We start from the raw sequence: 54,851 nt of genomic DNA on the forward strand, positions 1-54,851 counted from the left end.
TCGAACTCAGCGGCTACCTGCGTCGAGACCCGAATCGTCCACGAGCCCTTGAGGTTCTCATCGAGACACCGTCGCAATCGGAATCGACGCAGGAATCAACGGTCTCGATCGGCGACGCCGCCATGGTGCCGCTGGTCGGCCGCATCGCCGCCGGCATCCCGATCACGGCGGAGCAACAGATCGACGAGGTCTTCCCGCTCCCCCGGCAGCTCGTCGGCAAGGGCGAGCTCTTCATGCTCAAGGTCGTCGGCGACTCCATGATCGACGCCGCGATCTGCGACGGCGACTGGATCGTCGTACGCCAGCAGCGGGATGCCGAGAATGGCGACATCGTCGCGGCGATGCTCGACGAGGAGGCGACCGTCAAGGTCTTCCAGCGGCGCGACGGGCATACCTGGCTGCTCCCCCGCAACACGGCGTTCGCCCCCATCCTGGGTGACTTCGCCGAGGTGCTCGGGAAGGTCGTCGCGGTCCTCCGCGCGGTCTAGCGGTTCGCCGCGGGCATCCCGTCGCGGGCATCCCCGTGCTTCCGGCGGGGAAACTGCATCGCGGCGGGAGGTACTTCTCCCGCCGCGATGCAGTTCAGCCGCCGCGAAGTGCGATGTCTCCCGCCGCGAGGCATCATCTCCCGCCGCGAAGTGTGCCGTCTCCCGCCGCGGGCTGGACCGGCACGGACCGCGGCGAGACTCAGGCCCGCGCGAGCACCCGCTCCCGCACCGCGCGGGTCGCCGCGAGCACGTTGGTGAGTGAGGCGACGGTCTCGTCGTAGCCGCGGGTCTTGAGACCGCAGTCGGGGTTCACCCACACCTGCCGCTGCGGAATCGAGCCGAGGGCGATCTCGATCAGGTCGGTGACCTCCTCGACGGAGGGGACGCGCGGGGAGTGGATGTCGTAGACGCCTGGGCCGATGCCCCGCCCGAAACCGCTGCGCCGGATGTCCGGAACGACCTCCATCTTGGAACGGGCCGCCTCGATCGAGGTGACGTCGGCATCCAGGTGGTCGATCGCGTCGATGACCACGCCGAACTCCGAATAACACAGATGGGTATGGATCTGGGTCTCGTCGCGCACCCCGGAGGTCGCCAGCCGGAACGAACCGACCGACCAGTCGAGGTAGTCGGCGTGGTCCTTCTTCTTGAGCGGCAGCAGCTCGCGCAGGGCCGGCTCGTCGACCTGGATGATGCGGATGCCCGCCGCCTCCAGGTCCTCGATCTCGTCGCGCAGGGCGAGGGCAACCTGGTTGGCGGTCTCACCGAGCGGCTGATCGTCGCGCACGAACGACCAGGCGAGGATCGTCACCGGTCCGGTGAGCATGCCCTTGACCGGCTTGGCGGTGAGGCTCTGCGTGTAGCTCGACCACTCGACGGTGATCGGCGCGGGCCGGGAGACGTCGCCCCACAGGATCGACGGGCGGGTGCAGCGGCTGCCGTACGACTGCACCCAGCCGTTCTGGGTGACCGCGAAGCCGTCGAGGTTCTCGGCGAAATACTGCACCATGTCGTTGCGCTCCGGCTCGCCGTGCACGATGACGTCGAGGCCGATGCTCTCCTGCAGCTCCACGACGCGACGGATCTCCGCGCGCATCGCCTCGGTGTACTGCGCCTCGGTAAGCTCCCCCTTGCCGAAGGCCGCACGGGCCTTGCGGATGTCCCCGGTCTGCGGGAAGGAACCGATCGTCGTGGTCGGCAGCAGCGGCAGCCCGAGGGCCGCGTCCTGGGCGGCGAGACGTGCGGCGTACTCGCCGCGGGTGAAGTCCGCCGGGCTGAGCGAGGCGATCCTGGCCCGCACGGAGCCATCCCGCACTCCGGCGGCCGCGTGACGGTCCTCGAGGGCCGCGGATGCGGCATCCAGCTCGTCCCGAATGGCGTCGCGCCCCTCGGCGAGACCCCTGGCGAGGATGGCGACCTGCGCGACCTTCTGGTCGGCGAAGGCCAGCCAGCTCTTCAGCTGCCCGCCGAGGAGGGGTTCGTCCTCGACGTCGTGCGGGACGTGGAACAGCGAGGTCGAGGTGGTCACCGCGACCCTCCGGCTCAGCTCGCGAAGGGCGGAGAGCCTGTCGAAGGCTGCGGACAGGTCGCCCCGCCAGATGTTGTGACCGTCGACGACGCCGCCGACGAGGGTCTTCTCGGTGTGGAAGCCCTTCGGGAGATCGCCGCGGACGAGGTCGAGGCCGATCGCCTCGATCGGGGTGGAGTCGAGCACCGGCAGCGCCTCATCCAGGCTGCCATACGGGGCGGCGACGAAGATCTGCGGGCGGATCGGCGAGGCGCCGAGGGCGTCGTAGGCCCGCTTCGCGGCGGCGAGAACGCGCTCACGGGGGACGTCGATGGTCTCGCTCACGAGCCCTGGCTCGTCGAGCTGCACCCACTCCGCGCCCACGGCGGTCAGGGCGGCGAGGAGCTCAGCGTAGACGGGCAGCAGGTCGTCGAGGCGATCGAGCGGCTGGTAGCCCTCAGGGGCATCCTCGCTCGGCTTGCTGAGTAGCAGGAAGGTGACCGGTCCGACGATGACGGGACGGGTGCGGTAGCCGGAGGTCGTCGCCTCGGCGACCTCGCGGACCAGACGCTCAGAGGCGAGGTGGAAGTCCGTCTCCGGGCCGATCTCCGGAACGAGGTAGTGGTAGTTGGAGTCGAACCACTTCGTCATCTCGGCCGGAGCGTTCTGCCCCTCGCCCCTGGCGATCGTGAAGTAGCCCGCGAGGTCGATCGTTCCGTCTGCCCCGACGAGCGACGAGAACCGGGTCGGCACCGCACCGACGGTCACCGCGGCATCCAGTACCTGGTCGTAGTAGGAGAAGGCCTCGGGGATCGACGAGTCCGTCGCGCCCAGCCCGAGGCCCACGAGGCGCTCGCGGGTCGTCCGCCGGAGCGAGGCGGCGGTCGCCTCGAGCTCGTCGGCGTCGATCCTGCCCGCCCAGAACGACTCGACCGCCTTCTTGAGCTCGCGGCGACGGCCGATCCGGGGATACCCCAGGATGCTGCCGGTGGGGAAGGGAGACTCGCTCATGCTGATTCCTTGTGCGTCGGTGATGCGGCGGGGATGAGGCCGACGCCCTCCAGAACGGAGAGCACGGCCCGGTGCTGATTGAAAGTGTAGAGATGCAGCCCTGGTGCGCCGCCCGCGAGGATCTCCTCCGCGAGGCCGACGGCGTGTTCGACACCGATGTCGAGCTGCTCCTCCGCCGAATCGGCGGAGGCGAGGCGGCGGGTCAGCTCCGTCGGCCGGCGCTCACCGGTCACCTCGAGGATCCGTTCCAGCCGCGTGGCGCTCGTCGCCGGCATCAGCCCTGGCAGGATCGGGATGGTGACGCCGGCCGCCCTCGCGGCGGCCACGAAGCGCAGGTAGTCCTCCGCGTGGAAGAAGAGCTGGGTGATCGCCATGGTGGCGCCGGAGGCCTGTTTGGCCAGCAGGGTGTCGATGTCCTGATTGCTGCGGACGGACCGCGGATGCCCGTTGGGGAAGGCGGCGACCGCGACCCTGACCTTGACCCTGGTCGACGGGATGTGACCGACACCGTTCGAGGACCGAGAGGGAAGGGTCGCGTACTGGGCGCGCTCGGTCTGCACCAGGTGGATGAGCTGAACGAGCTCCGAGGCGCTGCCGAGGTCTCCCAGGAACTGATCTCCCTCGACGGATCCCTGCGGCGGGTCCCCCCGCAGGGCGAGGAAGCTGGTGATCCCCGCATCGAGGAATTCCCGCACCAGTCGATTGGCCTCCAGATGGGACGATCCGACACAGGTGAGGTGGGCCAGCGGATGCACATTCGTCTGCTCGCGAATGTATCGCAGCACCTCCAGCGAGCTCTGACGCGACGAGCCGTTCGCACCGTACGTGACCGAGATGAAGTCCGGCCCGGTCGCGGCGAGGTGACCGATGGTCTCCCGCAGGCTCACCGCCGCGGCATCCGATCGCGGTGGGAACAGCTCGAACGAGAACGGCAGGCGGCCATCGTTCGTCATGTCGGTCCCCTCGGAGGTGGCCCGAAACGCTGACGGCCCGATCACGGACCCACAGCGCACCGGGGAAGGCGTGCGGCCCTAAGGCTTCTGTGGGCGGGTGCCGGGCTCGGCTGTCGCTGTACCGCCCGAACATCGGCGGCTCGAAGAATCACCTTAGCAATCGGGACTCGAAAGCGACGGAGTGTTACGCGACCTTACGCCGTCGGCTTCGCCAGCTGCGCCGTGAAGGGGCGCAGGGTGGCCGCGAACTCCTCGTCGACCAGCACGGCGACGCGAGTGCCCGCCTCCTCGTAGGAGGTCGTGAGGATCCTGCCGCGCTCGTGCAGCGACGAGATCAGCTCCCCGCGGTCGTAGGGGATCAGCAGCTCGAGCTCGACAGAGGGCTTCGGCAGGGCCGTGGCGATGGCGGCGAGCAGTTCCTCGACTCCCTCGCCGGTCCTGGCGGAGACGAAGATCGCGTGCGGCTCGATGCCCCGGAGGACCAGGCGCTGATCCGCGTCGACAAGATCGCTCTTGTTGAAGACGACGATCTCCGGGATGTGCCTGGCCTCGACCTCGCCGATGACGGCGCGAACCGTCGCGAGCTGGCTGCCCGGGTCGGGATGGGATCCGTCGACCACGTGCAGGATCACGTCCGAATCGGCGATCTCCTCGAAGGTCGAGCGGAACGCCTCAACGAGCTGGTGGGGCAGGTTGCGCACAAAACCGACCGTGTCGGTCAGGGTGTAGAGCTGACCGTCCTCGGTGAGGTTCTTGCGCACCGCCGTGTCCAGGGTCGCGAACAGGGCGTTCTCAACGAGGGCCCCCGCCCGTGTGATCCGGTTGAGCAGGGACGACTTACCCGCGTTCGTGTAGCCGGCGATGGCGACGGATGGCACGGAGTTACGGTTGCGGTTGGCCCGTTTGGCCTCGCGGGCCGGCTTGAAACCGAGGATCTGCTTGCGCAGCCGGGACATCCGGGTATGGATGCGGCGGCGGTCGAGCTCGATCTTCGTCTCGCCGGGACCGCGGCTGCCCATTCCGTTGCCCGCGCCGACCTGGCCGCCCGCCTGCCTCGACATCGACTCGCCCCAGCCGCGCAGGCGGGGAAGCAGGTATTCGAGCTGGGCGAGCTCGACCTGGGCCTTGCCCTCGCGACTCTTCGCGTGCTGGCTGAAGATGTCCAGGATGACCGCGGTGCGGTCGATGACCTTGACCTTGACCACGTCCTCGAGCGCCCGACGCTGGCTCGGCGCGAGCTCGCTGTCCACGATGACGGTGTCCGCGCCGGAGGCGGCGACCACGTCGCGCAGCTCGAGCGCCTTGCCCTTGCCGAAATAGGTGCTCGGGTCCGGGGTGGGACGCCGCTGCAGCAGGCCGTCGAGCACCACCGCGCCCGCCGTCTCGGCGAGAGCGGACAGCTCACGAAGGGAGTTCTCCGCCTCCACGGCGCCGCCCTGGGGGTAGATGCCGATGAGCACGACCCGCTCCAGCCTCAGCTGCCGGTACTCGACCTCGGTGACATCCTCGAGCTCGGTGGACAGCCCGGCGACCCGCCTCAGCGCCTGTCGCTCCTCGCGATCGAGCTGGTCTCCATCGCTCGTGGAGTCGGTGTCGACGGTCTGGAGCGCCTGCGCTCCGCCGCCGGAGAACAGCGTGTATCCGGTCGACCGCGTGGCCGCCCTGGCCAGGACGCGGTCGATGATGTCCCCATCCTGGGGTTCCATCGGCTCGGTCTCAATCATTTGGTTAACCCTAGCTCCTCGTATTTCGATAGGTTCGGTGCATGGCCAATGAGCATTACTTCTCAGAAACTCCCGAGAGTGAGCTCAAACTCCGCACCATTCGTGTGCCGCTCGCCGGTCAGATGTACGAACTCGTCACGGCGAACGGCATTTTCAGCCCCGAACGGATCGACACCGGCACCCAGGTGCTTCTCGCCCACACTCCCCCGGCTCCTCCCGGAGGCGACCTGCTCGATCTCGGCTGCGGCTGGGGGCCGATCGCCCTCACCCTCGCCCTGGAATCGCCGCATGCCACCGTGTGGGCGGTCGATGTGAACGAACGAGCACTGGAGCTCGTCCGGCGGAACGCTCAATCTCTCGGCCTCACCAACATCAACGCCTGCAAGCCCGTTGATGTTCCCGACGACGTGAGTTTCATGTCGATCCGGTCCAATCCACCGATCAGGGTCGGCAAGGACGAGCTGCACGGCATGCTCGAGCGATGGATCCCGCGGCTGGAGCCGGGCTCCGACGCCTGGCTCGTCGTTCAGCGCAATCTCGGCTCCGACTCGCTGCACCGCTGGCTCGAGGGGACCCTTCCCGTCGGCTACACGATCACCCGTGCCGCCACCAACAAGGGTTATCGCGTGCTCAAGGTCAAACGGCGCTAGGGCCTCAGATGGTCAGGTCGCCCTCGAAGACGAGGTCGGCCGGCCCGCTCAGCGAGACGTGCTCTCCGTCCTCCGCCGCCCACATCCGGACGCCGAGCGTGCCGCCGGGAACCTCCACCCGCCACTGGTTGGGGGCGCCGTCCCCTGCCCAGTACCTGGTCGCGAGGGCAGCGGCAGCCGCGCCCGTTCCGCAGGACAGGGTCTCGCCGCTGCCCCGCTCGTGCACGCGCATCCGGATGCGGCCGATCCCGTCCTTCACCAGCGGATCAGCCGGAACGACGAACTCCACGTTCGCGCCGTTCGGCGCCTCCGGCTCGAGGACGGGGATGAAGGTCAGGTCGGCGGAGTCCAGCTCCTCGTCGGTCGACAGCGCGACGACGACGTGGGGGTTGCCGACCTCGATTCCGAGGCCTGGCCGTGCCACCTGCAGGTTCTTGGCCCGGACGAGCGGCTCTCCCCCTGACAGCGACCAGCGACCGAGGTCGACCTGGAACCCGGATGCGTTGCGCTGCACGTCCCGCACACCCCCGCGGGTGCCGATGGCGAGGGTGCCGCCGCCGTCGAGCTCGACGAGCCCGTTCTCGATGAGGAACCTGGCGTAGACCCTGATGCCGTTGCCGCACATCTCCGCGGGCGAGCCGTCGGCGTTGTGATAGTCCATGAACCACTCCGCCGCGTCGTCCTCGTCAAGGACGGCCGCCCCGGCCTCGAGGTTCGCGGAGCGGACCGCACGGATGACGCCGTCTCCGCCCACGCCGAAGTGCCGATCGGCGATGGCGGCGAGCTGCACGGGCGACAGGTTAACCTCGCCGTCCGGATCGGCAAAGAGCACGAAGTCGTTGCCGGTCCCGTGTCCCTTGGTGAAGTGCAGTTCAGGCATGGTTCAAGAGTAGTTGCAGCGCGGACTCCACCCTGGTCGGATCGTCGTGGTCGAACCAGGTCGTTCGCGGATACCGTCTGAACCACCCCACCTGACGTCTGGCGTATTTACGGGTGAGCGCGGCGGTCTCGCCGATCGCCTCCGCCCGCGACAGCTCACCGGTCAGGTGCGCGATCGCCTGCGCGTACCCGATTGCCCTCGCGGCCGTCACGCCGAGGCCCTTCCCCATGAGCGCCCGGACCTCGTCGAGCAGGCCGTCTGCCCACATCCGCTCGACTCTGGCATCGAGCCGCGCCACGAGTCGATCGCGGGGCGCGACGAGGCCGAGGACGGTGGCCGGCGTCCACGGGCGCGACTCCGCCGGCAGCCCCGCGCCGAAGGGGCGGCCGGTGATCTCCACCACCTCGAGCGCCCTGACGATGCGGCGGCCGTTGTGCGGACCGATCGCCTGGGCCGCCTCCGGGTCGACCTCGCGCAGCCGGGCGAAGAGTCCATCGGGGCCGGACGAGAGGAGTTCCGCCTCGAGTCGCTGCCGCACGACCTGGTCGGTGCCGGGAAAACGGAAGTCGAAGAGCACGGAGGAGACGTAGAGGCCGGAGCCGCCGACCAGGATCGGCATCGCGCCGCGCCCCTGGACATCGAGGATCGCGGATCGTGCCGCCTCCTGATAGGCGGCGACGCTCGCCTCGTCGGTCGGATCCAGCACGTCGATCAGGTGGTGCGGTATCCCCCGCCGCGCCGCGACCGGCAGCTTCGCTGTGCCGATGTCCATGCCGCGATAGAGCTGCATCGCGTCGGCGTTGACGATCTCCGCCCGCAGGCCGCTCGCCGCGAGTGCGCCGGCCAGGTCCAGCGAGAAGTCCGACTTGCCCGTGCCCGTGGCACCGACAACGGCGACGAGCTCCGGCTCAGCGCTGCCCATCGTTCGGATCGTAGATGGGCGTGGTGACAGAGCGAAGCGTCGGCAGGCCGAGCGAGACCCTGGCCGGCGTGGAGCCCGCGGCCGCCTCGGGGACGGCGCAGGATGCCGCCTCCGCGCGGTCCCAGGCATCACCCGCCGTCGTGCGGCGCACGCGCAGCGGTGCACCGTCGACGGAATCGGCCAGCAGATAGAAGGGCTTGGCCTCGCTGATCCGCACCGTGACGACGTCGCCCGGCCGCGGGGTCTCGCTGTGCGGTGGTACCTCGAAGTGCACGAGACGGCTGTCCTCTGCCCGGCCGGACAGACGATGCGTGTCGGAGTCCTTGGACCCCTCCGCCCCGACCAACACGGCGACCTCCGTGCCGACGAGCGCACGGTTCTCCTCCCAGGAGATTCGATCCTGCAGCGCGACCAGGCGCTCGTAGCGTTCCTGGACCACCGCCTTCGGCACCTGATCGGCCATGGTCGCGGCAGGGGTGCCCTCGCGGATCGAATACTGGAACGTGAAGGCGGACGCGAAGCGGGCCAGCTCGACGACACGGAGGGTCTCCTGGAAGTCCTCCTCCGTCTCGCCGGGGAAGCCGACGATGATGTCGGTTGAGATGGCGGCGTGCGGGATCTTCGCCCGCACCCGGTCGAGGATCCCGAGGAACTTCTCCGAACGGTAACTGCGTCGCATGGCCTTGAGGATTCGATCCGACCCGGACTGCAGCGGCATGTGCAGCTGCGGCATGACGGAGGGAGTCTCGGCCATCGCGTCGATCACGTCGTCGGTGAAGGCGGCCGGATGAGGGCTGGTGAACCGGATGCGTTCGAGGCCGGCGATCTCGCCCGCCGCCCGCAGCAGTTTGCCGAAGGCGTGCCGGTCGCCGAACTCGACGCCGTACGAGTTCACGTTCTGGCCGAGCAGCGTGACCTCAACGGCGCCGTCGTCGACCAGCGCCTGGATCTCCGCCAGGATGTCTCCCGGCCGCCTGTCCTTCTCCTTGCCGCGCAGGGAGGGGACGATGCAGAAGGTGCAGGTGTTGTTGCAGCCGACCGAGATCGACACCCACCCGCTGTAGGTGGACTCGCGCCGGGTGGGAAGAGTGGAGGGGAACACCTCGAGGGACTCGAGGATCTCGAGCTGGGCCTCGCCGTTGTGCCGCGCCCGCTCCAAGAGGGCGGGGAGCGAGCCCATGTTGTGCGTGCCGAAGACCACGTCCACCCAGGGCGCCTTCTCCAGGATGACGTTTTTGTCCTTCTGGGCGAGGCAGCCGCCGACCGCGATCTGCATGCCCTCGTGCTCCTTCTTCACCGAGGCGAGGTATCCGAGGTTGCCGTAGAGCTTGTTGTCGGCGTTCTCCCGCACCGCGCAGGTGTTGATGACAACGACATCGGCCCGATCGCCGCCAGCGCGCACGTAGCCGGCCGCCTCCAGCGAGCCGCTGAGCCGCTCGGAGTCGTGAACGTTCATCTGGCAGCCGAAGGTGCGCACCTCATAGGTGCGAACCCGATCCTGGGTCTCGGTGTGAATGGCAGCGGTCATGGTCATGATCCGCCAAGCCTAACGCGCGGAATCGGTGCTTCCCCAAGCGGGCGAGGGGCGCCGATCACCGAAATTGCACACCCGTCGTCCGTGCCGAGAGCGCCTCGGCGAGCGCGATCCGCACGACGCTCGAGGAGTAGCCCTTGCGCATGAGGAAACCGCTCAGGCGGCGCTTCGCCGTCTCCAGATCGTAAGAGCTCAGCTGACCCGCCCGCTTGATCGCGAGTTCGTTCGCCCGGGTCTGTTCGTCGTCGTCGTCGACCTGCTCGAGCGCCCTCTCGATGTGCACCTGGTCGATGTGCCTCCTCCGGAGCTCCGCGCTGAGGGCGCTCCGGCCGAGCCCCTTGCGCTCGTGCTGGGTGCGGACGAGGGTCTCCGCCAGGGCGGCATCGTCGATCAGACCGACACCCTCCAGCCGATCGAGCTCCGCCTCGACGACCCCCGCGTCGAACTCGCGGTCGAGCAGCACCTTCTCGAGCTCCCAGCGGGACATGCCGCGCCTGGTCAGCGCATGCATGCTGACATTCTCGGCGCTGATCTCTCGCCTGCCCCTCGCCGCAGAGCGGTCGCCCTCCGTCTCCCCCCGCTCCGGTCGACCGGATGCCCCGGTACCGTCCACGACGCCGTCCGCGGCGTCGCTCTCGCCGAAGAAGGTCGCGAAATCGGGTGCTGCGACGCGCCGAACGGGCTCCGGCGAGGGCGGAACGACCCCCGGCAGGTAGGTGACCTTGGCCAGTCCGTCGCCGGAGCCCATCGACTACGCCCCTACCGCGGTGCGCTTCTCGACGGGAAGGTCCGGCCCGGCAGCCGCCCGGCCCTTCACCGGAACCGCCTTGGGACCCGCGGCCTCCGTCAGCGACGCGGCTCTGGCGTCTGCCGCGGTCGCGGCGGCCGCGGCCTTCGCCTCGACGATGATGCCGAGCTTCGCCTTGATCTTCTGCTCGATCTCGTTCGCGATCGTGGGGTTCGCCAGGAGGAACTTGCGGGAGTTCTCCTTGCCCTGCCCGAGCTGATCGCCGTCGTAGGTGTACCAGGCTCCGGACTTGCGCACGATCTCGTGCTCAACCCCGAAGTCGATGAGACCGCCCTCCCGAGAGATTCCGGTTCCGTAGAGGATGTCGAACTCCGCCTGCTTGAACGGCGGGGCCATCTTGTTCTTGACCACCTTCACGCGGGTACGGTTGCCGACGGCATCCGTCCCCTCCTTGAGGGTCTCGATGCGCCGGATGTCCAGACGCACCGAGGCGTAGAACTTCAGCGCCTTGCCTCCAGCGGTGGTCTCCGGGCTGCCGAAGAACACACCGATCTTCTCCCGCAGCTGGTTGATGAAGATCATGGTGGTGTTGGTCTGGCTGAGGCCGCCGGTGAGCTTGCGCAGCGCCTGGGACATGAGCCTCGCCTGGAGGCCGACGTGCGAATCGCCCATCTCCCCCTCGATCTCGGCTCGAGGCACGAGCGCCGCGACGGAGTCGATGACCACAAGGTCGATCGATCCGGAGCGGACGAGCATGTCGGCGATCTCGAGCGCCTGCTCCCCCGTGTCCGGCTGGGAGACGAGGAGCGCGTCGATGTCGACGCCGAGGGACTTGGCGTATTCGGGGTCGAGCGCGTGCTCTGCATCGATGAAGGCGGCGATTCCCCCTGCGGCCTGGGCGTTGGCGATGGCGTGCAGGGTGAGCGTGGTCTTGCCGGAGGATTCCGGACCATAGATCTCCACGATGCGGCCCCGCGGCAGACCGCCGATGCCCAGCGCGACGTCCAGCGCGATCGAACCGGTCGGGATGACGGCGACGGGGGCGCGCTCATCGCTGCCCAGGCGCATGACGGAGCCCTTGCCGAACTGGCGGTCGATCTGGGCGAGGGCGGTTTCCAGGGACTTTTCGCGATCAGCAACTGATGGCATGTGATGCTCCTTCGTGGGTTGTGCGATGGTGCGCCTATAGGCTGCCGTTTCGTTCGAAAAACCGATCCTGCAAGGTTCGTTCGACCTGCGACAAGGCTTTGTTGGCGGCTTGTTCCAACGAATCCGACAGTACGCTCGGCCGGTGACATCCCAGGAGAAGACCGCCCGTACTGTGCGGAACTCGTCGGTTCCCGCCGCTGTGAAGGAGCCTACGCGCATCCGAAGACATGTTCGAATGTTTGATCACGGCGTGTCGGGTCGATTCGAATCCCTCGCTCGGCGACGGCTCAGCGCTTCGGCGCCTTCTGCCCCGCGCCGTACCATCGGCTCTCCGGCACGTCCGTCGCCCGGCAGAGCGCCAGCCAGGTGGCGCGGATGTTGAGCCCCCGCTCGAGAGCCTGTTCCGCGGTGAGGTCGCCGAGCTCGCCGAGCACGAGGTCGTGAGTGAGCGCGCGACCGTACTGCAGGCCGAATTCCTCGGTCACCGCCGTCCAAAACTCGCTGAGACGCATGATTCCAATCTAACCGCGGGTGGTCCGCACCAGAGGCGACCGGCGGCACGCCGAGACGGAAGATGCCCGGCTCTTTCGAGCCGGGCATCCGTTCTCGACCGGCACACCGTCCGGGTCGAGCCAAGTCGTTAGCGGGTGACGAGACCCGCGTCGAAGTCCGCGACGAGGTCGTCGGGGACGGTGTCGGGAATGACGTTGATCCCTTCGATCACCGCGAGGCGGTCGCCCACTTCACGCATGATCACCGAGATCGGTGTTTCGAGTGCATCCGCAACCGAGGCGAGGATCTCGGAACTGGCCTCTTTCTGACCACGCTCCACCTCGCTGAGGTAGCCGAGAGCAACACTCGCCTTGCTCGCGACCTGACGAAGGGTACGACCCTTCTGCAGGCGGAAGTCCCGGAGCACGTCACCGATTTCTTGACGAACTAGAACCATTGGACCCTCCTCCTTTGAAACGACCATACGACGCGACCTTCTGGGCTGAACACCCGATGGTCGAGCAACAGTACAACCACCGATCTCCAAACTCTAATCAGCCACATCTGTATGACGCTTGTGAATCACTTCCTTGTAACGAGATCGAAACGAGAAAGATTCCCGGCCGACTCACTCGCCCGCGTTCAGTGCTTCCTTCAGCCGCCTCAGCGCCTCGGAGACCGAGGCGGAACGGATCCGCTGCCGGTCGCCGGCCAGCTCGAGCCGTGCCGACCACACCGTCGAGCCCATCGCGAAACCGAGGAACACCGTCCCGGCGGGATGTCCGTCCTGCGGCCCAGGACCGGCGACACCGGTCGTGGAGATCCCGATGTCCGCGTCCCGTCCCCCGACGGCGAGGGCTCCGCGGACTCCCGTCGCCATCCGTCTGGCGACCTCCGGATGCACGGGGCCGTGTTCGGCGAGGAGCCCGGCATCGACCCCCAGCAACCGGCTCTTCAGCTCGGTGTTGTAGGCGACGACTCCGCCGAGGACGACGACGGACGCACCGGGCACCCCGATGAGCTCCGCGACGAGCAGGCCGCCGGTGAGCGATTCCGCGACGGCCACCGTGAGCCGCCGCTCGGTGAGGATCGCGATCAGGTCCCTCGCGTCATCCGTCGGCGCGGCAGCCACGGTTCAGGCCTGCTGGCGGTTCTGCCGGAGGTACTTGACGAAGAAGTCGACGCCGGACACCACGGTGAGGATCACGGCGAGGCCCATGACGACCCAGCCGACCCAGAGCTCCCACGTGCCCAGCAGATCCCAGAACGGGAAGAGCAGGAGCGAGATCCCGACGGCCTGGAGCACCGTCTTGAGCTTGCCGCTGGCCACCGCGGGGATCACGCTGCGCCGGATGACGATGAAGCGGAAGATCGTGATGCCGAACTCGCGGACGAGGATGAGGATCGTCACCCACCACCACAGCTCGCCGAGGATGGACAGCGCGACGATCGCCCCGCCGATGAGCACCTTGTCAGCGATGGGGTCGAGGATCTTGCCGAAGTCGGTGACGAGGTTCTGGCGCCTGGCCAGGATGCCGTCCACGGTGTCGGTGACGATGGCGACGACGAAGAGGGCGGCGGCGACGTACCGCAGCGGGCCGAGCCTGCCGTCGTCGGCAAGCAGCAGCCAGATGAAGGCGGGGGCCATGAAGATGCGGACCACCGTGACGATGTTGGCAACGTTGCCGGTGCTCGCCGGGGTGTCACCGGAACGGGCGACCCGACCACGCATCGGGTTGGTTCGTTTGGCCGGTTCGCGGCGCGCGGGCTCAAGCGGCTCAGGCACTGCCACGAATCACTCCCTGTCGGTCAGGTTCCAGGCATCCTCGTCCGAAGATCCTTCGTCTTCATCGTAGCCGGTTGTCATATCGGCCACCGGGTCGCCGGAGTAACGGTCAGCAGACCCGGAGGCTTCCGCCGGGAGGTCGCCGCGGAGCCGTGCGAGCACGCCGGCGAGCTGCTCCGGCGCCACCAGCACGTCGCGGGCCTTGGAGCCCTCCGAGGGCCCGACGATCTCCCTGGACTCCATGAGGTCCATGAGCCTGCCCGCCTTGGCGAATCCGACCCGCAGCTTGCGCTGGAGCATCGACGTCGATCCGAACTGGGTGCTGATGACGAGCTCGGCCGCGGCGAGCAGGAGTTCCAGGTCGTCCCCGATGTCGCCATCGATCTGCTTCTTCTCCGCCGAGACCGCGACGTCCTGGCGGTAGTCCGGCCTGGCCTGACGCGTCACGTGCTGCACGACGGCGTTGATCTCGCTCTCGGTCACCCAGGCGCCCTGCACCCGGATCGCCTTCGAGGCCCCCATCGGAAGGAAGAGCGCGTCCCCCTGCCCGATGAGCTTGTCCGCGCCCGGCTGGTCGAGGATGACCCGCGAGTCGGTCATGCTCGACACGGCGAAGGCGAGACGGGAGGGCACGTTGGCCTTGATGAGACCGGTCACGACGTCGACGGAGGGGCGCTGGGTCGCGAGCACCAGGTGGATGCCGGATGCGCGCGCCAGCTGGGTGATGCGCACGATCGAGTCCTCGACGTCGCGGGGGGCGACCATCATCAGGTCGGCGAGCTCGTCGACGACGACCAGGAGGTAGGGGTAGGGCTTGAGCTTCCGCTCGCTGCCGGAGGGCAGCACGATCTCGTCGGCGACGACGGCGGCATTGAAGTCGTCGATGTGACGGAAGCCGAAGCTCGCCAGGTCGTCGTATCGCATGTCCATCTCCTTCACGACCCAGGCCAGCGCCTCCGCGGCCTTCTTCGGGTTCGTGATGATGGGCGTGATGAGATGCGGGATGCCTGCATAGGGGGCGAGCTCGACGCGCTTGGGGTCGATGAGGACCATGCGCACCTCCGATGGCTTCGCCCGCATCAGCAGCGAGGTGATCATCGAGTTGACGAAGCTCGACTTCCCCGAGCCGGTGCTGCCCGCCACCAGGAGGTGGGGCATCTTCGCGAGGTTGGCGACGACGAAGCCACCCTCCACGTCCTTGCCGAGCCCGATGGTCATCGGATGGGAGCTCGAGGTGCTCGCCCTCGAGCGGAGGACGTCTCCGAGCGAGACGATCTCCCTGTCGGCGTTGGGGATCTCGACCCCGATCGCGCTCTTGCCGGGGATCGGGGACAGGATCCGCACCTCGTTGCTCGCGACCGCGTACGACAGGTTCTTGTTGAGGGCGGTGACCCGCTCGACCTTGACGCCAGGACCGAGCTCGATCTCGTACCTGGTGACCGTCGGGCCGCGGCTGAAGCCGGTGACCTTGGCGTCCACCGAGAACTGGGTGAGCACCTCGGTGATCGCCGCGACGATCAGGTCGTTCGCCTCCGAGCGCGATTTCGGCGGGGTCCCGGGAGCCAGCGTCGAGGCGGCCGGCAGCCGGTACGGCGCGGCGGGCGGCTGGGCCTTCGGGGCGGCGGTCACGTCGAACTCGCCCAGCTCCCCCTTGACGGAGGCGCTGTCGGAGAAGCCGGGAAGAAGATCCGCGACCAGCGGACCGCCGTCGTCGCGGATCCCGGTCACGGGGCCGGCGGTGTCGACCTCGCCGGTGAACCGCCTGACGGCCTTCTCCGCGTCGGCGAGATCCCCGAGCAGCTCCGTGCCGAACTCCTCGGGATTCAGGCGGGTGTGATCGATGACCTCCGTGACCTGCGGGTCCTTGGCGACGACGGGGCTATCGAAGGCCGGCTCGTCCTCGTGCTTGGTCTTGTTTCGCCTCCACCAGGGAAGGGATGCCTGGTCCTCCCCCTCGAGTCCGAGGTCGCCGAGGGTGCCGAAGGTTCCGGTGTCCGCGGTGAGGCCCTTCTGCATGGCGGGCTCCGGCTCCGCCAGCTGTGCGCCGAACAGGTAGGCGTACAGCTCGCGCAGTCGCGAGCGGATGCGGTTCGGCGGCGTCTTGGTGATGATGAAGAGCGAGAGGAGCAGCAGCGCGATGACGACCGGCGCCGCGAGCCAGGCCGTGCCGACCGTCATGAGCGGCGTCGCGAGCACCCAGCCGATGAGACCGCCAGCCCTCGCCAGCACATCCATGCCGTCCGACGGCTGCGGCCGGCTCCCGAAGATGTGGCAGAGCGCGCTCACGGAGGTGAGCAACACGGCGAGGCCGATGCCGATGCGTCCGTTGTCGTGGACGGACGACGGATGCCGGAACAACCAGATCGAGAACAGCAGCATGATCACCGGGAGGGCGAAGGCCACCCGTCCGAAGAGGCCGCCGAAGGTGTAGGAGTCGAGGGCGATCGCGACCGGATCCGCGGGGTTGAACCATTCGACGATGGCGCCGACGACCGCGAGCACGAAGACGAAGAACGGGACTCCGTCGCGGCGCTCCTCCTTCGCCAGCGTCTCGGAGCCGAGCACCCTGGCGGCCCCTCCGACGACGTGGGCGAGACCGAGCCAGGCCCGGCTGAGCAGGCCGGGCTCGTCGACGGGCGCCGCCTTGACCGCTGGCAGCTTTCTCGTGGTGCCCTTGCCGGTCGGGCGGCCGCCGCGCGAGGTCGTCGTGCGGGCACGCGGGGTCGTCCTGGTGCTCGTAGCCATGGTTTCAACGGTAACGCGGGGGTGCGTCACCGCCCAGGAGGGGCGGGGTGCGTGTTACGCCTCGATGACGACCGGCACGATCATGGGCCGACGACGGTGCGAGGTGTTCACCCAGCGTCCGACGGTGCGGCGGATGACCTGGCTGAACGCGTGGGTGTCCCGCGTTCCGTTCTCCGCGGCATCCGTCAGCGCCCGGACGATGAGCGGCTTGACCGCGTCGAAGACCGCCTCGTCCTCCGCGAAGCCGCGGGCCTGGATCTCCGGGCCGACGATGACGCGCCCCGTCTGGGGATCGATCGCCACGAAGATGGAGACGAAGCCCTCCTCGGAGAGGATCCTGCGATCCTTGAGATCCGCCTCGGTGATCTCGCCGACGGTCGCGCCATCGACGTAGACGTACCCCAGGTCGAGCTGACCGACGACCTCGGCGACACCGTCCTTGAGGTCGATGACGATTCCGTCCTCCCCCACGATGGTGTTCGCCTCCGGCACGCCCGTCAGCATCGCGAGCTGCTGGTTCGCCACGAGGTGGCGGTACTCGCCGTGCACGGGCAGCACGTTCTTCGGACGCAGGATGTTGTAGACGTACAGCAGCTCGCCCGCCGCGGCGTGGCCGGAGACGTGGACCTTCGCGTTGCCCTTGTGCACGACATTGGCACCCAGCTTGGTGAGCCCGTTGATGACCCGGTAGACGGCGTTCTCGTTGCCGGGGATGAGGCTGGAGGCGAGGATGACGGTGTCTCCCCTGCCCACCTCGATCTGGTGCTCGAGATTGGCCATCCTCGCCAGCACGGCCATCGGCTCGCCCTGGGAACCGGTGCTCATGTAGACGATCTTGTTGTCGGGCAGATCCCCGGCCTTCTTGGCGTCGATGAGCACGCCGTCCGGCAGCCTCAGATATCCGAGCTCGGCGGCGATGGTCATGTTCCGCACCATCGACCGGCCCATGAAGGCGACCCGCCGGCCGTTCGCGGCCGCGGCATCCAGCACCTGCTGCACCCGATGCACGTGGCTGGAGAAGCTCGCCACGATGACCCGGCGCGGCGCCTTGGAGATGACGGACTCCAGCACCGGGCCGATGTCGCGCTCGAGGGCGGTGAAGCCGGGGACGTCGGCGTTGGTCGAGTCAGGCAGGAACAGGTCGACGCCCTCCTCGCCGAGCCGGGCGAAGGCGCGCAGGTCGGTGATGCGGTCGTCGAGCGGCAGCTGATCCATCTTGAAGTCGCCGGTGTGCAGCACGACGCCGGCCCGCGTCGTGATGGCGACGGCGAGGGCATCCGGGATCGAGTGGTTGACGGCGATGAACTCGAGGTCGAACGGACCGAGCCGCTCGTGCTGTCCCTCGGTCACGCTCAGGGTGTATGGGGTGATGCGGTGCTCTTTGAGCTTCGCCTCGACGAGCGCGAGGGTGAGCGTCGAGCCGATCAGAGGGATGTCCTGGCGCAGCCGCAACAGGTACGGCACCGCGCCGATGTGGTCCTCGTGCCCGTGGGTGAGCACAACCGCCACGACGTCGCCGAGGCGATCGGAGACGGGAGCGAAGTCGGGAAGGATGAGGTCGACGCCCGGCTGGTTCTCCTCGGGGAACAGCACGCCGCAGTCGACGATGAGGATCTTGCCGTCGATCTCGTACGCGGTCATGTTGCGGCCGATCTCACCAAGCCCTCCGATCGGGATGACGCGGAGGGTTCCGGGGGCGAGGGGACGTGGGTCGTATACAGGTGAGTTCATAGCATCCAGTGCTCATGCGGCCTTCCGGCCGAGTTCGTGGGGTCTCTAGCCCCCTGTTAAAGCTGTGTTGTTAAAAGCTGTGTTCTAGCGGGTGGTTCCGGCGACCTTGGGCAGTGCCCCACCCGCCGCGGCATTGCGATCCGGGCGGAAGTTGCCGAGGTCGAGGCCGGGGATCTCTCCGACGAGGGCGATGTCGTCCTCGATCTGAGCGGCCTCGAAGTCTTCAGGGCCGACGAGCGGCAGGCGCACGCGCGGCGAGCCGATGCGGCCGAGCCCGTGCAGGACGTACTTGGCGGCGACGGTGCCTGGAACGTGCGTCATCAGGGCGCGGACGAGGGGCTCGAGCTGCCTGTGCGCGGCCGTCGCGCTCTTCAGGTCTCCGGCATTGACCGCGTCGACGATGACGCGGTACGGCGCCGGAGCGACGTTCGCGGTGACGCTGATCAGCCCGACAGCGCCGATGGACAGATGGGGAAGCACGTTGGCGTCGTCGCCGGAAAAATAGAGCAGGTCGGTCTGATTGAGCACCCTGCTGACCTCGCTGAAGTCGCCCTTCGCATCCTTGATCGCCAGGATGTTCGGATGCTTGGCCGCCCGCAGGATCGTCTCGTACCTGATGGGGATCCCCGTGCGCCCGGGGATGTCGTACAGGATGACCGGCAGATCCGTCGCATCGGCGATCATGCGGAAGTGCGTGAGCACCCCGGCCTGGGTGGGCTTGTTGTAGTAGGGCGTGACGATCATGACTCCGTCGGCGCCGGCCCGCTCGCTCGCCCGGTAGAGCTCGATGGCGTGCGCGGTCTCGTTGGATCCGCCGCCGGTGATGATCTTCGCCCTGCCGCCGGCCACGGACTTGCCGACCTCGACGAGGCGGATCTTCTCCGGGTCGGTGAGCGTCGAGGTCTCGCCGGTCGTGCCGGTGACGACGATGCCGTCCGCGCCCGCGCTGATGACGTCGTCGATGTGCTTCTCGACGCCGGCCCAGTCGACCTCGCCCTCCGCCGTGAACGGGGTCACCAGGGCGACAAGCACCTGACCGAAGGGATTTGCGGAGATAGACACGTCTACAGGGTATCGCGTGGCCGCGCCGATCCCACCTCGCCCCGCAGCCATCCGCCCTCCTCCCCTCCCCGTCCCGTCTCCCGCAACCCCTTCCCCGCTCCATCCGATCTCAAGGAGTTTTTCGGCAGTCCCGGTTTCTGTGCGGCGAAACCGACCGTTTTCGGGGAAATCTCCTTGAGATCGGATAGCAGCGGGAGGGGCGCGGCAGGGCGGCGCAAGGCGGGGTCAGGCCAGGTGGTCGCCGCGGCTCATCGCGGCCAGGACCGCGTCCCGGACCGTGGCCCAGTCCTCGACGATCATCCGATACGGGAACCGCAGCACGCGATAACCCCGGATGCCCAGATGGGCGTCCCGGACATGATCCGCCGTCGGATCGTGGAAGGCCAGGCTGTCGATCTCCACCACCAGGCGTTCCCCGATGAGGAAGTCCACACGATACCGGCCGATTCGCACCTGCTGCCGGAAACGGACTCCGAGACGGCGCATCCGGAAGGCGAACATCGACTCCGTCCCGCTCTCCGACAGCGACCCGACCCATCGCATGACGCGCGGCCTCAGCCTCGGCAGCAGCTCGGCCCAGTCCCGCGACGAGATCGCTCCGCGGAACAGGGCGGACTCGCAGACCACAAAGGCGAATTCGGCGGCCTGACAGACGCACAGCTGCTCGAGGGCGGCCACCACGCTCACCTGATAGCGGGAACCGCCACTGCCGTCGTCGTTCCAATGGATCAGGACGTCATCGGCGCCCGTATCGCTCAGGCGCTTCCGGTGGTCCTCCGGCGCCCTCAGCTGGCAGGAGTTGCCGGAGACCGCCACATGCAGGCGATTCGGCCCGTTCGGTATCCACAGGCCGAGCTCTCGCGCGGCACTCACGCAGGTGAGTCGGCCGCCGACGCGTGCGGCGCGTTGGAGGGCCTGCGGAACGTCGGGCAGCGCGTACCAGCCCTTCCGAATGCGCAGGACGTCCCCGCGACGGATGGCCAGCCGCAAGACGGTCCGGCCATGTCCGCGGGCGAGGAGCTCGTGGGTCGCGGCGAGGCCGCCGAGCGAGCGGATGTCGGAGTGGAGAGACATCCCGCTAGCGTCGGCGACGCGCCCGGGCCGCGGGGGCGCATCCGCGAATCCGGTGATGAGCAGGCGGTAGGAACCGGTGTCAAGGAGAAACGGGGGTCAGCTGGCCGCGGCATCGGCCAGGAGGGGGACGGCGCGCAGAAACTCCTTGAAACGGGACGGAACCGGAGCAGAGCGGGACGGAACCGGAGCAGAGCGGGACGGAACCGGACCCGAGCGGGACGGAACCGGAGCCGAGCGGGACGGAGCCGGAGGGGACGAGGGACTACGGGGCGACGCGGCCGTTGCCGTTGAAGGCGGCATAGGTGAGCGGCATGAGCTCAGCGAAGAAGCCCTCGATCTTCTCCGCCGCCATCTCGATCTCCCGCTGCGGGAACGACGGGAAGAGCGAGCCCTCGCGCTTGGTGCGCAGAGAGATGAAGTTCATGAGCGAACGCGCGTTGAGGGTCACGTACATCGACGAGTAGATGTTCAGCGGGAGCACGATGCGGGCGACCTCCCTCGCGACACCGGCGTCGAGCATCCGCTGATAGGACTCGAAGGCGGCGATCGAGGCCGCCCTGGCCTCCTCGGCGACGAGGGCCACCTGTTCCGCCGTTCCCGGCTCGAAGGTGTATGCGCCGGCCTTGCCGACCTGGACCAGGTTGCGCTCGGGACCCGGCACGTAGAAGACGGGGTTGAGCTCGCGGTAGCGGCCGGATTCCTCGTTGTACGAGGCGATGCGGTGACGCATGAACTCGCGGAAGACGAAGATCGGCGCCTGCACGTAGAAGGTCATGGAGTTGTGCTCGAATGGCGAGCCGTGCCTGTCGCGCATCAGGTAGTTGATGAGTCCACGGGCGCGCTTGTCCTCCGCTTCCAGGTCCTCGGAGGCCTGCGCGGCCTCCAGGGTCTGCTCCCCCTGGGTCGACACCCGCGCGGCGAACAGCACGTCGGAGTCGTGGGCACTCGAGCGGACGAGCTCGACGGTCACGTCGGAACGGAACTTTATCTCTGCTGGCACGGCCCTCAGGATAGCCACGACGCGGGGCATCGGCCCGCCAACACACCGGGCGTAACGCGGCGTCACGATCCTTCCGCACCCGCGGCGGCGGCCGTACCGTTGCCCATCATGAATCCGATCGCCGTCGTCATCTCGCTGCTCGGCCTGGTCGTCCTGTCGACCGCGCTCGGCCTGGTCTGGCGCGCGACGACCGGCAGGGTGCGCGGCGCAGAGGGCGGCCGGACGATCGTGCGCCTCTCCGAGCTGCGGCCGGATGCCCCCACGGGCCAGGCCGCCACCCTGCTGCAGTTCTCGACGGAGGTCTGCGCCCCGTGTGCGAACGCCCACCGGACGCTCGAAGCCGTCGCCGGAGAGTTCGAGGCGGTTCGCCACGTCGATGTCGATGTCACCGCCCGCCCGGACATCGCACGCCGATTCGGGCTCCTGCAGTCGCCGACCATCCTGATCCTGGATGCGCGGGGCACCGTGACGGCACGCATCGGCGGTCTTCCGCGTGCGGCCGAGGTGCGCGCGGAGCTCGACCGCATCCTCGGCGCCGCCTGACCGTCCACGAAGGAATGACCATGACCGACCCCCGGCCCTCCACACAGCGTCTCGTCGCCCGACCCGGCCAGAGCGGCATCGACCCTCGCAGCCCCCGATTCGGGGCGGGGATCACCGCCGTCCTGCTCCTGGTGGTGATCGGCCTCTCCCTCGGCGGAGCCGCGAGTGCCGCCTTCGTCCTGTTCGCCGTCATCACCGCGCTGTTCGCCTGGGGCGCGTTCGCCGGCGTGCAGAGGCATCCATACGGCTGGCTGTACCGAAGGTTCGTCCGCCCGCGCCTCGAACCGCCCGCTCACCTGGAGGATCCGAGACCGCCGACCTTCGCGCAGGATGTCGGGCTCGTCATCACGCTCGTCGGCCTGATCCTCTTCCTGCTCGGCGTGCCGTACGGGCTCGTGATCTTCGCGGCGCTCGCGTTCATCGCCGCCTTCCTCAATTCGGTCTTCGACTACTGCCTCGGCTGCCAGATCTACCTGCTGCTCGTCCGCTTCGGTGGGAGGGGCCGCCGATCCGCGCAGGTCTGACCTTCCCTCGTTCGAGTGACATAAGCTGTCGTCACTCGACGGAGGAGGAATCATGGCGGTTACCAGCGAAGCGACGACGCTCTGGATCGGCGACCTGAGAAGCGGATCGGGCACGGTGTCGCTCGACTCCTCGGATGCCGCCGAATTCCCGGTCAGCTGGGCGGCCAGGGCCGAGGGTGAGGTCGGCAAGACCAACCCGGAGGAGCTGCTCGGCGCCGCGCACTCCGCCTGCTTCTCGATGGCCTTCGCCAACCTGCTCGCGCAGTTCGGAACGCCGCCGCAGAACCTCCAGGTCACCGCGGCGGTCACCTTCGACCCCGCGGAGGGCATCACCGGCAGCCACCTCCTCGTCAGCGCCAAGGTCGCCGGCATCGGAGAGGACGACTTCCAGCGGATCGCGGCCGAGGCCAAGGCCACCTGCCCGGTGTCGCGCGCCCTCGCGGGCATCCCCGTGACCCTGGAAGCCAGCCTCGCCTGATGCCGGCGCGCCGGAAGCAGCCCATGCGTGTGCTCGTCTCCGGGGCATCCGGGTTCATCGGACGTGAGCTCGTTCGCCAGCTGCGGGACGACGGCCACGACGTCCGCGAGCTGGTCAGGCGGCAGCCGCGCACCGACAGCGAGATCAACTGGGCGCCGACCGCCAGGATCCTCGACTCGAGTGTCATCGACGGAACGGATGCGGTGATCAACCTCTCCGGGGCGTCCCTCGGCCGACTGCCGTGGACGGCGGCGTACAAGCGCGAGATCCTGGACTCGAGGGTCCAGACGACACAGGCTCTTGCTGAGGCGATGGCGATGGCGAGCAGGCCGCCCGCCGTCTTCCTCAGCGCCTCCGCCGTCGGAATCTACGGCGACCGCCCCGGGGAACGGCTGACGGAGGAATCGCCGCGAGGCCCCGGCTTCCTCGGAGACGTCGTCGAGCAGTGGGAGCTGTCGGCGCAGATCAGGCCGGCGAAGACCCGTCTGGTGACGTTCCGCACCGGCCTCGTCCTCGGCGGAGGCGGCTCGCTCGCACCCGTCCTCGGCCTGACCCGCGCCGGGCTCGGCTCCCGTCTGGGAACGGGGGGCGACATCTGGCCGTGGATCGGCCTGTACGACGAGGCAGCGGCCATCCGCCATCTGCTCACCTCGGAGCTCGAGGGACCGGTCAACCTCGCGGGGCCGACGGCGGCCCCCTCCGACCGGATCACCCGTCACGTGGCGAAGCGGATGCATCGCCCGTACGCTCTGACCGTGCCGAGCCCCGTCATCGGTCTCCTGCTCCGCGAGGCGGGCCACGAGCTGCTGCTCAGCAGCCAGCACGCGATCGTCGACAAGCTCGTCGATGACGGCTTCCGCTTCCGGCACGAGACCGCCGAGGCCGCGATCGACGCGTTCCTGGACGACTAGGCGGAGCGCTCGAGGGCGATCCCGATCGCTCGGCACTCCCCTGTGGCGGGAGACACCGCAGCCCGCGGGGACCGGGCGACGGACCGGCAGCCGCTGGCGGCGGAAAACCAACCTCGCGGCGGGAGCTGCAACATTTCGCGGCGGGGAAATCAGCTGGCGGCGGGAAGCGCGCCTCCCTCCGCGAACAGTTTTCCCCCGCCACGATGCGGCAACTCGGCCGCTCAGCGCACACGGCCAGCGCGAAACTGCTAGGCGGAACGCTCGAGGGCGATCGCCCGGCGGATGGACTGGCGGGCCCTGCGCCGATCGCCGCTCGCGTCATAGGCGAGCCCGAGCCTGAACCAGGCCTTCCAGCTGCCAGGAGCCGCCTCGACCTCGGCGCGATAGCGGGGGAACTCCGCGTCGGCGGCGGCGCGCTCCGGCCTGCCGCTTGTCCGGTGCGGGAGGGTGTCGACGGGCAGCTCGTCCGCCGACGCCAGCAGTCGGACGAGTCGCTGGCTCCGCAGCCCGAAGAGCAGTTCGGCGACGAGCGCCCAGACGCCGATGATCGGCAACACCATGAGGGCCACGCCGAGCGCCCTCGAGACGCCGCTGTCGATCAGGACGAGCCGCACGGCGAGCTGGCCGACGAGCACCAGGTAGAGCGCAAGCAGGAGCGCCATCACGATGGCGGCGAGACGGCCTCTCATTCGCCGGGACCGAGGTCGATGAGCTTGTCGAGGCCGACGACGACCCCCCGGGTGGCGACGAGGGCGCCGAGGGCGAGCCGGATGCCCGCCTCGTACGCGGACGGATCCAGCGTCTCGTGGGTCACGGTGAGGATCTCCCCCGTGCCTCCGAAGATCACGTCCTGCTTGGCGACGACACCCTGCATGCGGAGGCTGTGGATGGGCACGCTGGAGACCTGCTGGCCCCTCGCCCGCTGGTCGGCGTGCGGCGCGATGACCGGCCCAAGACGGGAGCGCGCCTCGCCGATGAGCTCGGCCGTGCGCACCGCGGTGCCGGACGGAGAATCGACCTTCCTGGCGTGATGGCTTTCGACGATCTCGATCGACTCGTAGAACCGCGCCGCCATCGCCGCGAAGGCCGACGCCAGCACGGAGCCGACGGAGAAGTTGGGGACGATGACGACCCCCACCTGCCCGTCGTCCGTCGCGTTCTGCGCCTCGACCCGCCTCCGCAGGGACTCGATCCGGTCCTTCGTCCATCCGCTGGTCCCGACGAGGACGCTCAGTCCGTGGTCGACGGCGAAATCCACGATCTCCTGGCTCACCGCCGGAACGGTGACGTCGACCACGAGGTCGGCGCCGATCATGTCGGCCAGTTCGCCGTTCGAGCCGATCTGCGCTCCCAGCTCCAGGTCATCGGATTCCTCGATGAGGCGCGAGACGAGCCGGCCCATCCTGCCTGTCGCGCCGACGACGGCGACCGTGGTTGTCATGCGCCAAATCTACCAAGCCGCCCGGGCGCCGCGCCTAGGCTGGTCGGGTGCCGTCCTATCGAGAAGTGTCCGTCGACGATGCCGTGGCCCAGCAGCTGCTGGGCGAGTACTTCGCGAGCCGGGAGCTGGGGTTCGTCGGCTCGGGGGGCTACCGTGTCGCCTTCCCGGAAGCCGGCCGGTTCGTCCCGCCCTCCGGGGTCTTCCTGGTCGTCGAGAGCGACGGCGCGGATGTCGGCTGCGGAGGCATCCGTCTGATCGAGCCGTCGGAGACGGGGCGCACGCGGTTCGAGGTGAAGCATCTCTGGCTGCGGCCCGAGGCCCGAGGCCACGGCCACGGCCGCGCGCTGCTGACGGAGCTGGAGCGCCGGGCGCGCGACTTCGGCGCAGACGAGCTGGTGCTCGACACCAATTCCAGCCTGGAGGCCGCGGCCGGCCTCTATCGATCGTCCGGTTTCGTCGGGATCCCGGCGTACAACGACAACCCGAACGCGACGAACTGGTACCTGAAGGCGATGACCGCCTAGAACGGCTGCCCGTCCGGGAGGCCCGTGCGCAACTCGACCGGAAGGTGCCCGAGATCGTTGTGCGTGACCAGCACGGGCGGCTTGGCCGATCGCACCCGGATGATGGTCAGGCCGCAGTTGGCCTGGTTGAGGCCCAGCCACCGCCAGGCGGGTGCGCCGAAGACCTCGCGCACGAACCAGGCGATCACGAAGTTGTGAGTGATGAGCAGATCGTGCCGGTCCTCCCGCGAGGGGGTGAGCCACTCCGCGACGGCGTCCGACATCTGCGCCTCGCCCGCCTCGATCTGCTGGCGGGTGACCGAGCCGAAGAAGGGCTCGAAGACCCGCGGCATGTCCGGCGTCGGACCGGACGGGATGCAGTCGAACAACAGCGCGGACGGTTTGGCGTCGAGACTCGGCATGCTCGCGGTCATGATGCGCGCCGTCTCGGCGGCCCGCTGGAGCGGAGAGTGCCAGGCACCGGTGAACGGCACGCCGCTCAGCCGATCGGCGATGAGCTTGGCCTGACGCTGTCCCCGTCCGGAAAGAGGTCCGTCTGGGAGACCGTGCTCGGCATCCTGCTGCTCGCCGTGCCGGACAAGGTAAATGAAGTGGGACATCGTTGTTCCTGGATTCGTTGTGCGATGGTGATGGGGATCAGACTACGTCCGGTGCCGTTCAGACGATGACGGGCACGTCGAACAGCCCGTCGAAGGCGGCCTGATCGATGGTTCCGACGGCGGCGATCGAGACCGGTCGTGCGGCGAGCTCGACCGCGAGCTCGCGGACGTCCTCCGGGGTGACGAGCGCGAGCCTGCGCAGCGCCTCGTCGAGATCGGAGAACTCGCCGAGGGTGATCTCCGACCGGCCGAGCCGCGACATCCTGGTATCGGAGTCCTCCAGCGCCAGGGCGGATGCGCCGCTGAGCTGCCCGACGGCTCGCCGCATCTCCTCGTCGGTCACCCCGCCCTCGCCCAGACGTCGGAACTCGGACAGCATGAGCTCGGCCACCTGGCCGGCCTTCGCCGGAGAGCAGCCCGCATAGAGGCCGAAGAGGCCGGCGTCGGAATAGCTCGGCGAGAAGGAGTACACGGAATAGGCCAACCCGCGCTTCTCCCGGATCTCCTGGAACAGCCGGGAGGACATCCCGCCGCCGAGCACCGAGTTGAGGACCGCGAGCACGGAACGGCGCTCATCCGCGGCGGGGAGGCCGGGAACACCGAGCAGGATGTTCGCCTGCTCGATCGGCCGCTGCACCACCACCAGCGGGCTGCCGCGCTCGATCAGGCCGCTCGTCGCGTCCCTGCGCCCGACGGGTGCGGCCTGGATGCCCAGATCCCAGCCCGCCGAGGTGAGCGCGCGCTGCACGCCGGCGACGAGCTCGTCGTGATCGACGGCCCCCGCGACGGTGATCACGAGATCGCGCGCCCGGTAATTGGCGCGGTAGTGGTTCCAGACCGATTCGCGGGTCGCCGCCCTGATGGTCTCCGGGCTGCCGCCGATCGGCCTGCCGAGCGGATGCGCGCCGAGCACCGCCTCGAAGAATCTCTCGCTCGTGACGTCGGCCGGATCGTCGTCGGCCATCGCGAGCTCCTCGAGGATGACCCCCCGCTCGTTCTCGAACTCCTCCTCATCGAGGACGGAGGAGGTGATCATGTCGGAGAGCACGTCGACGGCCATGGGCAGGTCCCTGTCCTGGACCTTGGCGTAATAGCAGGTGTATTCCTTGGCCGTCATGGCGTTGTGCTCGCCACCGACCTCGTCGAAGCTCACGGCGATGTCGAGGGCGCTCCGGGCATCCGTCCCCTTGAACAGGAGATGCTCCAGGAAATGGGTGCTGCCATAGGTGTCCGGCAGCTCGTCCCGCGATCCGACCGCGACCCAGTAGCCGACGGTCGCGCTCCGTGCACCGGGGACCTGCTCGCTGAGGATTCGAACGCCGCTGGGGAGGACGCTCCGTCGCACCAGCGACTCTCCGGATGCGGTGAAGCCGAGTTCGGCGAGGCCGAGGGAAAGCGGGACTGCACCGTTCATTGCACCGAGCCTACGTCACCGCCGACGCCCGTACCTGGGAACGCCGCGCACCCCCAAAACTGGGGCATAGTTGGTCCGCACAAGTGGGGACAAACCGAGCTGTCTGTCCTCCCTGCCGTGTTACAGTTTCTCACGTCGGAAGAACCACCCGAAGGCTCAGACGACTCCCGCTCATCAGCGGGTTGTGACCGCAGGGTTGGAAACACGAGATCTTGTCTCGTGGGGCAGCGGGACGGAATAATCCAATTCCGTCTCGACTGCCGGACGGCTTTGAGGACATCCAGCCACATTGCCAAAGGGAGCTCAAGCCGTGTTGATTGTCGAAACAGAACCGATCGCGCAGCGTGATCCCCAGGCGGGGCCACGGCGGCCGACCCTCATCCACCACGCCAATTCCGCTCCGGCGAAGCGCCGCATCCTCGAGACGGCCAACCGTCTCTTCTATGACGAGGGGATCCGCAGCGTCGGCATCGATCGGCTCATCAGCGAGTCCGACGTCACCAAGGCGACCTTCTACAAGCACTACGGGTCGAAGGACCGGCTGATCCTCGAGTACGTCTCCGGGCGTGACGCCATGACCAGACGCTTCATCACGGAGATCATCGAGCACGCCGACGGACCGGAGTCCGCCATCAGGGATCTGGCCGAGTACATCGCGGACGACGTCGAAACGCCCGGATTCCGTGGCTGTCCGTTCATCAACGCGGCCACGGAGTTCGCCGACCCGCGTCATCCCGTTCGGGAGCTCGTCATCGAACACCGTGAGTGGTACACCGAGACGTTGGTCGAGCTGTTCAAGGCCATGGGTCATTCCCTCCCCGGAGAGGCGGGGGACGACTTCCTACTGCTCAGGGATGGCGCGATGACCGGAGGCTACGCCGGCGATCCGATCGCGGCGACCACGGCGATGCAGCGTGCCGTCGAGCGATTGATCGGCGAGGCGCGCGGCTAAGTAGCCCGGCTCGACCCGGATCGGGATTGCCGTCTCGCCCGTCGAGGTGGCAGTTGTGGCTGGATGCCTGCCCTCCTGGGCAACCACGACTGCCAACTCGAGGTCACGGAGCCGCACCACCCGCGCTAGACGGACGCTCTGTCGAGCTCGCCGATCTGGTGTCGGCTGAGCTGGAGGCCGGCCGCCGCCGTGAGCTCGATCACCTGGCCGGCCGAGCTCGCGCTGGCCACCGGGGCCACGACATTCGGTTTGCTCAACAGCCAGGCCAGCGCGATCGCCGCAACGCTCACACCCTGCTCCATCGCGACCCGGTCGAGGACGGCAAGCACCCTGAGGCCGCGCCGGTTGAGATAGCCCGCCGCCTCCGCGCCGCGTCCGTTCCTGGCCAGGTCCGCCTTGGTGCGGTACTTGCCGCTGAGGAAACCGCTCGCGAGGGCGAACCGCGGCATCACCCCGAGCCGCTGCTGCGCGGCGACCCTGGCGAGGTCGCCCTCGAACTCGGTGCGGTGCATGAGGTTGTAGTGGTTCTGCACGGCGACCATCGGCGTCACGCCGAGCTGCGCCGCGATCACCCGCGCCTCGATGAGCCGATTCGCCGAATGGTCCGAGGCCCCGAAATACCGGACCTTGCCACTGAGGATGAGGTCGTCGACGGCGAACAGCGTCTCCTCGAACGGCACGGACTCGTCGTCGATGTGCAGGTAGAGGAGATCGATGTAGTCGGTGCCGAGACGGTCGAGTGACGCCGTCACCGCCCCGATGATCGCCGAGGCGGTGACGCCGGCATGCTCCGGGCCCTTGCCGACCTTGGTGCCGACCACCATCTGGGCGCGATTGCGCCGCTCCCGCATCCAATTGCCGATCATGATCTCGCTGCGCCCGCTCGCGTAGGAATCGGCAGTGTCGATGAAGTTGCCGCCGCGCTCCGCGTAGGCGTCGAGCACGTCGTTGGTGGCGCGGGCGTCGGTGGTCCAGCCGAAGACGTTGCCTCCGATGGCCAGGGGGAATACCCGGAGGTCGGACTGACCGAGCGCGCGCCGCGCGGGGTTGGCCGGCGCCGACGCGGATCCGGCGGCATCCGCCACGCGGTCAGGCAAAAGCTGCGTCATGCACACCCCCTCGATGTCTCGGCGGGCACGAGGAACACGAATCTCGGACCGTCTGATCCCGAGACTAGATGAGAGTCGGAGCAAAAAGGCCGCCGTTTCCGCGGCGATCGTGCCCCGAATCCAAATCGTTATCTGGCGACCGTCGGTCCCCCGTTGCTGTGAATCGGCCGGATGCGGGCCAAGAGGCCGGCATTCCCTCTGGCGCGGGAACCGCCGGATGCCTATGTTCGTTTCTGTGCGGAAGCATTCCGCTTCCGAGGAACCACCGCCCACAGCGTGCGGAGGGTCCGCCACAGTCGCGCCAGGACTCAAAACGGGCGACAGAAGGGCCGCCGACGGGATCCGACGAGCGGCCCTTCGCCAATACGGAAGGACGCAGAACATGGTCAATGATCCGAACTGGCGATTGCCGGAGGTGCCATCCTTCACCCTGGAGAGCCCCGACTTCGCCGACGGGGAGTTCCTCCCCGACTGGGCACGGGCCGACAGCGGGAACCGCTCTCCCGCGCTGTCCTGGAGCGGTGCTCCGGCGGGCACGAAGAGCTTCGCCCTGACGCTCTACGACCCCGACGCCCCGACGGGCAGCGGCTTCTGGCACTGGGCGGTCTATAACATCCCGGCGGAGACGACGGGCCTTCCCGCGGGTTCTGGCAATCCGGCCACCGCGGACCTGCCGCCGGGAGCGGTGACGGTGCCGAACGAGTTGCGCGGTGAGGAGTTCACCGGCGCGGCGCCTCCGCCCGGTGACGGGCAGCACAGGTATTTCTTCACCCTGAGCGCGCTCGACATCGGTGAACTGGACGTCCCCGTCGATGCGACCCCCGCCGTGCTCGGTTTCCTGTTGCGGGGAAACATCATCGGCAGGGCTCAGCTCATGGGGCTCGCCGAGACTCCGGCCTGACAGAGAAGAAGCCCGCCCCCGCACGATGTGCGGGGGCGGGCTTCTCTGACGTGCGAGCGGGTGTTACTCCGCGGGAATGCTCGCGGTCTCGGAGAACTCCTCGATGGTCGGGGCATCGGTCGACTCCGCCTCGACGGGGGCCAGCGACAGCTTTCCCCTGTCGTCGATCTTGGTGATCTCCACCTGGATCTTCTGGCCGACGGCGAGCACGTCCTCGACGTTCTCGACCCGCTTGCCACCGGCGAGCTTGCGGACCTCGCTGATGTGCAGCAGGCCGTCCTTGCCGGGGGTCAGCGAGACGAACGCGCCGAAGGTCGCGATCTTGACGACGGTCCCGAGGAACCGCTCGCCCACCTCCGGGTTGAGCGGATTGGCGATCGCGTTGACGGCGGCGCGGGCGGCCTCGGCAGAGGGACCGTCGACGGCGCCGATGTACACGGTCCCGTCGTCCTCGATCGAGATGTCGGCCCCGGTGTCGTCCTGGATCTGGTTGATCGTCTTGCCCTTCGGCCCGATGAGCTCGCCGATCTTGTCGATCGGGATCTGTACCGAGATCACGCGAGGCGCGGTCGGCGCCATCTCGTCCGGGGCGTCGATGGCGGCGTTCAGCACGGCGAGGATCGCGGTGCGAGCCTCCTTCGCCTGCTTGAGCGCCCCGTCGAGCACGGAGGAGGGGATGCCGTCGAGCTTCGTGTCGAGCTGGATCGCCGTGACGAACTCGCTGGTTCCCGCGACCTTGAAGTCCATGTCGCCGAGGGCGTCCTCCGCCCCGAGGATGTCAGTGAGGGCCGCATAACGGGTCTCACCGTCGACCTCGTCCGAGACGAGTCCCATGGCGATGCCTGCGACCGGGGCGCGCAGCGGCACCCCGGCGTTGAGCAGCGACAGGGTCGACGCGCAGACGGAACCCATCGACGTCGAGCCGTTCGAGCCCAACGCCTCAGAGACCTGGCGGATCGCGTAGGGGAACTCCTCGCGGCTCGGCAGCACCGGCACGAGAGCCCGCTCGGCCAGGAAGCCGTGCCCGATCTCGCGACGCTTCGGCGAACCAACCCGACCGGTCTCACCGGTGGAGTATGGCGGGAAGTTGTAGTGGTGCATGTAACGCTTCTTGGTTATGGGGCTCAGCGAATCGATCTGCTGCTCCATCTTCAGCATATTCAGCGTGGTAACGCCCAGGATCTGGGTCTCGCCGCGCTGGAAGATCGCCGAACCGTGAACGCGCGGGATGACCTGCACCTCGGCGTCGAGCGGGCGGATGTCGGACAGCCCGCGACCGTCGATGCGGATGCCCTCGGTGAGGATGCGACTGCGGACGATCTTCTTGGTGACCGACTTGTAGGCGGCGCTGACCTGGCCGATGGCCGAGCCGTCGAGCTCTCCGCGCTCAACCTTGGCGGCAACCTCTGCCTTGACCCGGTCCTTGAGCGCGTCATCGGCGTTCTGGCGCTCGATCTTGTCAGCGATCGTGTAGATGCCCTTGAGCTCGTCGTAGGCGAAGCCGGCGACGGTGTCGTAGGTGGCCTGGTCGTAGGCGGGGAAGACCGGGTAGTCGGCGATCGGCTTGGCCGACTGCGCGGCCATCTCGGCCTGGGCCTTGATGAGCTGCTTGAGGAACGGCTTCGACGCCTCGAGGCCCTGGGCGACCACGGCCTCGTCCGGCTTGGTGGCGCCGGCCCTGATGAGTCCCCAGGAATGCTCCGTGGCCTCTGCCTCGACCATCATGATCGCGACATCCTCCGAGCCGTCGGAGTTCGTGACGAGACGACCGGCGACCGTGAGGTCGAAGACGGCACGCTCGAGCTGCTCGAACTTCGGGAAGGCGACCCACTGGTCGTCGATGAGCGCGAGCCGGATTCCACCGATCGGGCCGCTGAAGGGCAGGCCGGAGATCTGGGTGGACGCGGATGCCGCGTTGATGGCCAGGGCGTCGTAGAACTCGCCGGGAGCGATGGCGAGGACGGTGATGACGATCTGGACCTCGTTGCGGAGGCCGTCGACGAACGACGGGCGCAGGGGACGGTCGATCAGACGGCAGACGAGGATCGCCTCGGTCGACGGACGACCCTCGCGGCGGAAGAACGAACCGGGGATCTTTCCCGCGGCGTAGCTGCGCTCCTCGACGTCCACGGTCAGGGGGAAGAAGTCGAAATTGTCCTTCGGGTGCTTGCTCGCGCTGGTCGCGCTGAGCAGCATGGTGTCCTCGTCGAGGTAGGCAGCGACTGCTCCCTGGGCCTGCTGAGCGAGACGACCGGTTTCGAATCGGATGGTGCGCTTGCCGAACTTGCCGTTATCGAGAACGGCTTCGGCGAATTTGATCTCTGGACCCTCCATAGGGGGGTTATCTCCTTTGTTTTACGTCGTGACCCCGTATGGGTCGCGACTCGTCAAGGAGCAGGAGAAGGCAGAAAGGGGCGCACGGCCTTGCCGTCTCTCGACGAATACCGTGGCGCTTTGGCATGCATGCTCATCGGGAAAAGACCCGATGAGCACTGCTCTGGTCAACAGTAGAAAAGCGCTGAACGTCGCTCAGAACCTCACCACTACTGACCAGCTTCTTGCCAGCCTGCTCCGTAGCCGTGGTCCGATTCGTGCATTTCTGCCACACGAGACGGCCCACCGGTTGTCTCCATGCTACCAGCGGGTGCTATTCCGACCTAGCATCGGCCAGCGTGCCGCCCATCGACAGGCTCGACCAGACGGCCAGGACGGCCACGAGCACCACGAATCCGACCAGCACGGCGGTGCTGGGGAGGAAGGCCAGCGCGAGGCCGATGAGCAGCACGGGGATCGCGAGGCCGGCATAGGCAACGAGAAAGAGCGCCGCGAGCACCTCTCCTCGGAATGGCGGCAGTGCGAGCGAGGCCGCGACGGCGACGGATGCGCGGAACTGCACTCCGACCCCCGCCCCGGCGATCACGGTGGAGACGACGAACAGGGGAAGGCTGACGACCACGGCACCGACGGCCATGAGCACGAGGCCGACGCCCATGAGCCACATCGCGAGCCTCAGTTGCCTGACCGTCGTCAACCGCGCGGCCGCCAGCTGGGCCACCGCCGCGGAGCCGAACAGCGCGAAGGTCACGACACCCGCCAGCAGCCTCGACGTCTCGTGCAGCGTGCCGGCGAGGAAGCTCGGGGCGAGGGAGGTGAAGAGCCCGAACACCGCGAAGGCGGAGAAGGCGGCGGCGCCGGCGGAGAAGAACATCCCCCTGGACTCCTCCGGAAGGGCGACCCGCTGCGGCCGGTATGCCGGCCGCTCCTCGCGGCGCTCGACCGTCTCCGGCACGAAGACGACGGCGATCCCCGCCAGGACCAGCAGGACGAGGAAGACGACGTAGGGGACGACGAGCGGTGCGGCGACGTATTGGGCCAGCAGCCCCGAGATCAGCGGCCCCGCGCCGAGCCCGCCGATATTGGCGATGCTGGAGATCGTCGCCGAGGCCCTGGGACCCTCGTCCGGGCGGGCGATCAGACGCAGTTCGCTCAGATGGGCGGTCGCCGTGGCGGTGAGCGCCCCGACCCCGACCCCGGAGACGAAGCGCGCCGTCAGCAGACCGGGGACCGCCGGCCAGACGAGGAACATCACGGCGGCCAGGATCTCGATGAGGACCGCGGCGAGGATGATGCGACGACGACCCAGCCAGTCGCTCACGTGTCCGGCCAGGTACAGGCTCGCCATCACCCCCACCGCGTAGGCCGCGAAGATCACGGTGACCAGCACCGTGGAGAAGCCGTCCCTCGCCTGATAGAGCGCGTAGAGCGGGGTGGGGATCGTGGAGAAGGCCATGACGATGAGGAAGGCGCCGGCGATGAGCCAGAAGCCGGCCCCGTGGCGGAGACGCCAGCCGCCGCGAGAGCCGATCGTGTGAGCAAGAGAAGTCATGGTTGTTATGGTCGGCCTGTTTGCCAATCGTGTCCAACGACTGTGTTTGATATTACTGATCGTCTTCATCGATAATCAGGGGATGGAGACGCGTCAGCTCGAGTACTTCGTCACCGTGGCGGAGGAGCTCAGTTTCACCCGTGCGGCCGGGCGGTTATTCGCGGTGCAGTCGACCGTCTCCGCTGGCATCCGGGCGCTCGAGCACGACCTCGGAACCACCCTCTTCGAACGCTCCACCAAACACGTCGCGCTCACCGTGGCGGGGACGGCGATGCTCCCGGAGGCGCGGCGCGCCATCGAGGCGGTCGACCGCGTGCGCACCGCCGCCGCCCCGACCAGCGCGGGCATCCGCGGCCGGCTGCGGGTGGGCATCTTCACGAACCTCGAGTTCGTCGACCTGCCCGGCATCTTCGGAGAGTTCCACGATCACCATCCGCTAGTCGATCTCCAATTGGCCGCCTCGCCCTCCGGGTCGACGGGACTCGCCGACGACGTGCGACGGGGTCGCATCGACGCGGCCTTCATGGGTCTGCCGCTGCAGGACCTGGCCGGGTTCAGGGTGCTGAGCCTGGCGGAGTCGGGCTTCAGCGTGGTGATGCCGGCCACGCATCCTCTCGCCTCCCGGCGCACGATCGAGCTCTCCGAGCTTGCCCACGAGCGCTGGATCGACTCCCCCGACGGCTTCGGCAATCGAATCGCCGTCGACCGGGCGTTCGCGAGCGCGCGGCTCAGCAGGACCATCACCACCCAGGTCGCCGACCTCGGGGAGATCCCCCGCTTCGTCGCCGCCGGACTCGGCATCGCCGTCATCCCGACCATCACCTACGTCCCGGCCGACGGCGTCGTCCTCGCCAGGCTCACCGGCCACGACGTCGACTGGAGGCTGAGCCTCATCAGCAGGACCTCGCCGAGCCCCGCCGTCTCCGCCCTGCTCGATCTGCTCGAGCACCGCTTCGAGGGCACGGGCGACTCGCCCGCCCCTCAGGGAGGCGCGATCAGCGGGCGGCGAGCCCGGGGCGACGGGCACGCCGCATCCGTCTGGCCCGGCCGGCGGTGAGCACGAGGGCGACGGCCACACCGACGACCGTCCCGGCCGAGTTCGCGACGATGTCCCGGATGTCGGTGACCCTGCCCGGTACAGCCAACTGAGCGATCTCGATGGCAAAGGTCATCGCGACACCCGCGAGGACGCTGACGAACCACCAGCGCCTGCCGAACAGGAGCAGGAAGAACATCCCGATCGGGACGAAGAGCAGCACGTTGGCGAGGAACTCGACCCGGGAGTAGGTGAGCCAGTTGGTCGACTGATGCCTGCCGAAGAAGCCGAGCAGTCGCCAGAGCCAGACACCGCTGTGACCCTGGAGCGGCTGGGGCCCGAGCGTCAGCCATCCGACGAAGCCCAGATAGGCCACCGTCACGAGGCTGAGGAGGGGATGTCTGCGAAACATCGCCCCATCCTCCGCCACGATCCTGTGTGTTGGACCGGTCCAACCGGCTACTGCGCTCCGTATCCGCCGACCGGGCTGAAGCCGGTTGGCAGGGCGAACGGGTCGATGATCCTGCCGGAGCGATCCGAGTCGCGCACGAGCGCCGCGAGTTCACTCGCGCCCCGGTTGATCCGGTCGGGGAGCGCACCGGACGCCGCATCCGCACCGCTCCCCCAGTCGCTCGACGCCGCGTACACGGAGGTCGGGACGACGACGGCATGGAGATAGGTGAACAGCGGCCGCATCGAGTAGTCGAGGGCGAGCGAGTGCCGTTCCGTCCCGCCCGTCGCCCCGATGAGGACGGGCAGATCAGTGAGGGCGGTCGGCTCGATCACGTCGATGAACGACTTGAACAGGCCGCTGTAGGTCGTCGTGAAGATCGGCGTGACCGCGATCAGGCCGTCCGCGGAGCTCACCTGCTCGATGGCCGCCTCGAGCTTCGGCGGAGCGAAGCCGGTGAGCAGGTTGTTGGTGATGTCGTGCGCAAGATCGCGCAGTTCCACCACCTCGACCTCCGCCCGCACTCCGAGGGAATCGAGGCGTGCCACGGTCGCGGCGGTCAGCCGATCGGCGAGCAGCCTCGTCGACGAGGGCTGGCTGAGCCCGGACGACACCACAACGACGCGTTTCACGGAGTTTTCGCCCTCAGCGCTCATTGCCGGCCACCTCCAGGGTCGTCGCATCCGTTTTTTCCTTGAGATCGGTTCCGGCGACGGGGAGATCGGTCCCGGCGGCGGGATCGGTTCCGACGGCGCGCGCGGCGACGAGGGATGCGTGGGTCGGGCCGTCGGGAACCTCGGTCGGACGATCCTTGGCGAGCTCCCTGCGGAGGACCGGCACGACCTCCTCACCCAGGATGTCGAGCTGCTCGAGCACGGTCTTCAGCGGAAGCCCCGCATGGTCCATGAGGAACAGCTGGCGCTGGTAGTCGCCGAAGTGCTCGCGCATCCCCGCGTACCGGTCGATGACCTGCTGCGGGCTGCCGACGGTCAGCGGGGTCTGTTCCGCGAACTCCTCGAGGCTGGGACCGTGCCCGTAGACCGGCGCCTCGTCGAAGTAGGGGCGGAACTCGTTCACGGCGTCCTGCGAGTTCTTACGCATGAAGGCCTGGCCGCCCAATCCGACGATCGCCTGCGCGGCGGTGCCGTGCCCGTAGTGCTCGAAGCGCTGGCGGTAGTAGCCGATCAGCCGCATGTAGTGCTCCTTCGGCCAGAAGATGTTGTTGGCGAAGAAGCCGTCGCCGTAGTAGGCGGCCTGCTCGGCGATCTCCGGGCTGCGGATGCTGCCGTGCCAGACGAACGGCGCGACACCGTCGAGCGGACGTGGAGTGGAGGTGAAGCCCTGCAGCGGCGTGCGGTATTTGCCCTGCCAGTCGACGACCTCCTCCGTCCACAGGCGGTGCAGGAGGGCGTAGTTCTCGATGGCGAGCGGGATGCCCTCCCGGATGTCCTTGCCGAACCACGGGTAGACCGGCCCGGTGTTGCCGCGGCCCATCATCAGATCGACCCGGCCGTCCGCGACGTGCTGAAGCATCGCGTAGTCCTCCGCGATCTTCACCGGATCGTTGGTGGTGATGAGCGTCGTCGACGTGGAGAGGATGATCCTGTCCGTCCTGGCCGCCACGTAGCCGAGCATGGTGGTCGGGCTCGACGGGATGAACGGCGGGTTGTGGTGCTCGCCGAGCGCGAAGACGTCAAGGCCGACCTCCTCCGCCTTCTGTGCGATGGTCAGGATGTTCCCAATCCGCTCGTGCTCCGTCGGCATCCGCCCGGTGGTCGGGTCGGGCGTCACGTCTCCGACGGTGAAGATTCCGAACTGCATCTCTTGTCGCGCTCCCTGTGTTGAGGTCCTCGTATCATTTCCATGCGTTTGCATGGAATGGTAACGGATCGGCACGGGTGGGTATTCCCTGCCGTCAGCCGCCCGCCCGAGCGCTCAGCTGAAGCCAGGGCGGCACCGGCGGGCATCGCTGCTCGAAGAAGCGCACCGTCGCATCCGGCGCCGCCCCGTGGAGGAGCCCCTGGTACGGATCCCAGCCGGAGGAGGTTCCGGGAGCGTCACGGAGCGCCAGCTGGTCCGGCGCGGGCGAGGGCGCCCCCGCCAGGAGCAGGCAGGGTCGCACGACGCCCCGCTGGTAGGCCGCCTCCAGGGACGTCTGCTTCGGCCCGAGCAGGCTCAGCAGGATGAACACGGTCGGGTAGGCGACCTCGCAGCTGTAGGTGGTCACCGCGAAATCCAGCGGAGACTGCCCGTCGCTGCTGGAGTAGGAATAGCCCTGTCCGTCGTCCGTCGGCGTGACGGCGAACCCCGCCGCCCGCAGACACGCGGCCATCGTCGTGGCCCATTCGTAGTCCGGGATGGTCCGGACCGGCGACACGGCCGGTCGCACCGCCTCGGGGTAGAGCCTCGACACCTCCCGCCACTCCCCGTCCTTGAGCGTGGAGACCATCCTGGTCCGCTCCGCCTCGCCGATCACCGGTGGCGGGCTCGCGCAACCGGTCAGCAGGACGGCGGATGCCGCGAGCGCCAGCACCCCGGTGAGACCACGCGTGAGCATGTCGCCAGCCTGACACCCGCGGGCGGCGGCGAGAAGCCTTAGAGGTCGAGGACGGCCAGCGCCGCCTCGTGCAGCGCCAGGCCGTAGCTCCTGCCGTGACCGGCCGCGTGCACGGCGAGGGGATGCAGCTGGTGCAGCGGCACACGTCGCCGCCAGCCCGCCCGCAGCGGGGTCACCGACTGGTAACCCTCCTGGATCTGCGACAGATGCGGGCAGCCGAAGAGCGCGAGCATCGCCAGATCCGTCTCCCGGTGACCGCCGTGCGCCGCGGGATCGATCAGCCGGACGCCGTCTTTCGACCAGAGCACGTTGCCGCTCCACAGATCGCCGTGGATGCGCGCGGGGCCATCGCCGTCGTCGAACTCCCCCGCGCCGATCCGGTCGCAGGCCGAGGTGACGTCACGCGCCTCCGCCGTCGTCACGGTTCCGGCACGCCTGGCCGCCTCGAGGAACGGCAGCACCCGATCCCTCGCGTAGAACCGGCCCCAGGTGGCCTCGTCGGCCACGGGCATCCGTCGATCGCCGATGAACAGCGGCCCGTCCCAGCCGTCCGGAGGCGCACCGAAGGAGGCTGCGCCCGCGGCGTGCATCCTCGCGAGGCGCTGGCCGAACAGTTGCGCCTCGCGGGCCGTCGGGGTGACCTCGACGATCCGCTCCAGCCCGATGAGGCCCGGCTCCACCCGGATGACGGGCGCCGTCGGCATGCCGGCGGAGGCGAGCCAGGCGAGTCCCGCAGCCTCGGCCTCGAAGAAACCGGCCGGAGCATCCGCGCGGCGCTTGATCACCGTCGTCATGCCGGAGACACCTAGCGGGTCTGGCCGATCAGGAGGTCGACGCGCAGCGCGCCTCTCTCCTTGGCCAGCTTCACCGGGATGCGCACCTTCTGTCCGCGCTTGTCGAGGCGACTGAGCGCCTCGTCGACGATCGGCTCGAGGCCACGCGGGACCGTCCCGACGACCCCGCTGACGCGCGTCCCCGCGAACAGGCGGACGAGCATGGGAGCGTCGGTGCGCTCGTCCTCGATGCTGCGGCGCGAGATCGCCGTCTCGAGCGTCTCCTCGCCGACCTCGACCAGCCGGCGCAACTCCTCCTGGTGCGGGTTGCTGTCGGCCAGCCGGATCCTGACGCGCGCCCTCGCCGGGACGAGGTCGTACCGGTAGTCGTTGAAGGATCCGGAGCCCCGATCGTCCTTGGGAAGCGGATTGTCGTCGTCTCGACTGAAGAGGCCCATGGGATAGATGCTATCGAGCCAGGGCCTCTCGCGAGTCCGTCGGTGCGCGGTTCAGGCGGCCTTGTCCCTGCTCTGCCCGGCGCGGCGGGGCGCCACCGAGATCACGGCGCCATTCGGCACCTGGGCATCGGCATCGATCTTCGCTCCCGGCGCGATCCGCACACCCTCGCCGATGCGGGAGTGGCTGCCAAGGCGCGCGCCCCCGCCGACCTGGGTGTCCCGGCCGACATGGACGTTCTGACCGATGAATACGCGCTCGCCGATGACCGCGCCCTGATCGATCCAGCTGCCGGCACCGATCGTGGTGCCCGCCCCGACCCTGGCCTCCGACTCGATGTAGGCGGTGGGCGCGACGAACACACTCGGCTGCACACGCGCACGCGGCGACACGAGCCCCTTGCCATTGGAATGGCGCTGGTACCTCAGCACAGCACCGTTCTCATCGTCGATCTCGATATTCACTCTTCCCATATGACCCTCCTGTTGTGCTTAACCACCAATGACGCCCGGAGATTCCTCGTTATTCCCCACCAACGCGGCTGGACGCCCGGACAAGGCTCTAGACGGCCGGGTCCTCGCGGTTCTAGCGTTCAGAAACGGGCGGCACGAGGGACCGCCTCCGATGCGTTGGGAGTTCTCATGAACGGATTGACGGAAACGGAACTGAACGAGATCGCCAGAGCCAATGCGCTCGGCACACGGCCCGTGGTGTTCGTCCACGGGCTCTGGCTGCTGTCGAGCAGCTGGGATCGATGGCGGGCCCTGTTCGAGGACAACGGCTACGCGACGATCGCGCCCGGGTGGCCGGACGATCCGGACACGGTCGAGGAGGCGAAGAGGGACCCGAGCGTCTTCGCGCACAAGATGGTCGGACAGGTCACCGACCACTACCTCGACGCCATCGCGAAGCTCGACCACGAGCCGGTCGTGATCGGCCATTCCTTCGGCGGCCTCATCGCCCTGAAGATCGCCGGAGAGGGTGCGGCCGCCGCCACGGTCGCGATCGACAACGCCCCGTTCCAGGGTGTCCTGCCGTTGCCGGTCTCCTCGCTCAAGTCGTCCGCGCCCGTGCTGACCAACCCGACCAACGTCGGCAAGGCGGTGGCCCTCACCCTGGAGCAGTTCACCTACGGCTGGGCGAACAACCTCGAGGCGGACGAGGCGAAGGAGCTCTGGGAGACCTACCACGTGCCCGCGCCGGGGGCACCGCTGTTCCAGGCGGCGACGGCCAACTTCAACCCGTTCTCCGAGACCAAGGTCGACACCCGCAACCCGGAGCGCGGCCCCGTCCTGATCATCGCCGGAGCGAACGACAACACCGTGCCGCTCGCGATCACCCGGGCGACCTACAACCTGGAGAAGAAGAATGCCGGAGAGACCCGCATCACGGAGATTCCGGGCCGCGGACACTCGCTGGTCATCGATCACGGCTGGCGCGAGGTGGCGGACACGGCGCTCGAGTTCACGCTGACCTACGCCGATCCGACGCCCTGAGTCCTGCCCGGTGCGGTGGCAGGAAAAAGGCCCGCCCACGTATACATGGGCGGGCCTTCCGAGCCAGTCGTCGATCCGCGCGACGCCGGGAAAGAACCTAGCGGCGCAGTCCGAGACGCTCGATGAGCGACCGGTAACGCGAGATGTCGATGTCCTGCAGGTAGCCCAGCAGGCGACGACGCTGGCCGACCAGCAGAAGCAGGCCACGACGGGAGTGGTGGTCGTGCTTGTGCTCTTTCAGGTGCTCGGTGAGATCCTTGATGCGCGCGGTCAGCATTGCGACCTGCACTTCGGGGCTACCGGTATCACCCGGGTGGGTTGCGTACTCGTCGATGATCGACTTCTTGGCATCTGGTGCTAATGGCATAGATGGCCCCTCTCACTCGTTGCGCGGTGCCCGTAACAGGATGTCCGAGCTCTCTTTATCCGCGGCCGTCTGACGGCAACTTCCCCACTTTAGCAGGGATGGGGAGCGGCCGCGGCCCACGACTCGTGCCGCCAGGCTGGCCTAGCATGCGGAATGCCCATGCGGCACCGATTCCCGCGATCCAGAAAGCCGAGCCATGACCCGCCCAGAACCCACCTACAGCATTAACGACCTCGAGCGGGAACCGGTTGCCGAGTTCCCCTCCTTCACCCGCGACGACGCGGCCAGGCTGGGGAGATCACCGTCGCCGTCATCCGCGAATGGGAGCGGAACCTCGCCGTGGACATCCACATCGGCGACGAGCTGGCCTACCGCGCGCAACTCGGCAGCACCGGGCAGGGCAACGCCGACGTCATCCAGGGCAAGATCCTCGTGGTCAAGAGGTTCGGTCACAGCTCGCTCCTGGCGCGGCTGAGGAAGGAAGAGGACCCGTCCCTCGCCGATGGCCTGGATGACGACTACAAGTTCTGGGCGGCTGCATCCCGATCTTCGTCGGCGGAGAGCTCGTGGGAACGGTCGCGACCTCCGGCGAGGAGGACGTCGTCGACCACGAGGCCACCGCGGAAGCCGTCAGGCGCTATCTCGCCGAGCTCGTCGGGTAACCGGGAGGCCACGCGTCCGCTCCTCCACAGTGCGGCCCCCGCACACTTCTCCACGGCCATAACACCGGTCCGATCAGCACAAAGGCAATGTCGGTGGCTCGTGATTGAGTGTTCTCATGGACGACATCGAGAGGGTCTTCGAGGCGGCGAGCAGCCTGCTCGCCCGGCTCGCGCGCCTCGACCTCACGACGATGGATGACGAGGCGATCTGCTCCATTGTTGCCCGCGCCGAGCGGGCCGGCCGGCTCATCGACACGATCCGTGCCGTCTCCGCCGCAGAGGTCGAGGAACGGTCTCGATTCGAGTTGGGCGCCGGGGGCCTGTCCTTTCGCAACGGTCATCGCCGCGGCACGGCTCTCGTCGAGCACATCACCAGGGTGTCTCAGGGCGAAGCGGCTCGGCGCATCCGTTTGGGCATGGCGATCAGAGCACGCCGGTCCCTCGCCGGCGAGACCCTCCCCGCGGCGTATCCGCGGGTCGCGGAGGCGATGATCGCCGGCCAGCTCGGCACGGACGCCGCCGGCCAGATCGTCCGCTGCCTCGGGCAGGCCGAGAAACACACCGTCATGCTCGATCGCCTGGCTGTGGCGGAGGAGGCCCTCGTCGAGGCGGCGACCCACGATTGCGCCGACCTCGTCGGGATCCAGGCGGGTATCTGGCGGGAGGCGCTCGATCCCGATGGTGCCGAGGTGCGCGACGACGAGGTGCGCCAGCGTCGGGGCTTCAGACTGGGGAGGGAGCGACACGGTCTGACGCCCTTCTCCGGCGAGGCGGACCCGACCTTCGCCGCGCTCTTGCGTTCGGCCTTTGCCGAGGCGAACGCGCCGGATGCAAAACCACGATTTCTCGGCGAGGAAGACACGGCGAGGGGGACGGAACCCGTGACGACGCCGGACGGCACGGTGGTCGAGGTGCTGAAGGACCCACGCACCAGGGAGCAGCGACAGCTCGATGTCCTCGTCGGACTGGTGACCGCGGGCGTACGGGCCACGGGCACCGAACCGGGCGGAATGCGCAGCACCGCGACCGTGATGGCCGTCGTCCAGCTCAAGGATCTGCAGAGTGGAACGGGTGCCGGCTGGCTCGATGACGTCGACGAGCCCATCTCTGGCCGGAGCGTGCGGGAATTGGCCTGCGACGCGGAACTGCAGACGGTCATTCTGGGTGACAACGGCAAGGTGGTTCACCTCGGGATCGGCAGACGGTATTTCACGACGCCCCAACGACGAGCCCTGGCGGTGCGAGACGGCGGATGCGTCTGGCCGCAGTGCACCGCACCACCCAGCTGGTGCCATGCCCACCACGTCGAGGAATGGCAGCACGGTGGCCGGACGAGCATCGACAACGGCCTGCTGCTCTGCCCGGCGCACCATCACATGCTGCACAACTCCGACTTCCAGTTCAGGATGATCGGAGGTAAGCCACGACTGCTCGCGCCGCCCTGGATCGATCCCGATCAGACCTGGCGACCGGTGGGACGCACCCGCGCCATGATGACGGAGACCCTCCCTGTCTAGGCGTGCTGGCGCGCGTGCAGTCCCTCTCGGATCTCCTCGACGAGCTTGGCGTTGAATGCCGGCAGGTCGTCGGGCTGGCGACTGGTCACGAAGCCCCCGTCGGTGACGACCTCCTCGTCGCTCCAGATCGCGCCGGCGTTGCGCAGGTCGGTCCGCAGCGTCCGGTAGCTCGTCAGCCGACGGCCATCCACCACTCCTGCCTCGATGAGGATCCACGGCGCATGGCAGATCGCGGCGACCGGCTTCCGGGTGGCGAAGAACTCGCGCACGAACCGCACGGAATCCTCGTCCACGCGCAGGGCGTCGGCATTGATCACGCCGCCGGGCAGCACGAGGGCATCGAACTCGGTCGCATCGGTGTCGGTCACCGACCGATCGACCTCGAAGACGTCACCCTTGTCGACGTGGTTGAAGCCCTGCACCGTGTCTCCCTTCGGGGAGACGAGCACGGGGGTTCCGCCGGCTTCCTTCACCGCCTGCCATGGACTGGTCAATTCGATCTGCTCGACGCCGTCGGTCAGCAGAAAAGCGATCTTCTTACCTGAGATGTCTGCGGTAGCCATAACCTCTCCTGTTCATCCTTCGCTTGGTCTGTCGGGCTCGGTCGTCCCGACGGCGAGGACGGTAGGCGCGGAAGCTGGATCCTGGCTCACAGATTCCTTCCCGTCCGATCCACGAGCACGCTGGCATGCCGCGGCGGCCGGTGGGACAATTTCAGCGACGGCCGACCGTGACCCGAGCCGACCGCCCGACCTGCCCGCAACGAGAACGAGGAGCTCGAATGACCACCCCGACCCCAGGACTTCTTCCCGGAATACCGCTCGGAATGCTGCGCATCCATCGTGGCGAACTCATCGCGGTGTCCATCATCGGAGTGATACTCGGCCTCGTCGGCCTGTTCCTCCCCGGCGTCACCCTGCTCACCGTGGCGATCATCTTCGGCAGCTACCTCATCGTCTCCGGCATCTTCCGCATCACCGCCGCGTTCGTCTCGCACGGCCTGACCACCGGCCTCCGCTGGCTCACCGGCATCATGGGACTCATCGTCATCGTGGCCGGCATCATCTGCCTCGCCGATCCGTTCGGCTCACTCGTGGTGCTGGCCTTCGTCATCGGGATCGGCTGGATCGCCGAGGGCATCACGGACGTGATCGGTGGCCTGCGCGGCTCCGTACGGCCTCGATGGTTCGGGATCGTGAGCGGTGTCATCTCCATCCTGGCCGGAATCGTCACCTTCGTCCTTCCGGCGCTCGCGGTCGTCACCTTCGTCACGATCGCCTCCGTGCTGCTCATCGTCGTCAGCCTCAGTACGCTCTTCACCCTGCCGAGGAGGAACGCGGCGGCGACCTCCGTCTGACCGGATGCGACCGTGTCCGGACGGCGCGACCGACCGGTGCACAATTGATCCGGACGAAAGGCCAGAATGACGATTCGCGCCGCAGCAGACGGCTCAGCCCTCGGCAACCCCGGACCGGCGGGCTGGGCCTGGTACGTCAACGACGATTGCTGGGCGGCGGGCGGCTGGAAACACGCCACGAACAATCAGGCGGAGCTCACCGCGGTCCTCCAGCTGTTGCGCGCGACCGCACACGTCCCCGACGAGCTGCTCATCCTCTGCGACAGCCAGTACGTCATCAATTGCGTCACCAGATGGATGCCTGGCTGGAAGAAGAAGGGCTGGCGCAAGGCGGACGGCAAGCCGGTGATGAACGTCGAACTGCTCAAGGAGCTGGATCAGGCGCTGGTCGGGCGACGGTATCGCTTCGAGTGGGTGAAGGGACACGCCAACCATCCGCTCAACGAGGCGGCGGATGCGAGGGCGAGAGCCGTCTCGGAGGCCTATCAGCGGGGAACGACCGTGCCGAGCGGTCCCGGCTTCGTCAGGGACGGTGAGCGGCGGGTTGAACGCCCCGCGGCCACCGAGCTGGCGGCCGCCGCCCGACCGACGACCGGCACCGGGACGCCGCCGCTCTTCTCCCTGGACGGGCAGGCGTCGACCGAGGACCGACCGGCGGAGATCCCGCTCCTGCTTCATCTCACTCCCGCGGAGCATGAGCGACTGCTGGCACGGGCGAAACGGCGAGGAACCAGCCCGGAACAGCTGCTGAAGGAACTGATCTAGGAGACCGGTTGCCGCGCCCCTTCCGGCGGTCAGGCCGGCAGTGCACGGCGCGATAGCCGGTTGCGACTCTCAGTCCCTTCCGAGGTGAGGGGTGGCCGTGATGCCGAACTCCGCGCGGAGTGCGGCCCGTGCGGCGTAGAACCCGGCCAGTCCATGGATTCCTGGGCCGGGGGCGGTGGAGGCCGAGCACAGGTAGAGGCCCTCGGCAGGCGTCCGCCAGGGAACCGGCGCCAGCACCGGCCGCGCGATGAGCTGCCCGAGATCGACGTCACCGCCGGCGATGTCTCCTCCGACGTAGTTGGGGTTATAGCCCTCCAGTTCCGTGGCCGTCATGGCCGACGAGGCGAGGATGGTGTCGCGGAAGCCGGGGGCGTAGCGCTCGATCCTCGCGGTGATCGCCTCGGTACGATCCTCGGTCGAGCCGCGAGGGACGTGGGTATAGGCCCAGAGGACGTGTCGGGCCGCCGGCGCCCTGCTCTGATCGAAGGCGGTGGGCTGGGAGACGAGAACGTACGGATCGGACGGATGGCGACCGGCCGCGACATCCGCCTCCGCCGCGACCATCTGGGCGCGGGTTCCCCCGACGTGCACGGTGCCCGCCCGCGCCACCTCGCTGTTCGTCCAGGGCACCGGCCCGGAGAGCGCGAAGTCCACCTTCGCCACCGCGTTGCCGTACCGATAGCGTTCCATCGCGTGGCGGTAACCGGCAGGCAATCGGTCGCCGGCGATGCGAGACAGCGCTTTGGGGGACACGTCGAGAAGAACGGCGGCGGCTCGCGGGAGCTCGTTCAGGTCGGTCACCTCGGTGCCGGTGACGATCTCGCCGCCGTGGCGGAGGAGATCGTCCGCCATCGCCGCGATGATCGCCTGGCTACCGCCGACCGGGATCGGCCACCCCCGCGCGTGCGCCGTGGTGGCCAGCACGAGCCCCGCCGCGGCGGCTCCGAGGCTGGGCAACGGACGATTGGAGTGGGCCAATGCTCCGGTGAGCAGGGCGGGGGCGACATCGCCGCCGAATCGCAGGTCCCAGGCGGCGCTTCCTTGTTCCAGGATGCGCAGGCCGAGGAGCGCGACGGCGAGCGGGTGCCGCGGCGACCGGACCATCGGGGAGCCCGCGAACCGGGCGACCTCGTCGGCGCGGCGGACGAGCGGGGAGAACAGCCGCTCCCAGGCCGGTCCATCGCTTCCGAGCGAGTCGGCCGTGCGGTCGAGGTCCCGCCAGGCGAGCCCGGCCCTGCCGTCGTCGAGCGGCTGAGCGTAGGAGAGCTCCGGCACGATCATGTCGACACGCTTGGCCAGCTCGAACCGGCGGAAGAACCCGGACGACAGCGCGAGCGGATGGACGGCAGAGCACACGTCGTGCAGGAACCCCGGCAGCGTCAGCTCCCCGCTGCGTGCTCCACCTCCGATGGTCGCGTTCCGCTCATACACCCGCACGGCGAGCCCGGCCCTGGCGAGGGTCACGGCGGCAGCCATCCCGTTGGGGCCGGAACCCACGACGATCGCGTCCACGGAGTCCATGTCCCTCACCATACGCAGGTGGCGTCGGAGGGGACAGGGGTGCTGAGAAGGCAGGCCCACCGGAAGCAGACAGAGCTGTCTCGGCCGTCACGATCTGGTGACGGCCGAGTCACAACCCCTGGAGCAGGATGCGAACAGAGGGAGAACGACCAATGAGAAGCATTATCACCAGGGGGCACAGCATCAACGACACGAGTACACGGAAAAGGTTCACGCCGAGGGCGGTGATGATCATGGTCGTCGCGATCGTGGCCGCGCTGTTCCTGATCGTCTCGCCCGGCCTTTCCGGCCAGTCCGCGTCTGCGGCAGTTCCACAGAACATCGGACAGTGCAACGGTGACTACGACGGTGCCGGGGGACGCATCGCTTGCGATGTCGTGGTCAACAATTATCTCGACGTCGCTACCGGGGTCACCAGCTCGACCACGGTCACCACACTGTGCCAGAGTGCCGCGGGCGTGATCCTGCCCACCAGCAGCTGCACCGTCACGTCGATCCCCTCGCTCAATCTGATCACTTCGGTCACCCAGTGCAACGACAACGGCAACGGCGGCGGCGGCCAGATGGTCTGCAACGTCACGATCGTCAACCACATCGTCGGGGCGGCGACGTACGCCGGCGTCACCGTGAAGCAGTGCCAAGATTCGGAGTCCGGAGGCGTTCCGATCTGCGATCCGGTACAGAACACCACAGACGCGACCGTGCAACAGTGCAACGGTTCGGCCAACGGCGATGGTGGCCTGGTGACCTGCACCGTCACGATTGCGGGTGAGGGAGCGGCGCTTCCGGTCTCGGTAAACCAGTGCAACGGCTCGGAGAACGGGGGCGGAAGCACCGTCACCTGCACCTACGCGGTCTCCAACATCGTGACCGCCGCGGTCGTCGTGCCGCCGGTCGTGACGCCGCCCGCCACGACCCCGCCGGCAGCGACCACACCGAGTCCGACCGCGGAAGAGGCCGCTCGGCAAGCGGCGGCGGCACGTGAACTCGCCAGCACGGGAGCCAACGATCTGCCTCTGGCGCTCGGCGGACTCATCACCCTGATGCTCGGGGCCGGACTGATCATGATCGCCGCCCGCCGCCGGGCCATGAAGGACAGGAACGACCTGAACAGCAAGGCGATGTAAGCCATATGCCGCCTTCGCGATTCGGCGAGATCGTGGGTTATCCTTGATCGAGTCGAGGAACCGGGTGACCCTCATGATGCACGTGCACGCCGCCAGCGATGGTCCTGCTTCGATCAATGGCAGCAGCAGGCCAAGCGGCCAGACAACGTTCTCGCCGGAACGTGCGCTGGAGGCGGTGGGCGACAGGTGGAGCCTGCGCATCTTCCGGGACGCGATGTTCCGGAACACCAGTCGCTTCGCGGACTTCGAGGAGCGCAGCGGTGCTGCCCCGGACATCCTGGCCGCTCGGCTCGACGGATTCGTGGGCGCCGGACTGATGGAGACCCGCCAGACCGGTGACGGGATCGACTACCTGCTCACCGACCAGGGGCGCAACCTGGAGCCGGTGATCATCGCCCTGACCACCTGGGGAGACGGCTGGACCGGCCCGCAGGGGCCACCGATCGCCTTCCCCCACGATGCCCCGATCACCGAGGCGCTGCGACAGACGCATCTCACCATCGTCGGTGACGCTCCCGCGGAGACGCTGCTCATCGAGATCACGCTGCTCGGTGCCTTCTCCGTACGGGTGAACGGCACGGTCGTCGGGCAGCTCTCGGTCGGATCGCAACGGCTGCTCGTCTTCCTCGCTCTGCATCACCGCTCCGTCACCCGCATCGCCATGGCCGGGAAGATGTGGCCGGAGGTCTCCGACGAACGAGCGGGCATCAGCCTGCGGTCGGCGCTCTCCCGGCTGGACACCTCGACCAGGGAAGCGGTGCTCTCCGCGTCGGCGGGGCTGAGCCTCGTCGAATCCGTCGCCGTCGACCTCCGGGATGCGCGGGCCCTGGCGGCTCGCCTGGTGCAGCCGGACGGCTCACCGCTCGACAGCGACCTGAGCGCGGCCGCGACCGCGACCCTCTCGATGGAACTGCTGCCGGACTGGTACGACGATTGGGTCGTCGCCGAGGCGGAAGACTGGCGGCAGCTGAGGATGAATGCCCTCGAGGCCCAGGCTGCGATCCTCGCCGAACGGGGGCGGCTGGCAGAGGCGGCCGGTGCGGCGAGGGCCGCCATCAAGGTCGAACCGCTTCGCGAGAGCGCTCATGCGAGCCTGATCCGGGTGCATCTGGCCGAAGGCAACCAGTCCGAGGCGCTGCGCGTCTACGACAGGTACCTGACCCTCCTGCGCGAGGGTCTGGGGCTGGAGCCCACCAACAGGCTCACCGACCTCATCGCCGATATTCGTCGCGCCTGATCGGCTCTGGCATGCCGTTCTCGATCGTCCTCGATGTGCTGCTCTGCCTCATGCTGCTCTTCTACACCGTGCACGGCCTTCAGGTCGGTCTCGTCCAGAGCCTCGGCGGCATCGTCGGGGTCATCGTCGGTGCCGTCGCCGCCTTCTTCGCCATCCCACTCGTCGCCGGCTGGGTCTCGACGAGCGCCTGGCGACTGCCGATCGTGCTCATCGTCGTCCTTCTTCTCCTGGGACTCGGCCAGGCGCTCGGTGGCCGGGCCGGACGCTTCCTCCGCCGCAGGCTTGAGAAGTCGCCCCTGCGGGGCTTCGACCGGCTGTTCGGAGCGGCCGTCACCCTCGTGGTCGCGGCGATCGTCACCTCGATGCTCGCCTTCGGCCTCGGCTCGCTGGGGGCGCCGTTCATCTCGCAGGCGATCGGCTCGTCGGCGGTCATCCGCACCATCGACGACCTGACGCCGAATCCGGTCAAGTCCCTCGAAGCTCAGGTGCGCGGTCTCGTGGCCGAGGACGGCCTCCCCCGCCTCTTCGACGCGATCGGCACCGGGGAACCCCTCGTCGTCCCCGACGCCGGTTCTGACACCGCCGCCCAGCAGGCCGCCGCGAAATCGGTGGTCAAGATCGTCGGCAACGCCTATCAGTGCGGTCAGAACCAGTCGGGAAGCGGCTTCGTCGTCTCTTCCGGACGGATCGTGACCAACGCCCACGTCGTTGCCGGCGTCGACCAGCCCGTCGTCGAGGCTCCGAACGGCGGTGCCTGGACCGGCAAGGTGGTCTACTTCGACAGCGCGGCCGACCTCGCCGTCGTCGCCGTCAGCGGGATGCCGACGCCGGCACTACAGCTCGGAACGGACCTGAAGGCCGGCGACGACGCCGTCTTCGACGGCTACCCGCTCGGCGGTCCGTTCAGCTCCTCCCCGGCGGCGGTTCAGAGCATCAACACCGTCGACGTCCCCGACATCTACGGGGGCGACCCGGCACCGAGGAAGGTCTACTACCTCGCCGCGCAGGTGCAGGAGGGCAACTCCGGCGGACCGCTGCTCGACGCGGCGGGCAAGGTCGTCGGCGTCGTCTTCGCCAAGTCGGCGACGACGAAGGACCTCGGTTTCGCGATGACGACCGACACGCTTCGGTCGGTCGCGGCGGAGGCGCCGACGCTCAGCTCCGCCGTCGCCTCCGGTCACTGCACCGCCGGCTGAGGCTAGACCGCTCCGAGCGAGACCGCCAGGAAGTCGAGGGTGCGCCGCCAGGCATCCTCGGCGATCTCCGGGCGATAGGTGTGCACGTTGGTGTCGTTGAAGAAGGCATGGCCCGCACCCTCGTACACCTTCGATGTGAAGTCGACGCCGGCCGCCTGCATCGCGGCGCTCACCTCCGGCAGGCTCTGCATCAGCCTCTCGTCCTCCTCGCCGTAGAAGGCGAGGATCGGGCTCGTGATGGTGTGCACCTGTCCGAGTTCCGGCGGCGACCCGTAGAACGGGACGGCGGCCGCAACCCTGCCGTCCGCTGCCGCGAGGGCGAAACTGTAGCTGCCGCCGAAACAGAATCCGACGACCGCGATGCGCCCGGCGACCCCCGGCCGCGCGGCCAGATAGTCGACGCAGGAACGGAGCGCCGAGACCGCCCAGGCGCCGTACTCCGGAACGTGCATGGGAGTGAAGGCCTCGCGCAGCCGCGGCTGGCCCTCCGCGCGCACCCTCTCATCCGTGCTCGTCATGATCGCGGCGAGTTCCAGGCCGATGCTCGGCTCGATGCCGATCGAGCTGAGCAGATCGGGGGCGATGACCAGATAGCCCTCCGCCGCGAAGCGATCGGCGACGTCCTTGATGTGTTCGACGAGGCCCCAGATCTCGTGGATGAGGACGACGGCGCCCTTCGGCGGCCCGTCGGGACGGACGAGGTAGGCGGAGAACTCCTTCGGCCTGTTCTCCGCTGGTTCGGTCTTGACGGGAAGCGTCAGCATCTCTGGCATGGCACGATTCTTCCACCGCAACCCTGACGCCCCGCTGGGTCGGCCCGGAGGCGGCTGAATGCCCGCGGCGCGCGGATCTTCACCTTTTTCCCACGGAACCCTTGTGCTTCACCCCGCGACGGAGGCATCCTGGATGAAGAACAACTCATCGCCCGTGAGAAGAGCCGCACCAAGTGCCGCACCCCGGGCGATGAGTCTTTTAACGGCCGAGGAGCGAGGAGCGGAGGAACGCGTTCACGTCGTCCAGCTCCTCCCGGGAGATGGAATGGCCGATGCCGGGGTAGTGCCGCTCGGTGAGCGTCGCGTGTCCGGGCAGCCACGCCGAGGTGCGTTCGACGGCGTCCGTCGGAATCACGGGATCGGCCGGGTCACGACCCCAGAACACGGGGGGACGGGACGACTCAAGCGAGGCATCCGCCGGCAGCTCCCCGGAGATGCTGAACCCGGACAGCGTCACGTAACTCGCGAAACGCTCCGGCGCGTGACGCATGAGATGCAGCGCCATGGCTCCGCCCTGGGAGAAGCCGAGCAGCCCGATCCTGGTCGACGTCTGCACGGTGTCGAGCCATTCCAGAACCGCCTCCGTCGCCGCGGCGGCAGCGACCGTGCTCGGGTCCCCCGCGTCACCGAGGGGAAACCAGGTGTAGCCGTCACCGAGAGGCATGGGGGCCCGGACGGAGGCGATCACCGGGGTCTTCGGCAGCAGCGGCACGAGCGTGAACAGGTCCTGCTCGTGCGAGCCGCGTCCGTGCATGAGCACAAGAAGGGGGCGGCTGGCGAGTGCCTGGGCCCTGCCGGTCTCGGGGACGGACCAGGCAACCGCCTGCGGATCGATGGCGAGCGTCGACGACATGACCCCAGCCTACGGCGGGACCGTCTCCTCCCGCCTCGTCCGCCGGGGTCGGGGAGGGCTACTCCGGCCCGAGAAGCGCGGTGGCGACCGTCTGGTGCACGGAGTCCTCGTTGCTCGGGTGGAAACCACCGGCGACGACATCCCGGTAGAGGCGGCCCAGCTCGCTCGAGGTCGAGAAGACCGCTCCCCCGGCGACGGCGATCGCCTGGTCGACGACGAATCGAGCCGTTCGTGTCGCCCTCGACTTGAGCCCGACGAGCCCGCGGAACCACTGGTCGCCGCGATCGACGAGACGATCGACGTCGTCGGCCAGCGCATCCAGCTGAGGCGGAAGCGCATCCTGGGCGAGTGCGGCATCGGCGATCTTCCACCGGGTGTTCGGATTCCTGTCGCCGGACAGCCCCGTGCGCGCGGAACGGCGGCCCTTCGCGGCAGCCACGGCGAGCTCGAGGGCACGCTGGCCGATCCCGGTGTAGACGGCCGAGACCAGGATCTCGAAGTTGGCGAAGATGGCGAAGATCAGCGGATCCGCACTCGGACCGGGATCCAGTCGCCGCACGATGCGGTCGGCGGTCGCCACCGCGTGATCGAGCCTGGTGCTGTTGCTCTGGCTGGCCCGCATGCCGATGGTGTCCCAGTCGGGGAGGATCGTGATGCCCGCGGTGTCGCGGGTGACGAAGGCGTGGACGAGCTTGGGCGCGTCGTCCGAGACCGTGTCGAGGCCGAAGAGGCCGAGGCGGGTCCAGGCAGGCGAGAGGCTCGTGAAGATCTTGGTCCCGGTGAACGCGTAGCCGCCGCCGGCGACCGGCTCAGCCTCGGTGCGGCTACCGAACAGCACGAGGTCGTTTCCCGCCTCGCTGATGGCGAAGGCGAACACCTCACCGGCCGCGGCCTCGCGCAGGACGAACTCGAGGGAGTCGTCGCCCCGATCGCGAAGGGTCTTGGCGATCCCCGTCCAGACGAGATGCATGTTCACGGCGAGCGCCGTGGCGGGAGCGGCGGCGGCGAGACGGATCTGCTCGTGGGCGGCCTCTCGGAGGCTCAGGCCGGCGCCGCCGAGGTCGACCGGGACGAGCGCACGCAGGTAGCCGGCGGCCTTCAGCTCGTCGAGGTCCTCCGTGAAGAAGGCGTTGTCGCGGTCGTAACCGGCCGCCCGATCGTGGATGCGCGCGAGAAGGTCGTCGTCGAGGAAACTCATCATCCAAGGATGTCACTCGTCGTGCGGCAGAATGGGGTCAGTGAGACACCAGCTATGACCCCCGCGCCAGAGACGACCGAGACGACCGGACCCCGGCACTCCCACTTCATCGATCTCTCGCCCCTGCGCGAGTCCCCCGCCTTCGCCAGGCTCTGGGCCGGCGGCGCGATCTCGGGGATCGGCGGTCAGATGACGATCGTCGCCGTCGGGCTGCACATCTACCAGATCACCCGTTCGACCTTCGCGGTGTCCCTTGTCGGCGCGTTCGCGCTCATCCCCATGGTGATCTTCGGCCTCTACGGCGGCATGCTCGCCGACGCCTTCGACCGGCGCATCGTGCTCTTCGTCGCCGCCGTCGTCGCCTGGGGTTCGACGATCACGCTCGCGAGCATCGCCTGGCTTGGGGTCGAGACGGTGTGGCCGTTCTACCTGCTCACCACCCTCACCGCGGTCGCCTCGACCGTGATCGGGGGGGTGCGTTCCGCCGTGCCGCCCCGGCTGCTCCCGCGCCGGCTGCTGCCCGCGGCATCCGCCCTCGGCGGGATCAGCGTGGGCATCATGGTCACCGTCGGACCGGCGCTGGCGGGGGTGCTCGTGGCGAGCGTCGGCTTCGCCTGGACCTACACGGTCGACGTCATCCTGTTCCTCAGCGCCTTCCTCGGTATCCTCTCCCTGCCGCGGCTGGCGCCCGAGGGTGAGGTGCAGCGGCCCGGGCTGGAGTCCCTGCGCTACGGCCTGGCGTTCCTGAGGCGCGCCCCGAACATCAGGATG

Annotated in this window: 57 protein-coding genes (1 of these 57 running past the window's edge); 19 read left to right on the forward strand and 38 right to left on the reverse strand. The window is 68.4% G+C overall.

Features of this window, described 5'->3' with window-relative positions; translation table 11 throughout:
* Positions 1-488: transcriptional repressor LexA (gene lexA / locus VGC18_RS05385; protein WP_331095014.1), on the forward strand; the 488-nt coding region annotated here is incomplete at its 5' end.
* Between the two features lie 199 nt (positions 489-687).
* On the opposite strand, the gene metE is transcribed toward lexA, so the two are convergent.
* From metE to hflX, 3 genes are all read right to left on the reverse strand, one after another.
* Entirely contained in the window at positions 688-3,006 is a 2,319-nt protein-coding gene (gene metE / locus VGC18_RS05390) for a 5-methyltetrahydropteroyltriglutamate--homocysteine S-methyltransferase (protein WP_331095016.1), read from the reverse strand.
* Positions 3,003-3,959: a methylenetetrahydrofolate reductase gene (locus tag VGC18_RS05395; protein ID WP_331095018.1), complete on the reverse strand. Its 957-nt coding sequence runs from the start codon at positions 3,957-3,959 to the stop codon at positions 3,003-3,005. Before VGC18_RS05395 ends, metE begins: the two co-directional genes overlap by 4 nt.
* Before the next feature lie 194 nt (positions 3,960-4,153).
* Positions 4,154-5,683 carry a GTPase HflX gene (gene hflX, locus VGC18_RS05400; protein ID WP_331095020.1) on the reverse strand — a complete coding sequence of 510 codons (1,530 nt, stop codon included), beginning with the start codon at positions 5,681-5,683 and terminating at the stop codon, positions 4,154-4,156.
* Positions 5,684-5,724: 41 nt separating this feature from the next.
* On the opposite strand from hflX, the gene VGC18_RS05405 reads away from it, so the two are divergent.
* Positions 5,725-6,333: a class I SAM-dependent methyltransferase gene (locus VGC18_RS05405; protein WP_331095022.1), complete on the forward strand. Its 609-nt coding sequence runs from the start codon at positions 5,725-5,727 to the stop codon at positions 6,331-6,333.
* A gap of 4 nt (positions 6,334-6,337) precedes the next feature.
* Here VGC18_RS05405 and dapF read toward each other — a convergent pair whose 3' ends face one another.
* The 14 genes from dapF to thyX form a co-directional block, all read right to left on the reverse strand.
* Complete coding sequence (dapF, locus tag VGC18_RS05410) at positions 6,338-7,213, reverse strand: diaminopimelate epimerase (RefSeq protein WP_331095024.1); 876 nt, start codon at positions 7,211-7,213, stop codon at positions 6,338-6,340.
* Positions 7,206-8,135, reverse strand: coding sequence for a tRNA (adenosine(37)-N6)-dimethylallyltransferase MiaA (gene miaA, locus VGC18_RS05415; protein ID WP_331095026.1), 930 nt, complete (start codon positions 8,133-8,135; stop codon positions 7,206-7,208). Before miaA ends, dapF begins: the two co-directional genes overlap by 8 nt.
* Positions 8,122-9,663, reverse strand: coding sequence for a tRNA (N6-isopentenyl adenosine(37)-C2)-methylthiotransferase MiaB (gene miaB, locus VGC18_RS05420; protein WP_331095029.1), 1,542 nt, complete (start codon positions 9,661-9,663; stop codon positions 8,122-8,124). The genes miaA and miaB overlap by 14 nt, the downstream gene beginning before the upstream one ends.
* A 64-nt stretch (positions 9,664-9,727) precedes the next feature.
* On the reverse strand, positions 9,728-10,417 hold the full coding sequence (locus VGC18_RS05425) for a regulatory protein RecX (protein ID WP_331095031.1): 690 nt from the start codon (positions 10,415-10,417) through the stop codon (positions 9,728-9,730).
* 3 nt (positions 10,418-10,420) lie between these two features.
* Entirely contained in the window at positions 10,421-11,566 is a 1,146-nt protein-coding gene (recA, locus tag VGC18_RS05430) for a recombinase RecA (RefSeq protein WP_331095033.1), read from the reverse strand.
* A gap of 287 nt (positions 11,567-11,853) precedes the next feature.
* Positions 11,854-12,078 carry a DUF3046 domain-containing protein gene (locus tag VGC18_RS05435; protein WP_331095036.1) on the reverse strand — a complete coding sequence of 75 codons (225 nt, stop codon included), beginning with the start codon at positions 12,076-12,078 and terminating at the stop codon, positions 11,854-11,856.
* Between the two features lie 128 nt (positions 12,079-12,206).
* Positions 12,207-12,515 carry a helix-turn-helix transcriptional regulator gene (locus tag VGC18_RS05440; protein ID WP_331095038.1) on the reverse strand — a complete coding sequence of 103 codons (309 nt, stop codon included), beginning with the start codon at positions 12,513-12,515 and terminating at the stop codon, positions 12,207-12,209.
* Between the two features lie 171 nt (positions 12,516-12,686).
* A complete protein-coding gene (locus tag VGC18_RS05445; protein WP_331095040.1) occupies positions 12,687-13,190 on the reverse strand; it encodes a nicotinamide-nucleotide amidohydrolase family protein in 504 nt (167 codons plus the stop codon).
* A 3-nt stretch (positions 13,191-13,193) separates the two neighbouring features.
* A complete protein-coding gene (gene pgsA, locus VGC18_RS05450) occupies positions 13,194-13,850 on the reverse strand; it encodes a CDP-diacylglycerol--glycerol-3-phosphate 3-phosphatidyltransferase (RefSeq protein WP_331095042.1) in 657 nt (218 codons plus the stop codon).
* A 3-nt stretch (positions 13,851-13,853) separates the two neighbouring features.
* Complete coding sequence (locus VGC18_RS05455) at positions 13,854-16,589, reverse strand: DNA translocase FtsK (RefSeq protein WP_331095045.1); 2,736 nt, start codon at positions 16,587-16,589, stop codon at positions 13,854-13,856.
* Between the two features lie 54 nt (positions 16,590-16,643).
* Positions 16,644-18,320 carry a ribonuclease J gene (locus tag VGC18_RS05460; RefSeq protein ID WP_331095047.1) on the reverse strand — a complete coding sequence of 559 codons (1,677 nt, stop codon included), beginning with the start codon at positions 18,318-18,320 and terminating at the stop codon, positions 16,644-16,646.
* Between the two features lie 84 nt (positions 18,321-18,404).
* A complete protein-coding gene (dapA, locus tag VGC18_RS05465; protein WP_331095049.1) occupies positions 18,405-19,382 on the reverse strand; it encodes a 4-hydroxy-tetrahydrodipicolinate synthase in 978 nt (325 codons plus the stop codon).
* A 225-nt stretch (positions 19,383-19,607) separates the two neighbouring features.
* Positions 19,608-20,456 (reverse strand): DUF559 domain-containing protein, encoded by an 849-nt coding sequence (locus tag VGC18_RS05470; protein WP_331095051.1) that lies wholly within the window; start codon positions 20,454-20,456, stop codon positions 19,608-19,610.
* Positions 20,457-20,718: 262 nt separating this feature from the next.
* A complete protein-coding gene (gene thyX, locus VGC18_RS05475) occupies positions 20,719-21,456 on the reverse strand; it encodes an FAD-dependent thymidylate synthase (protein WP_414672857.1) in 738 nt (245 codons plus the stop codon).
* 108 nt (positions 21,457-21,564) lie between these two features.
* On the opposite strand from thyX, the gene VGC18_RS05480 reads away from it, so the two are divergent.
* Genes VGC18_RS05480 through VGC18_RS05495 form a run of 4 tightly spaced genes read left to right on the forward strand, consistent with a single transcriptional unit; the run spans position 21,565 to position 23,912 of the window.
* Positions 21,565-21,999, forward strand: coding sequence for a thioredoxin family protein (locus VGC18_RS05480; RefSeq protein ID WP_331095055.1), 435 nt, complete (start codon positions 21,565-21,567; stop codon positions 21,997-21,999).
* A 14-nt stretch (positions 22,000-22,013) separates the two neighbouring features.
* The gene (locus VGC18_RS05485; RefSeq protein ID WP_331095057.1) at positions 22,014-22,523 is read left to right on the forward strand and encodes a DUF4395 domain-containing protein; all 510 of its coding nucleotides are present in this window, start codon (positions 22,014-22,016) and stop codon (positions 22,521-22,523) included.
* 52 nt (positions 22,524-22,575) lie between these two features.
* Positions 22,576-23,001, forward strand: coding sequence for an OsmC family peroxiredoxin (locus VGC18_RS05490; RefSeq protein WP_331095059.1), 426 nt, complete (start codon positions 22,576-22,578; stop codon positions 22,999-23,001).
* Entirely contained in the window at positions 23,001-23,912 is a 912-nt protein-coding gene (locus VGC18_RS05495) for a TIGR01777 family oxidoreductase (RefSeq protein WP_331095061.1), read from the forward strand. The genes VGC18_RS05490 and VGC18_RS05495 overlap by 1 nt, the downstream gene beginning before the upstream one ends.
* Positions 23,913-24,160: 248 nt before the next feature.
* On the opposite strand, the gene VGC18_RS05500 is transcribed toward VGC18_RS05495, so the two are convergent.
* Together VGC18_RS05500 and dapB are read right to left on the reverse strand one after the other, a co-directional pair.
* Positions 24,161-24,601: a hypothetical protein gene (locus tag VGC18_RS05500; protein WP_331095063.1), complete on the reverse strand. Its 441-nt coding sequence runs from the start codon at positions 24,599-24,601 to the stop codon at positions 24,161-24,163.
* Positions 24,598-25,353, reverse strand: a complete 756-nt coding sequence (gene dapB, locus VGC18_RS05505) for a 4-hydroxy-tetrahydrodipicolinate reductase (protein WP_331095065.1) — start codon at positions 25,351-25,353, stop codon at positions 24,598-24,600. The genes VGC18_RS05500 and dapB overlap by 4 nt, the downstream gene beginning before the upstream one ends.
* 65 nt (positions 25,354-25,418) lie before the next feature.
* On the opposite strand from dapB, the gene VGC18_RS05510 reads away from it, so the two are divergent.
* Positions 25,419-25,877: a GNAT family N-acetyltransferase gene (locus tag VGC18_RS05510; RefSeq protein ID WP_331095068.1), complete on the forward strand. Its 459-nt coding sequence runs from the start codon at positions 25,419-25,421 to the stop codon at positions 25,875-25,877.
* Here VGC18_RS05510 and VGC18_RS05515 read toward each other — a convergent pair.
* Both VGC18_RS05515 and VGC18_RS05520 read right to left on the reverse strand, forming a co-directional pair.
* Positions 25,874-26,476, reverse strand: coding sequence for a histidine phosphatase family protein (locus tag VGC18_RS05515; RefSeq protein WP_331095070.1), 603 nt, complete (start codon positions 26,474-26,476; stop codon positions 25,874-25,876). The two genes, VGC18_RS05510 and VGC18_RS05515, sit on opposite strands and share 4 nt — an antisense overlap.
* 58 nt (positions 26,477-26,534) lie before the next feature.
* The gene (locus VGC18_RS05520; protein WP_331095072.1) at positions 26,535-27,890 is read right to left on the reverse strand and encodes a pitrilysin family protein; all 1,356 of its coding nucleotides are present in this window, start codon (positions 27,888-27,890) and stop codon (positions 26,535-26,537) included.
* A 310-nt stretch (positions 27,891-28,200) separates the two neighbouring features.
* Here VGC18_RS05520 and VGC18_RS05525 point away from each other — a divergent pair, with 310 nt between their 5' ends.
* Positions 28,201-28,842: a TetR/AcrR family transcriptional regulator gene (locus VGC18_RS05525; protein WP_331095074.1), complete on the forward strand. Its 642-nt coding sequence runs from the start codon at positions 28,201-28,203 to the stop codon at positions 28,840-28,842.
* A 125-nt stretch (positions 28,843-28,967) separates the two neighbouring features.
* On the opposite strand, the gene VGC18_RS05530 is transcribed toward VGC18_RS05525, so the two are convergent.
* Entirely contained in the window at positions 28,968-29,951 is a 984-nt protein-coding gene (locus tag VGC18_RS05530; RefSeq protein WP_331095076.1) for an aldo/keto reductase, read from the reverse strand.
* Positions 29,952-30,333: 382 nt separating this feature from the next.
* On the opposite strand from VGC18_RS05530, the gene VGC18_RS05535 reads away from it, so the two are divergent.
* On the forward strand, positions 30,334-30,852 hold the full coding sequence (locus tag VGC18_RS05535) for a YbhB/YbcL family Raf kinase inhibitor-like protein (RefSeq protein WP_331095078.1): 519 nt from the start codon (positions 30,334-30,336) through the stop codon (positions 30,850-30,852).
* 63 nt (positions 30,853-30,915) lie between these two features.
* Here the strand turns inward: VGC18_RS05535 and VGC18_RS05540 are convergent, their stop codons facing one another.
* Both VGC18_RS05540 and VGC18_RS05545 read right to left on the reverse strand, forming a co-directional pair.
* Complete coding sequence (locus VGC18_RS05540; protein WP_331095080.1) at positions 30,916-33,186, reverse strand: polyribonucleotide nucleotidyltransferase; 2,271 nt, start codon at positions 33,184-33,186, stop codon at positions 30,916-30,918.
* A gap of 313 nt (positions 33,187-33,499) precedes the next feature.
* Positions 33,500-34,738, reverse strand: coding sequence for an MFS transporter (locus VGC18_RS05545; protein WP_331095082.1), 1,239 nt, complete (start codon positions 34,736-34,738; stop codon positions 33,500-33,502).
* A gap of 82 nt (positions 34,739-34,820) precedes the next feature.
* On the opposite strand from VGC18_RS05545, the gene VGC18_RS05550 reads away from it, so the two are divergent.
* Positions 34,821-35,795, forward strand: a complete 975-nt coding sequence (locus VGC18_RS05550) for a LysR family transcriptional regulator (protein ID WP_331095084.1) — start codon at positions 34,821-34,823, stop codon at positions 35,793-35,795.
* Here the strand turns inward: VGC18_RS05550 and VGC18_RS05555 are convergent.
* The 7 genes from VGC18_RS05555 to VGC18_RS05585 all read right to left on the reverse strand — a co-directional run bounded on the left by VGC18_RS05555 (position 35,734) and on the right by VGC18_RS05585 (position 40,484).
* Entirely contained in the window at positions 35,734-36,186 is a 453-nt protein-coding gene (locus VGC18_RS05555) for a VanZ family protein (protein ID WP_331095085.1), read from the reverse strand. The two genes, VGC18_RS05550 and VGC18_RS05555, sit on opposite strands and share 62 nt — an antisense overlap.
* 47 nt (positions 36,187-36,233) lie before the next feature.
* Positions 36,234-36,881, reverse strand: a complete 648-nt coding sequence (locus VGC18_RS05560) for an FMN reductase (protein ID WP_331095086.1) — start codon at positions 36,879-36,881, stop codon at positions 36,234-36,236.
* Positions 36,871-38,046, reverse strand: coding sequence for an LLM class flavin-dependent oxidoreductase (locus VGC18_RS05565; protein ID WP_331095088.1), 1,176 nt, complete (start codon positions 38,044-38,046; stop codon positions 36,871-36,873). Before VGC18_RS05565 ends, VGC18_RS05560 begins: the two co-directional genes overlap by 11 nt.
* A gap of 94 nt (positions 38,047-38,140) precedes the next feature.
* Positions 38,141-38,782, reverse strand: a complete 642-nt coding sequence (locus tag VGC18_RS05570) for a hypothetical protein (RefSeq protein WP_331095090.1) — start codon at positions 38,780-38,782, stop codon at positions 38,141-38,143.
* Positions 38,783-38,820: 38 nt separating this feature from the next.
* A complete protein-coding gene (locus VGC18_RS05575) occupies positions 38,821-39,576 on the reverse strand; it encodes a fructosamine kinase family protein (RefSeq protein ID WP_331095092.1) in 756 nt (251 codons plus the stop codon).
* An 11-nt stretch (positions 39,577-39,587) separates the two neighbouring features.
* Complete coding sequence (locus VGC18_RS05580; protein WP_331095094.1) at positions 39,588-40,013, reverse strand: hypothetical protein; 426 nt, start codon at positions 40,011-40,013, stop codon at positions 39,588-39,590.
* A gap of 51 nt (positions 40,014-40,064) precedes the next feature.
* The gene (locus VGC18_RS05585) at positions 40,065-40,484 is read right to left on the reverse strand and encodes a hypothetical protein (protein WP_331095096.1); all 420 of its coding nucleotides are present in this window, start codon (positions 40,482-40,484) and stop codon (positions 40,065-40,067) included.
* 168 nt (positions 40,485-40,652) lie between these two features.
* Between VGC18_RS05585 and VGC18_RS05590 the strand changes: the two genes are divergently transcribed.
* Positions 40,653-41,507, forward strand: a complete 855-nt coding sequence (locus tag VGC18_RS05590) for an alpha/beta hydrolase (protein ID WP_331095098.1) — start codon at positions 40,653-40,655, stop codon at positions 41,505-41,507.
* 97 nt (positions 41,508-41,604) lie between these two features.
* Here VGC18_RS05590 and rpsO read toward each other — a convergent pair whose 3' ends face one another.
* Complete coding sequence (rpsO, locus tag VGC18_RS05595; RefSeq protein WP_331095100.1) at positions 41,605-41,874, reverse strand: 30S ribosomal protein S15; 270 nt, start codon at positions 41,872-41,874, stop codon at positions 41,605-41,607.
* 216 nt (positions 41,875-42,090) lie between these two features.
* Positions 42,091-42,327, reverse strand: a complete 237-nt coding sequence (locus tag VGC18_RS05600; RefSeq protein ID WP_331095102.1) for a hypothetical protein — start codon at positions 42,325-42,327, stop codon at positions 42,091-42,093.
* Between the two features lie 113 nt (positions 42,328-42,440).
* On the opposite strand from VGC18_RS05600, the gene VGC18_RS05605 reads away from it, so the two are divergent.
* Together VGC18_RS05605 and VGC18_RS05610 are read left to right on the forward strand one after the other, a co-directional pair.
* Positions 42,441-42,536, forward strand: coding sequence for a hypothetical protein (locus tag VGC18_RS05605; RefSeq protein ID WP_331095105.1), 96 nt, complete (start codon positions 42,441-42,443; stop codon positions 42,534-42,536).
* Between the two features lie 116 nt (positions 42,537-42,652).
* On the forward strand, positions 42,653-44,053 hold the full coding sequence (locus VGC18_RS05610) for an HNH endonuclease signature motif containing protein (protein ID WP_331095107.1): 1,401 nt from the start codon (positions 42,653-42,655) through the stop codon (positions 44,051-44,053).
* Here the strand turns inward: VGC18_RS05610 and VGC18_RS05615 are convergent.
* Positions 44,050-44,616 carry a type 1 glutamine amidotransferase domain-containing protein gene (locus VGC18_RS05615; RefSeq protein WP_331095109.1) on the reverse strand — a complete coding sequence of 189 codons (567 nt, stop codon included), beginning with the start codon at positions 44,614-44,616 and terminating at the stop codon, positions 44,050-44,052. The two genes, VGC18_RS05610 and VGC18_RS05615, sit on opposite strands and share 4 nt — an antisense overlap.
* Before the next feature lie 218 nt (positions 44,617-44,834).
* Between VGC18_RS05615 and VGC18_RS05620 the strand changes: the two genes are divergently transcribed.
* Positions 44,835-45,410 carry an HdeD family acid-resistance protein gene (locus VGC18_RS05620; RefSeq protein ID WP_331095112.1) on the forward strand — a complete coding sequence of 192 codons (576 nt, stop codon included), beginning with the start codon at positions 44,835-44,837 and terminating at the stop codon, positions 45,408-45,410.
* Positions 45,411-45,476: 66 nt separating this feature from the next.
* Positions 45,477-46,175, forward strand: a complete 699-nt coding sequence (locus VGC18_RS05625; protein ID WP_331095114.1) for a ribonuclease H — start codon at positions 45,477-45,479, stop codon at positions 46,173-46,175.
* A gap of 69 nt (positions 46,176-46,244) precedes the next feature.
* Here the strand turns inward: VGC18_RS05625 and VGC18_RS05630 are convergent, their stop codons facing one another.
* Positions 46,245-47,696, reverse strand: a complete 1,452-nt coding sequence (locus VGC18_RS05630) for a phytoene desaturase family protein (protein WP_414672858.1) — start codon at positions 47,694-47,696, stop codon at positions 46,245-46,247.
* Between the two features lie 224 nt (positions 47,697-47,920).
* On the opposite strand from VGC18_RS05630, the gene VGC18_RS05635 reads away from it, so the two are divergent.
* From VGC18_RS05635 to VGC18_RS05645, 3 genes are all read left to right on the forward strand, one after another.
* Entirely contained in the window at positions 47,921-48,823 is a 903-nt protein-coding gene (locus VGC18_RS05635) for an LPXTG cell wall anchor domain-containing protein (protein WP_331095116.1), read from the forward strand.
* 73 nt (positions 48,824-48,896) lie between these two features.
* Positions 48,897-50,060, forward strand: coding sequence for a BTAD domain-containing putative transcriptional regulator (locus VGC18_RS05640; RefSeq protein ID WP_331095152.1), 1,164 nt, complete (start codon positions 48,897-48,899; stop codon positions 50,058-50,060).
* 11 nt (positions 50,061-50,071) lie between these two features.
* The gene (locus VGC18_RS05645; protein ID WP_331095118.1) at positions 50,072-51,256 is read left to right on the forward strand and encodes a MarP family serine protease; all 1,185 of its coding nucleotides are present in this window, start codon (positions 50,072-50,074) and stop codon (positions 51,254-51,256) included.
* Between the two features lie 2 nt (positions 51,257-51,258).
* Here the strand turns inward: VGC18_RS05645 and VGC18_RS05650 are convergent, their stop codons facing one another.
* The 3 genes from VGC18_RS05650 to VGC18_RS05660 all read right to left on the reverse strand — a co-directional run bounded on the left by VGC18_RS05650 (position 51,259) and on the right by VGC18_RS05660 (position 54,083).
* Positions 51,259-52,029: a dienelactone hydrolase family protein gene (locus VGC18_RS05650; RefSeq protein WP_331095120.1), complete on the reverse strand. Its 771-nt coding sequence runs from the start codon at positions 52,027-52,029 to the stop codon at positions 51,259-51,261.
* Positions 52,030-52,228: 199 nt separating this feature from the next.
* The gene (locus VGC18_RS05655) at positions 52,229-52,882 is read right to left on the reverse strand and encodes an alpha/beta hydrolase (RefSeq protein ID WP_331095122.1); all 654 of its coding nucleotides are present in this window, start codon (positions 52,880-52,882) and stop codon (positions 52,229-52,231) included.
* Positions 52,883-52,940: 58 nt separating this feature from the next.
* Positions 52,941-54,083: an acyl-CoA dehydrogenase family protein gene (locus tag VGC18_RS05660; RefSeq protein WP_414672859.1), complete on the reverse strand. Its 1,143-nt coding sequence runs from the start codon at positions 54,081-54,083 to the stop codon at positions 52,941-52,943.
* A 51-nt stretch (positions 54,084-54,134) separates the two neighbouring features.
* Between VGC18_RS05660 and VGC18_RS05665 the strand changes: the two genes are divergently transcribed.
* On the forward strand, positions 54,135-54,851 hold the 5' portion of the coding sequence (locus VGC18_RS05665) for an MFS transporter (RefSeq protein ID WP_331095124.1). It continues 618 nt past the right edge of the window; the window shows 717 of its 1,335 coding nt (coding positions 1-717); the start codon lies at positions 54,135-54,137; its stop codon lies beyond the right edge, outside the window.

It is taken from the genome of Lacisediminihabitans sp. (assembly GCF_036404185.1).
Lineage (GTDB): Bacteria > Actinomycetota > Actinomycetes > Actinomycetales > Microbacteriaceae > Lacisediminihabitans.

What these genes read in the sequence shown, in the direction of transcription:
- VGC18_RS05515 (WP_331095070.1), bottom strand. Translation starts at nt 26,476, where the DNA reads ATGTCCCACTTCATTTACCTTGTCCGGCACGGCGAGCAGCAGGATGCC.
- VGC18_RS05575 (WP_331095092.1), bottom strand. Translation starts at nt 39,576, where the DNA reads ATGACGACGGTGATCAAGCGCCGCGCGGATGCTCCGGCCGGTTTCTTC.
- VGC18_RS05500 (WP_331095063.1), bottom strand. Translation starts at nt 24,601, where the DNA reads ATGAGAGGCCGTCTCGCCGCCATCGTGATGGCGCTCCTGCTTGCGCTC.
- miaA (WP_331095026.1), bottom strand. Translation starts at nt 8,135, where the DNA reads ATGGGCAGCGCTGAGCCGGAGCTCGTCGCCGTTGTCGGTGCCACGGGC.
- VGC18_RS05590 (WP_331095098.1), top strand. Translation starts at nt 40,653, where the DNA reads ATGAACGGATTGACGGAAACGGAACTGAACGAGATCGCCAGAGCCAAT.
- VGC18_RS05530 (WP_331095076.1), bottom strand. Translation starts at nt 29,951, where the DNA reads ATGACGCAGCTTTTGCCTGACCGCGTGGCGGATGCCGCCGGATCCGCG.
- VGC18_RS05480 (WP_331095055.1), top strand. Translation starts at nt 21,565, where the DNA reads ATGAATCCGATCGCCGTCGTCATCTCGCTGCTCGGCCTGGTCGTCCTG.
- VGC18_RS05620 (WP_331095112.1), top strand. Translation starts at nt 44,835, where the DNA reads ATGACCACCCCGACCCCAGGACTTCTTCCCGGAATACCGCTCGGAATG.
- VGC18_RS05615 (WP_331095109.1), bottom strand. Translation starts at nt 44,616, where the DNA reads ATGGCTACCGCAGACATCTCAGGTAAGAAGATCGCTTTTCTGCTGACC.
- VGC18_RS05555 (WP_331095085.1), bottom strand. Translation starts at nt 36,186, where the DNA reads ATGTTTCGCAGACATCCCCTCCTCAGCCTCGTGACGGTGGCCTATCTG.
- VGC18_RS05405 (WP_331095022.1), top strand. Translation starts at nt 5,725, where the DNA reads ATGGCCAATGAGCATTACTTCTCAGAAACTCCCGAGAGTGAGCTCAAA.
- VGC18_RS05395 (WP_331095018.1), bottom strand. Translation starts at nt 3,959, where the DNA reads ATGACGAACGATGGCCGCCTGCCGTTCTCGTTCGAGCTGTTCCCACCG.
- recA (WP_331095033.1), bottom strand. Translation starts at nt 11,566, where the DNA reads ATGCCATCAGTTGCTGATCGCGAAAAGTCCCTGGAAACCGCCCTCGCC.
- VGC18_RS05585 (WP_331095096.1), bottom strand. Translation starts at nt 40,484, where the DNA reads ATGGGAAGAGTGAATATCGAGATCGACGATGAGAACGGTGCTGTGCTG.
- VGC18_RS05645 (WP_331095118.1), top strand. Translation starts at nt 50,072, where the DNA reads ATGCCGTTCTCGATCGTCCTCGATGTGCTGCTCTGCCTCATGCTGCTC.
- VGC18_RS05640 (WP_331095152.1), top strand. Translation starts at nt 48,897, where the DNA reads ATGATGCACGTGCACGCCGCCAGCGATGGTCCTGCTTCGATCAATGGC.
- VGC18_RS05425 (WP_331095031.1), bottom strand. Translation starts at nt 10,417, where the DNA reads ATGGGCTCCGGCGACGGACTGGCCAAGGTCACCTACCTGCCGGGGGTC.
- rpsO (WP_331095100.1), bottom strand. Translation starts at nt 41,874, where the DNA reads ATGCCATTAGCACCAGATGCCAAGAAGTCGATCATCGACGAGTACGCA.
- VGC18_RS05520 (WP_331095072.1), bottom strand. Translation starts at nt 27,890, where the DNA reads ATGAACGGTGCAGTCCCGCTTTCCCTCGGCCTCGCCGAACTCGGCTTC.
- hflX (WP_331095020.1), bottom strand. Translation starts at nt 5,683, where the DNA reads ATGATTGAGACCGAGCCGATGGAACCCCAGGATGGGGACATCATCGAC.
- VGC18_RS05650 (WP_331095120.1), bottom strand. Translation starts at nt 52,029, where the DNA reads ATGCCAGAGATGCTGACGCTTCCCGTCAAGACCGAACCAGCGGAGAAC.
- VGC18_RS05560 (WP_331095086.1), bottom strand. Translation starts at nt 36,881, where the DNA reads ATGAGCGCTGAGGGCGAAAACTCCGTGAAACGCGTCGTTGTGGTGTCG.
- VGC18_RS05435 (WP_331095036.1), bottom strand. Translation starts at nt 12,078, where the DNA reads ATGCGTCTCAGCGAGTTTTGGACGGCGGTGACCGAGGAATTCGGCCTG.
- VGC18_RS05655 (WP_331095122.1), bottom strand. Translation starts at nt 52,882, where the DNA reads ATGTCGTCGACGCTCGCCATCGATCCGCAGGCGGTTGCCTGGTCCGTC.
- metE (WP_331095016.1), bottom strand. Translation starts at nt 3,006, where the DNA reads ATGAGCGAGTCTCCCTTCCCCACCGGCAGCATCCTGGGGTATCCCCGG.
- VGC18_RS05495 (WP_331095061.1), top strand. Translation starts at nt 23,001, where the DNA reads ATGCCGGCGCGCCGGAAGCAGCCCATGCGTGTGCTCGTCTCCGGGGCA.
- VGC18_RS05570 (WP_331095090.1), bottom strand. Translation starts at nt 38,782, where the DNA reads ATGCTCACGCGTGGTCTCACCGGGGTGCTGGCGCTCGCGGCATCCGCC.
- dapF (WP_331095024.1), bottom strand. Translation starts at nt 7,213, where the DNA reads ATGCCTGAACTGCACTTCACCAAGGGACACGGGACCGGCAACGACTTC.
- VGC18_RS05460 (WP_331095047.1), bottom strand. Translation starts at nt 18,320, where the DNA reads ATGAACTCACCTGTATACGACCCACGTCCCCTCGCCCCCGGAACCCTC.
- VGC18_RS05535 (WP_331095078.1), top strand. Translation starts at nt 30,334, where the DNA reads ATGGTCAATGATCCGAACTGGCGATTGCCGGAGGTGCCATCCTTCACC.
- VGC18_RS05540 (WP_331095080.1), bottom strand. Translation starts at nt 33,186, where the DNA reads ATGGAGGGTCCAGAGATCAAATTCGCCGAAGCCGTTCTCGATAACGGC.
- VGC18_RS05440 (WP_331095038.1), bottom strand. Translation starts at nt 12,515, where the DNA reads ATGGTTCTAGTTCGTCAAGAAATCGGTGACGTGCTCCGGGACTTCCGC.
- VGC18_RS05580 (WP_331095094.1), bottom strand. Translation starts at nt 40,013, where the DNA reads ATGGGCCTCTTCAGTCGAGACGACGACAATCCGCTTCCCAAGGACGAT.
- VGC18_RS05545 (WP_331095082.1), bottom strand. Translation starts at nt 34,738, where the DNA reads ATGACTTCTCTTGCTCACACGATCGGCTCTCGCGGCGGCTGGCGTCTC.
- VGC18_RS05550 (WP_331095084.1), top strand. Translation starts at nt 34,821, where the DNA reads ATGGAGACGCGTCAGCTCGAGTACTTCGTCACCGTGGCGGAGGAGCTC.
- VGC18_RS05660 (WP_414672859.1), bottom strand. Translation starts at nt 54,083, where the DNA reads ATGATGAGTTTCCTCGACGACGACCTTCTCGCGCGCATCCACGATCGG.
- VGC18_RS05610 (WP_331095107.1), top strand. Translation starts at nt 42,653, where the DNA reads ATGGACGACATCGAGAGGGTCTTCGAGGCGGCGAGCAGCCTGCTCGCC.
- VGC18_RS05490 (WP_331095059.1), top strand. Translation starts at nt 22,576, where the DNA reads ATGGCGGTTACCAGCGAAGCGACGACGCTCTGGATCGGCGACCTGAGA.
- dapB (WP_331095065.1), bottom strand. Translation starts at nt 25,353, where the DNA reads ATGACAACCACGGTCGCCGTCGTCGGCGCGACAGGCAGGATGGGCCGG.
- VGC18_RS05485 (WP_331095057.1), top strand. Translation starts at nt 22,014, where the DNA reads ATGACCATGACCGACCCCCGGCCCTCCACACAGCGTCTCGTCGCCCGA.
- VGC18_RS05630 (WP_414672858.1), bottom strand. Translation starts at nt 47,696, where the DNA reads ATGGACTCCGTGGACGCGATCGTCGTGGGTTCCGGCCCCAACGGGATG.
- VGC18_RS05455 (WP_331095045.1), bottom strand. Translation starts at nt 16,589, where the DNA reads ATGGCTACGAGCACCAGGACGACCCCGCGTGCCCGCACGACGACCTCG.
- VGC18_RS05625 (WP_331095114.1), top strand. Translation starts at nt 45,477, where the DNA reads ATGACGATTCGCGCCGCAGCAGACGGCTCAGCCCTCGGCAACCCCGGA.
- miaB (WP_331095029.1), bottom strand. Translation starts at nt 9,663, where the DNA reads ATGACCGCTGCCATTCACACCGAGACCCAGGATCGGGTTCGCACCTAT.
- VGC18_RS05470 (WP_331095051.1), bottom strand. Translation starts at nt 20,456, where the DNA reads ATGTCTCTCCACTCCGACATCCGCTCGCTCGGCGGCCTCGCCGCGACC.
- VGC18_RS05565 (WP_331095088.1), bottom strand. Translation starts at nt 38,046, where the DNA reads ATGCAGTTCGGAATCTTCACCGTCGGAGACGTGACGCCCGACCCGACC.